This window comes from Candidatus Limnocylindrales bacterium, assembly GCA_035571835.1.
In the GTDB taxonomy this organism is placed as follows: domain Bacteria; phylum Desulfobacterota; class Binatia; order UBA1149; family CAITLU01; genus DATNBU01.
In genome coordinates, this window is record DATNBU010000002.1 from 1 (window position 1) to 57671 (window position 57671).

General features: G+C 66.1%; 33 protein-coding genes (1 of these 33 running past the window's edge). 16 read left to right on the top strand and 17 right to left on the bottom strand.

Annotated features, from left to right (window positions below):
- The first annotated feature begins 88 nt into the window (after window positions 1-88).
- The 7 genes from VN634_00700 (at window position 89) to VN634_00730 (ending at window position 9975) form a co-directional block, all read left to right on the top strand.
- Window positions 89-2065 (top strand): amylo-alpha-1,6-glucosidase, encoded by a 1977-nt coding sequence (locus VN634_00700; GenBank protein ID HXC49374.1) that lies wholly within the window; start codon window positions 89-91, stop codon window positions 2063-2065.
- Between the two features lie 7 nt (window positions 2066-2072).
- Complete coding sequence (locus VN634_00705) at window positions 2073-4847, top strand: hypothetical protein (protein ID HXC49375.1); 2775 nt, start codon at window positions 2073-2075, stop codon at window positions 4845-4847.
- A 222-nt stretch (window positions 4848-5069) separates the two neighbouring features.
- A complete protein-coding gene (locus tag VN634_00710; protein HXC49376.1) occupies window positions 5070-5417 on the top strand; it encodes a hypothetical protein in 348 nt (115 codons plus the stop codon).
- A 91-nt stretch (window positions 5418-5508) separates the two neighbouring features.
- Window positions 5509-6357 carry an aquaporin gene (locus VN634_00715; protein HXC49377.1) on the top strand — a complete coding sequence of 283 codons (849 nt, stop codon included), beginning with the start codon at window positions 5509-5511 and terminating at the stop codon, window positions 6355-6357.
- 15 nt (window positions 6358-6372) lie between these two features.
- Window positions 6373-7971 (top strand): GMC family oxidoreductase, encoded by a 1599-nt coding sequence (locus VN634_00720; GenBank protein HXC49378.1) that lies wholly within the window; start codon window positions 6373-6375, stop codon window positions 7969-7971.
- A gap of 4 nt (window positions 7972-7975) precedes the next feature.
- The gene (locus tag VN634_00725) at window positions 7976-9025 is read left to right on the top strand and encodes a VOC family protein (GenBank protein ID HXC49379.1); all 1050 of its coding nucleotides are present in this window, start codon (window positions 7976-7978) and stop codon (window positions 9023-9025) included.
- A gap of 194 nt (window positions 9026-9219) precedes the next feature.
- Window positions 9220-9975, top strand: coding sequence for an alpha/beta hydrolase (locus tag VN634_00730; GenBank protein HXC49380.1), 756 nt, complete (start codon window positions 9220-9222; stop codon window positions 9973-9975).
- A 57-nt stretch (window positions 9976-10032) separates the two neighbouring features.
- On the opposite strand, the gene VN634_00735 is transcribed toward VN634_00730, so the two are convergent.
- Both VN634_00735 and VN634_00740 read right to left on the bottom strand, forming a co-directional pair.
- Window positions 10033-11541, bottom strand: a complete 1509-nt coding sequence (locus VN634_00735; protein ID HXC49381.1) for an alkaline phosphatase family protein — start codon at window positions 11539-11541, stop codon at window positions 10033-10035.
- A gap of 34 nt (window positions 11542-11575) precedes the next feature.
- Window positions 11576-13624: an alkaline phosphatase family protein gene (locus VN634_00740; GenBank protein ID HXC49382.1), complete on the bottom strand. Its 2049-nt coding sequence runs from the start codon at window positions 13622-13624 to the stop codon at window positions 11576-11578.
- Window positions 13625-14009: 385 nt separating this feature from the next.
- On the opposite strand from VN634_00740, the gene VN634_00745 reads away from it, so the two are divergent.
- Window positions 14010-14420, top strand: coding sequence for a hypothetical protein (locus VN634_00745; GenBank protein HXC49383.1), 411 nt, complete (start codon window positions 14010-14012; stop codon window positions 14418-14420).
- A 342-nt stretch (window positions 14421-14762) separates the two neighbouring features.
- Window positions 14763-15035, top strand: a complete 273-nt coding sequence (locus tag VN634_00750) for a hypothetical protein (GenBank protein ID HXC49384.1) — start codon at window positions 14763-14765, stop codon at window positions 15033-15035.
- A 125-nt stretch (window positions 15036-15160) separates the two neighbouring features.
- Here the strand turns inward: VN634_00750 and VN634_00755 are convergent, their stop codons facing one another.
- The 3 genes from VN634_00755 to VN634_00765 form a co-directional block, all read right to left on the bottom strand.
- Window positions 15161-15901, bottom strand: coding sequence for a DUF899 family protein (locus VN634_00755; GenBank protein ID HXC49385.1), 741 nt, complete (start codon window positions 15899-15901; stop codon window positions 15161-15163).
- An 84-nt stretch (window positions 15902-15985) separates the two neighbouring features.
- Window positions 15986-16735 carry a trehalose-phosphatase gene (gene otsB / locus VN634_00760; protein ID HXC49386.1) on the bottom strand — a complete coding sequence of 250 codons (750 nt, stop codon included), beginning with the start codon at window positions 16733-16735 and terminating at the stop codon, window positions 15986-15988.
- Window positions 16732-19002 carry a trehalose-6-phosphate synthase gene (locus tag VN634_00765; GenBank protein ID HXC49387.1) on the bottom strand — a complete coding sequence of 757 codons (2271 nt, stop codon included), beginning with the start codon at window positions 19000-19002 and terminating at the stop codon, window positions 16732-16734. The genes otsB and VN634_00765 overlap by 4 nt, the downstream gene beginning before the upstream one ends.
- Before the next feature lie 60 nt (window positions 19003-19062).
- On the opposite strand from VN634_00765, the gene VN634_00770 reads away from it, so the two are divergent.
- The gene (locus VN634_00770; GenBank protein ID HXC49388.1) at window positions 19063-20829 is read left to right on the top strand and encodes a glycoside hydrolase family 15 protein; all 1767 of its coding nucleotides are present in this window, start codon (window positions 19063-19065) and stop codon (window positions 20827-20829) included.
- Window positions 20830-21111: 282 nt separating this feature from the next.
- Here VN634_00770 and VN634_00775 read toward each other — a convergent pair whose 3' ends face one another.
- The 6 genes from VN634_00775 to VN634_00800 form a co-directional block, all read right to left on the bottom strand.
- Entirely contained in the window at window positions 21112-24954 is a 3843-nt protein-coding gene (locus VN634_00775; protein HXC49389.1) for a hypothetical protein, read from the bottom strand.
- Between the two features lie 12 nt (window positions 24955-24966).
- Window positions 24967-26829 (bottom strand): hypothetical protein, encoded by a 1863-nt coding sequence (locus VN634_00780; GenBank protein HXC49390.1) that lies wholly within the window; start codon window positions 26827-26829, stop codon window positions 24967-24969.
- A gap of 31 nt (window positions 26830-26860) precedes the next feature.
- Entirely contained in the window at window positions 26861-27946 is a 1086-nt protein-coding gene (locus VN634_00785; protein ID HXC49391.1) for an FHA domain-containing protein, read from the bottom strand.
- 41 nt (window positions 27947-27987) lie between these two features.
- Entirely contained in the window at window positions 27988-29934 is a 1947-nt protein-coding gene (locus VN634_00790; protein HXC49392.1) for a heme-binding protein, read from the bottom strand.
- Between the two features lie 13 nt (window positions 29935-29947).
- Window positions 29948-32296: an FHA domain-containing protein gene (locus VN634_00795; GenBank protein HXC49393.1), complete on the bottom strand. Its 2349-nt coding sequence runs from the start codon at window positions 32294-32296 to the stop codon at window positions 29948-29950.
- 173 nt (window positions 32297-32469) lie between these two features.
- The gene (locus VN634_00800) at window positions 32470-33951 is read right to left on the bottom strand and encodes a multiheme c-type cytochrome (protein ID HXC49394.1); all 1482 of its coding nucleotides are present in this window, start codon (window positions 33949-33951) and stop codon (window positions 32470-32472) included.
- A 22-nt stretch (window positions 33952-33973) separates the two neighbouring features.
- On the opposite strand from VN634_00800, the gene VN634_00805 reads away from it, so the two are divergent.
- From VN634_00805 to VN634_00820, 4 genes are all read left to right on the top strand, one after another.
- Window positions 33974-35875 carry an FHA domain-containing protein gene (locus VN634_00805; GenBank protein HXC49395.1) on the top strand — a complete coding sequence of 634 codons (1902 nt, stop codon included), beginning with the start codon at window positions 33974-33976 and terminating at the stop codon, window positions 35873-35875.
- A gap of 7 nt (window positions 35876-35882) precedes the next feature.
- Entirely contained in the window at window positions 35883-36773 is an 891-nt protein-coding gene (locus VN634_00810) for a hypothetical protein (protein ID HXC49396.1), read from the top strand.
- 2 nt (window positions 36774-36775) lie between these two features.
- Window positions 36776-38215, top strand: coding sequence for a hypothetical protein (locus VN634_00815; protein HXC49397.1), 1440 nt, complete (start codon window positions 36776-36778; stop codon window positions 38213-38215).
- 856 nt (window positions 38216-39071) lie between these two features.
- The gene (locus VN634_00820; protein ID HXC49398.1) at window positions 39072-40406 is read left to right on the top strand and encodes a hypothetical protein; all 1335 of its coding nucleotides are present in this window, start codon (window positions 39072-39074) and stop codon (window positions 40404-40406) included.
- A gap of 284 nt (window positions 40407-40690) precedes the next feature.
- Here VN634_00820 and VN634_00825 read toward each other — a convergent pair whose 3' ends face one another.
- On the bottom strand, window positions 40691-42592 hold the full coding sequence (locus VN634_00825; protein HXC49399.1) for an adenylate/guanylate cyclase domain-containing protein: 1902 nt from the start codon (window positions 42590-42592) through the stop codon (window positions 40691-40693).
- A gap of 100 nt (window positions 42593-42692) precedes the next feature.
- On the opposite strand from VN634_00825, the gene VN634_00830 reads away from it, so the two are divergent.
- The gene (locus VN634_00830) at window positions 42693-44531 is read left to right on the top strand and encodes a patatin-like phospholipase family protein (GenBank protein HXC49400.1); all 1839 of its coding nucleotides are present in this window, start codon (window positions 42693-42695) and stop codon (window positions 44529-44531) included.
- Here VN634_00830 and VN634_00835 read toward each other — a convergent pair.
- Together VN634_00835 and VN634_00840 are read right to left on the bottom strand one after the other, a co-directional pair.
- Complete coding sequence (locus VN634_00835; protein ID HXC49401.1) at window positions 44512-48186, bottom strand: protein kinase; 3675 nt, start codon at window positions 48184-48186, stop codon at window positions 44512-44514. The two genes, VN634_00830 and VN634_00835, sit on opposite strands and share 20 nt — an antisense overlap.
- Window positions 48187-48217: 31 nt before the next feature.
- Window positions 48218-48973 (bottom strand): PP2C family serine/threonine-protein phosphatase, encoded by a 756-nt coding sequence (locus VN634_00840; GenBank protein ID HXC49402.1) that lies wholly within the window; start codon window positions 48971-48973, stop codon window positions 48218-48220.
- 293 nt (window positions 48974-49266) lie between these two features.
- On the opposite strand from VN634_00840, the gene VN634_00845 reads away from it, so the two are divergent.
- Window positions 49267-50553, top strand: coding sequence for a cyclic nucleotide-binding domain-containing protein (locus VN634_00845; GenBank protein HXC49403.1), 1287 nt, complete (start codon window positions 49267-49269; stop codon window positions 50551-50553).
- Between the two features lie 45 nt (window positions 50554-50598).
- Here the strand turns inward: VN634_00845 and VN634_00850 are convergent, their stop codons facing one another.
- The 3 genes from VN634_00850 to VN634_00860 all read right to left on the bottom strand — a co-directional run.
- Complete coding sequence (locus VN634_00850; GenBank protein HXC49404.1) at window positions 50599-52758, bottom strand: serine/threonine-protein kinase; 2160 nt, start codon at window positions 52756-52758, stop codon at window positions 50599-50601.
- A gap of 6 nt (window positions 52759-52764) precedes the next feature.
- Window positions 52765-53493, bottom strand: a complete 729-nt coding sequence (locus tag VN634_00855; protein ID HXC49405.1) for a protein phosphatase 2C domain-containing protein — start codon at window positions 53491-53493, stop codon at window positions 52765-52767.
- Window positions 53494-53640: 147 nt separating this feature from the next.
- On the bottom strand, window positions 53641-57671 hold the 3' portion of the coding sequence (locus VN634_00860; protein HXC49406.1) for a hypothetical protein. Its footprint extends 1045 nt past the window's final position; the window shows 4031 of its 5076 coding nt (coding positions 1046-5076); the start codon falls outside the window, past its right edge; it ends in the stop codon at window positions 53641-53643.

Here is a 57671-nt window from a genome sequence, read left to right on the forward strand (position 1 = left end):
CCCGACGCCGTGCACTCGCTGATCTCGTCGCGCCGCGCGGTCGAAGACTATCGTGCGCCGCTTCTCGACAGGCCGGAAGGAATCAAGAATGTCCTCGCCTTCGGCTGAGTGGCTCGAAGCCGACGGCGAAGGAGGATTCGCATCGGGCACCGTCTCCGGCGAGCGCACGCGGCGCTACCACGCGCTGCTGCTCACGGCGGCCACGCCGCCGACGGGAAGGATGGTCCTGGTCGACGGCCTCGAAGTGTGGGCGGAAACCGACGCGGGCGACTTCGCGCTGTCCTCGCAGCGCTACGACTCCGCCAGCGGCGATGTCGTGCATCCCGACGGAGCATCCCGCATCGCCGCATTCGACAGCGAGCCGTGGCCGGCGTGGCGTTTTCGCGTTCCGACCTTGACGCACGGCGATTGCATCGTCGTGCAGGAAATCTTCGCGGCGGGAACCACGACCGTCGTGCGATGGTTTCTCGACGGGGCGAGCGCAAGCGTGCGGCTGCGCGTGCGGCCGCTTCTTTCGGGCCGCGACTACCACAGTCTTCATCACGAGAACCCGGCGTTCGGTTTTACGCCGGAGCGCAGAGCGACCGGCCACTGGATCTGGCGTCCGTACCGGGGCGTGCCGCCTGTCTCGATCCGCTGCAACGGATCGTACGAACACGCGCCCGAATGGTACCGCAACTTCGCGATGACGGCGGAGAGAGAGCGCGGCCTCGACTGGAAGCATGACCTGGCCTCGCCCGGAGTGTTCCGCTTCGAGCTTGCGAACGCGGCGGCTGCGGAGATGTCGCTGCATGCCGGCACCGACGCCCCCGCACCGGCGGCGGTGCTGCGCGATCTCGAGATTGCCCGCCGCGCGGCATTCCGGGATCCGATCGACCGCGCGGCCGACGCGTACTTCGTGCGTCGCGGAAGCGGTCTTACGATCGTCGCCGGCTATCCGTGGTTTACCGACTGGGGTCGCGACTCGTTCATCGCGCTGCGCGGTCTCGCGCTCGCGACCGGCCGGTTCGACGACGCACTGGCAATCCTCGTCGAGTGGGCCGGCGCGGTCAGCGAGGGCATGCTGCCGAACCGCTTCGCCGATCGCGGCGAAACTGCCGAGTTCAACTCGGTCGATGCGTCGCTGTGGTTCGTCGTCGTCGCCGGCGAGCTGCTCGAGCTTGCGCGCATACGCAGCGGCCTCGCGATCACGGCAGTCGACGAGCAGAAGATTCGCGGCGCGATCGCAGCCATCGTCACGTCGTACGCGCGCGGCACGCGTTACGGAATCCGCGCCGACAGCGACGGCCTGCTCGCATGCGGCGTTCGCGGTGTGCAGCTGACGTGGATGGACGCGAAAGTCGGCGACTGGGTCGTCACGCCCCGCATCGGAAAGCCTGTCGAGGTCCAGGCGCTGTGGCTGAACGCGCTCGCCGCGGCCGCGGACATCGTTCCCGAGGCTGCCGCCCTGCTGAAGAAAGGCACCGCGTCGTTCCGCACGAAGTTCTGGAATGCGGAGCGCAGCTGCCTGTATGACGTCGTCGATTGCGACCACGTCGCCGGCCGCGTCGATGCGTCGATGCGCCCCAACCAGATCTTGGCCGTTGGCGGGCTTCCGCTCGTGCTGCTCGGCCGTGACCGGGCGCGCGCCGTCGTGGACGCCGTCGAACGCGAGCTCGTCACTCCGGTCGGCCTTCGCAGCCTCTCGCCGAACGACCCCGGCTATCGCGCGCATTATCGAGGAGGCGTCGTCGAGCGCGACGGCGCATATCATCAGGGCACCGTGTGGCCATGGCTGATCGGGCCGTTCGTGGAAGCGTGGGTGCGAGCGCGCGGATCGAACGACACGGCGAGGCGCGAAGCGCGCGAGCGTTTCCTTCCGCCGCTTCGCGAGCTCATGCATGCGGCCGGCCTCGGCCATCTCAGCGAAGTCGCCGACGGCGAGGCACCCCACGCACCGGGCGGCTGTCCGTTCCAGGCATGGTCGCTTGCGGAGTTCATCCGGCTGGAGCGAGATGTGCTCGCCCGGCCGGACGACATCCAGGCCGACCGTAACTTCGAAGGCGCTGCGGCATCGGTGCTCTGAGGTTTTCATGTCAACCACCACCAGCCCGCGACTGAAAAGCAGCTCACCGGAATCCCGCCGCAAACGCCGGCACGAAACGATCGATGCCAGGTCTGTCGATACGACGACGCCGGTCGAGAGCGGCGATGCCGAATCGATCCGCCTCGACGAAGACGCCGCGAGGACGCGCAACTGGAAGCGCTGGGGTCCGTACCTTTCGGAACGTCAGTGGGGCACGGTCCGCGAAGACTATTCGGAATGGGGCACGTGCTGGGATTATTTTTCGCATGATCAGGCGCGCTCGCGCGCGTACCGCTGGGGCGAGGACGGGCTGCTCGGCATCACCGATCGCGAAGGCCGCCTGTGCTTCGGGCTCGCGCTGTGGAACGGCAACGATCCGATTCTGAAAGAACGCCTGTTCGGGCTGACCGGGCCGGAAGGCAATCACGGCGAAGACGTCAAGGAGTGCTACTACTACCTCGATTCGACTCCGACGCATTCGTACCTGAAAGCGCTCTACAAGTATCCGCAGGCGGCATTTCCGTACGGCCGGCTCGTCGAGGAAAATCGTCGGCGCGGCAGAGGCGACGGCGAGTTCGAGCTTGCCGACACCGGCGTGTTCGACGAGAGCCGCTACTTCGACGTGTTCGCCGAGTACGCGAAGGCCTCGCCGGACGACATCGCGATCCGCATCACCGTCGCCAACCGCGGCCCGGACACGGCGACGGTCGACGTGCTGCCGTCGCTGTGGTTTCGCAACACGTGGTCGTGGGGCCGCAGCGGCGAAGGCTACTGGAAGAAGCCGTCGATCCACGCCAGCGACGGACGCTTCGTGGCCGAGCACGAGACCCTCGGCCGGTTCGTGCTGCAGGCAGCGGACGCCGACGGCATCGCGCCCGAGCTCATTCTGACCGAGAACGAAACCAACTCGCAGAAACTCTTCGGATCGCCCGGACCGGCACACGCCAAGGATGCGTTCCACGATTACGTGATCGACGGCCGATCGTCGGCGGTGTTGCGCGACGGACCGGCCACCAAGGCCGCGTTCCGTTATCGCCTCGTGATACCGGCCGGCGGCGCAGCGGTGCTGCGGCTGCGCCTTACTGCCGAGAGCGAAGCAACCCCGGCGCTTATTGCGCTGCGCGACGATTTCGAGCGTGTGATGTTCGCGCGCCGCATCGATGCCGATGCGTTCTTCGCGGCGCGTATTCCCGCCGCTCTCGATGCAGACGGCGCGCGGGTGCTTCGCCAGGCGTACGCCGGCCTGCTGTGGTCCAAGCAGTTCTACCACTATGCGATCGGCGACTGGCTCGACGGCGACCCTGCGCAGCCGGCGCCGCCGCCGTCCCGGCGCAGCGGCCGCAATGCGGAATGGGGACACCTCTACAACCGCGACATCATCTCGATGCCCGACAAGTGGGAATACCCGTGGTACGCGGCGTGGGATCTCGCGTTCCACATGCTGCCGCTCGCGCGCATCGATCCGTATTTTCCAAAAGAGCAGCTGCAGCTGTTCCTTCGCGAGTGGTTCATGCATCCGAACGGCCAGATTCCGGCGTACGAGTTCGCGATGGGCGACGTCAATCCGCCGGTGCACGCGTGGAGCGTCTGGCGCGTCTACAAGATGACCGGCGTAAAAGGGAAGCGCGACCGCGTGTTCCTGGCGCGCTGTTTTCACAAGCTGCTGCTCAACTTCACGTGGTGGGTCAATCGCAAGGATGCCGAGGGCAACAACCTGTTCTCGGGCGGCTTCCTCGGGCTCGACAACATCGGTGTGTTCGACCGCTCCAAGCCGCTGCCGACCGGCGGACAGCTCGAACAGGCCGACGGCACGGCGTGGATGGCGTTCTACTGCGCGACGATGCTGTCGATGGCGCTCGAGCTTGCCGCCGAGGATCCGGCGTACGAAGACGTCGCGAGCAAGTTCTTCGAGCATTTCGTCGCGATCGCCAATGCGATGAACCATCTCGGCGGAAACGGCCTGTGGGATGAGGAGGACGGCTTCTACTACGATCAGCTTTACGTCAACGGCACGGCCCGCCCGCTCAAGGTACGCTCTCTCGTCGGGCTTCTTCCGATCATCACGGTCGAGGTGTTCGAAGCCAGCATCATCGAGCGGCTTCCCGGATTCTCGAAGCGCGTGCGCTGGTTCCTCGAGAACCGCAAGGATCTCGCACGCGACATCTCCTACATGAATTCCGACGAGGCCGCTCTTGCCGAGGGACACGATCACCGGCTGGTTGCGATCCCGTCGCGCGAACGGCTGGCACGCGTGCTTTTGCGCATGCTCGACGAAAACGAGTTTCTTTCCCCGTACGGGCTTCGATCGGTGTCCAAGGTGCACGAGCACGACCCGTACGTGCTCAAGGTCGGTGGCGACGAGCATCGCGTGAAATATGTTCCGGGCGAATCGGAGACCGGCCTATTCGGCGGCAACTCCAACTGGAGAGGGCCGATCTGGTTCCCGATCAACTACCTGCTGGTCGAAGCGCTCGAGCGTTATCATCACTTCTACGGCGACTCGTTCCAGGTCGAATGCCCGACCGGCTCCGGCAACCTCATGAACCTCGCCGAGGTCGCGCGCGAGCTCGCACGCCGCCTCGGCTCGATGTTCCTGGCCGACGGCAACGGCCGCCGCCCGTGCCACGGCGACGATCCGCGCTACGCGAGCGATGCCCACTGGCAGGACCTCGTGCTGTTCCACGAATACTTCCATGGCGAGACCGGCCGCGGCCTCGGCGCAAGCCACCAGACCGGCTGGACAGCGCTGGTTACGCGCTGCCTCGAGCGCACGGCGAAATAGCGCGAGCTGCGTAGCGAGCGTGGCTGGCGGGCGCGCTATTCCCTGGTGCATGAACATTCCCCGGGGAATGTCGGGCGATGTCCCTGCTGCACGAGCATTCCGCGGGGAATGTTGGGATGGCGATGTCGCTGCTGGCGAGCATTCCGCGGGGAATGTTGGCGATGGCGACGGGTCCGTCGTCGAACGCATACGCGCGGCGTCGGGCGCCGATCACGGCCGGCTATGGGTCTGAAGAGTTTCGTCGGAAATTATACGCGGCGTATCCCCGCAGCCGTGCGGCGCGAGGTATGGCGACGCGACTCGGGACGCTGCTGCTACGTAGACGCACGAGGACGTCGCTGCCGCGAGACCAGCAACATCGAGTTCCACCACAGAGCTCCCTTTGCCATGGGTGGACTTCCTACCCTGGAGAACATCGAGCTGCGCTGCGCGGCACACAACCAGTATCAGGCCGACCGCGACTTCGGCCGCGCCTTCATGGACGCGAGGCGCGGCAATCTCGACGGTGCGCGAACATTCCCCGGGGAATGTCGTGCCGTCGACCGCGGAACGATGGCGGCCGCACCGTGAAGACGTCGTAGGCTCGGAAAGCCCGCGAAGAGCCTTTGTTTTCAATCGGGGACGATTCGTAACCCCGCTCCCGCCCGGGCATCGGAGCGGCATGAAACCGAACCCCGGCCTGCCCGAATACCTGATGGAAGCTGCAGGCCTCGGCATCTTCATGCTGTCGGCATGCGTATTCGCAACGCTGCTCGAGGATCCGCACTCGGCGCTGCGCGCGTCGGCAAGCGGCGCGCTGCTTGCCGACGCGTTTAGTCGCCGCTGCCTGATGGGCGCGGCGATGGCCGTCACCGCCGTCGTAATTTTTTACTCGCCATGGGCGAAGCGCTCCGGCGCGCACATCAATCCCGCGGTCACGCTGACGTTCTGGCGCCTCGGACGAATCGGCGGCGCCGACGCGATGCTCTATTTCGTGTTCCAGTTCGTCGGCGGGACGCTCGGTGTCGCGCTTGCGAGCATCCCTGCCGGCAACGGCATCTCGAGCCCGTTCGTCAACTATGCGGTGACCGTGCCGGGACGAGGCGGCACCGCCGTTGCGCTACTCGCCGAGACCGGAATCTGTTTCGCGATGATGGCCGCCGTGCTGGTCTGCTCTTCGTTCGAGCGCCTGCAGCGGTTCGGCGGACTCGCGTGCGCAACGCTGCTTGCGATCTTCATCGTGTTCGAATCACCGCTGTCGGGCACGAGCCTGAATCCGGCAAGGACGTTCGCATCGGCCATCGCAGCCGGCATCTGGACCGATGCGTGGATCTACTTCGTCGCGCCGCCGCTCGGCATGCTGGCCGCGGCACAGGTCTATCTGCTGGTGCAGCAGCTCGCGGTAGCGCGGCGCGATCGCAGAGCCACCGCCGGCGACACTCGCAAAATTTCCATCCTCGCCGGTAACGATGCCACGACGGCGGCATCCGATCGACGGGGTTGCACGGCGAGCGCGCATCAAGCCGCCTGACCCAGGGAGCTTCCGATGAATTCGACCTCACGCGCCGGCGCCTCTCCGAACGAGCATTACGACGTCATCATCATCGGTACCGGCGCCGGCGGCGGGACGCTCGCGTGGAGACTCGCGCCGTCGGGCAAGAAAATCCTGCTGATCGAGCGGGGAACGTACATTCCGCGCGAGAAAGAGAACTGGGATACGCGTGCCGTCGTCGTCGACGGCCGCTACAACTGCGGCGAGACGTGGCACGACAAGAACGGCGGCGCGTTCGAGCCCGGCACGCACTACGCGGTCGGCGGCAATACGAAGTTCTACGGCGCGGCGCTGATCCGCATGCGCGAAAGCGACTTCGGCGAAGTCCGGCACATGGACGGCCTCTCGCCGGCGTGGCCGATCTCGTACAGCGATCTCGAGCCGTACTACACGAGAGCCGAGTATCTGTACCACGTGCACGGCAGGCGCGGCGCCGATCCGACCGAGCCGCCGTCGAGCGCGCCGTACCGGCATCCGGCGATCTCGAGCGAGCCGCGCATCCGCGAGATCTGGGAAGGCATGGAGCGCCAGGGGCACCATCCGTTCCCGATGCCGGTCGGCATCCTGCTCGACGAGACAACATCCAGCGGCAGCGATTCGCCGACAGCCGCGAGGACCAGTGCCTGCATCCGCTGCAACACCTGCGACGGCTTTCCGTGTCTGGTCGGCGCCAAGGCCGATGCGCAGGTGATCTGCGTCGATCCGGCGCTGCGCCACGACAACGTCACGCTTCTCGACAACGCGCGCGCCGTGCGCCTCGAGACTTCCGCTTCGGGCCGGGAGGTGACCGGGGTCGTCGTCGAGAAGGACGGGCGCCTGGAGACCTACCGCGCGAGCATCGTCGTGTCGTCGTGCGGTGCGATCAATTCGTCCGCGCTGCTGCTGCGCTCGGCCAGCGACCTGCATCCGGGCGGCCTTGCCAACCGCTCGGGCCTCGTCGGGCGCAACTACATGTCGCACGTCAACACGATGTTTCTGGCGATCTCGCGGCATCGCCACGAAACGCGCTTCAGCAAGACGCTCGGCCTCAACGACTTCTACCACGCCGGCGAAGGCCGCGAGTATCCGCTCGGGCACATCTCGCTGATGGGCTCGATCGATGCGAACGTGCTCCGCGCCGGAGCGCCGCGCATCGCGCCGACGATGACGCTCGAGCTGATGGCTGAGCACGCCGTGCCGTTCTGGATGACGACCGAGGATCTGCCCGATCCGAACAACCGCGTCACGCTCGGCGAAGACGGCAGCGTCGTGCTGTCGTACACCGCCAGCAACGAGAATGCGCACCGGCAGCTCGGCCGCGAGCTCAGGAAGATCCTTCGCAGCATCGAGTTCGAGGAGCACCTCGTACCGCTGCAGGCGTACATCCCGGGCCGGATTCCGCTTGCGGGCGTCGCGCACCAGAACGGTACGCTGCGTTTCGGCGCGGACCCCGCGACGTCGGTGCTCAACACCGACTGCCGCGCGCATCATGTCGACAACCTGTACGTCGTCGACGGCAGCTTCTTTCCGTCGAGCTCGGCGGTGAACCCGGCGCTGACGATCATGGCCAACGCGCTGCGGGTCGGCGACCATCTGCTCGAACGCCTCGGGTGACGTCATGGTGCGGGCGCTAGTCTACCGTTCCGGCATTGCCGCGGTCGTAGCGTGGAGCCTCACGGCCGCGCTGCATTCGGCATCGGCGCGGACCGCGGCGGAAATTCCGGACCGTATTCCGGCGACGGCGGTAGCCGCCGTATCCGACGTCGGACTGACCGTGGACGATCTCGACCGTTCGGTTTCGTTCTTCACGAACGTTCTCGGCTTCGAAAAAGTGTCCGAGGTCGAGGTCGCGGGCCCCGAATGGGAGAAGCTCACCGGCGTATTCGGCGCGCGAGCCAGAATCGCGACGCTGCGACTCGGCGAAGAGACCATCGAGCTGACCGACTACCTGACGCCGCGCGGCCAGCCCTTTCCGTACGACACACGCGCCAACGACGTGTGGTTCCAGCACATCGCGATCGTCGTCTCCGACATGGATGCCGCCTACGCGCGGCTGCGTGCGGCCGGCATCGAGCACGCATCCACCGGACCGCAGCGCCTTCCCGACTCCATTCCTTCGGCCGCGGGGATCCGCGCATTCTACTTCCGTGATCCCGACGGACACTTCCTCGAGCTGCTCGAGTTTCCGGCGGGCAAAGGCGATGCGCGCTGGCACGCCGGCGAAACCGGTACGAACGCGCCGCTGTTCCTCGGCATCGACCATACGGCAATCGTGGTCCGCGATACCGACCGTGCGCTCGCCTTCTACCGGGACCGGCTCGGCTTCCGGGTTACCGGAACGAGCGAGAACTACGGCACGGAGCAGGAACACCTGAACAACGTCGAGCATGCGCGGCTGCGCATCACGACGCTCCGCGCGGCGCACGGCCCGGGCATCGAGCTGCTCGAATACCTCGCTCCTTCCGGAGGCCGGACGTCCTCGCAGCCGATCCGCGCGAACGATCTCGCGTACTGGCAGACAAGACTTGTCGTCGACACGTCGGCCGACGCTCGATGCGGCGGCATTGCGCATTGCAACCCGGATTCTTCTGCGCGTTTCCGCGGCGGCACGGCAGTGGTCGTTCGCGACACCGATGGGCATGCGCTCGAGCTTTTGAGCAACCGATGACTGCGCACGCCGAGCAGACGCCGAAAGGGATGACATCCCTCCCGGAAGACTTCGTGAGGACACTCACTAGTGAGCAGATCCGCGTGCTGCATTACCCGGAAGAAGCACGCCCGGACGAAAGATACCCGTCCGCACGCACCCGCCGAGCGATTCCCCGTAGACAACTCCATGGGCCGCGTTAATCCGGTACCTGTATGTTTCGCCTTCCGGACATGCTCCTGCTGCTCGCAGAAACCGCATCGGCGGTCGAGCTGCCGCGACTCCTGTGGCGCTCACCCGACCTGCTGAAGCAGCCACCTGGGCATGGCGAGCCGGTGATCGTGCTGCCGGGCTTTGCAACCGATGACCATTCCACGCTGATCCTGCGCTCCTATCTGAGCCTGCTCGGATATCGCGTGAGCGGCTGGGGTCTCGGAATCAACCGCGGCGACATCAGCGGCGTCACGCCGCGCGTAAGCGAGCTCGTGCGCCGCACCGCCGACCAGACCGGCCAGCGCGTCCGCCTCGTCGGATGGAGCCTCGGCGGTGTCGTTTCGCGAGAGGTTGCGCGCGAGGAGCCCGATCTGGTCGAGCGCGTCATCACGCTCGGGTCGCCGGTATGCGGCGGCTACAAGTACACCGCGGCTCGCTACTGGTACGCGCTGACGCGCGGCAATCTCGACGAGGAAGCCGCGCAGATCGACGAGCGCAACCGCATCCTCCTTCGGGTGCCGGTTACCGCGATCCTTGCCTCATACGACGGAATCGTCGCGCGCAAGGCGTGCGTCGACCCATACAGCAGGATCGAGCATCTGGAAGTCGGCACGACGCACATCGGTCTCGGCATGAATGCGGAGGTCTTCCGCATCATCGCCCAGCGGCTTGCGATCCCGACGGCCCGCCGTCGACGCTACGTGCGGCGCCCGGAGGCCGAGACCAGCGAAGTGGCCGTGCTGCAGCAGACCGGCTGAGCTGCGCCGCGTAAATGCAGCTGTCCTCTTTTCCGTAACCGGTTCGCCGGTGCGGCCTCAAATCCCGAGGACGTCGTCGAGCGACGGCAGGTTGCCGTCCCATCCGACGCTCTCGAAGTAGCCGGACTCGAGCGCATGCGCGAAGGCGTCCTTGATCTCTTCCGGCGGTTCGACCGGCAGCCCGTCGAGCTCTTCACCCGGACACGGTTGGGAGGTGACGACCGAGCGCGGCAGTGCATCGACGATCTCGGCCGCATCGAGCCGCGGCGTCTGCGTGAAGTCGAGCAGCTCGAGGCCGATGTTGGCCGCGGCCGCATCGCGCGCCGTCAGCGGCGCAAGACCGAAGCGCCACTCGATGTACTTGAGGATCGACGTGTGGTCGTAGAACCGTGACGGCGTCGGCGCGAACAGCTTGCCCGGCGGCGGGCTCTTCGGAGAGCGGATGCCGAGCAGCGACGACGACAGCACGCCTTTGGCCGCATACGGCGACAGGATCATGGTCGGCACGCGGAAGCCGAGCTGGCCGAAGTCCTCGAGGCCGGCGGGATCCGAGTCGGTTCCGCGCGCATCCGGCATGCGCGGCGGACGCACGTGATCGAAGAACCCGCCCCACTCGTCGTAGTTGACGAACAGCACCGAGCGCGGCCACAGCGGCGACTCGACGATGGCCTTGACGACGTTGTGCGAGAACGCCTGGCCGGCGCGCATGTCGCCGTGCGGATGCTCGTCGGTGCGAAGCCCGGTCGTGAAGCCGGGATCGATGAACGCGACTTTCGGCAGCGTGCCGGCCGCGGCATCGGCGAAAAGCTCGGCAATCGGATGGACGCCTTTCGCAAGGCGCGGACCCCACAGCAGCGCGGCGGGAAGATCGACGTGGTAGTAGCCCCATGGCACGCCGGCCGCTTCGAGGCGGTCCCAGATCGTCGCCCACGTGAATCCGCTCGAGTATCCGATCTCCGGCGGCAGCGCGTTGGTCTTGATGCCGCCCGACTGCGCCGAGTGCATGTACTCGCGGTTCGGAAACGTCGGGCCGAGCAGCGACGCGAAATAGTTGTCGCAGAGCACGCCCTCGCCCGCGAGCTTCGCATAGAACTCGACATCGGCCTCGTTGTAGTAGCCGATCGCGAACTCGTCGTTGTCGCCGCTCAGGAAACCACTCCGAAGCTGCGAGCGGCCGCCTTCCCATCCGTGCGACGGATCGCCGAAATTGCAGCCGCGGTAGTCCGGCGCGAGCGCATGCGTCGCGACCGTCTGGCCGTCGAGCGGATTCTCGGGATCGTCGTACGTTCCCGTGTAGTGCTGCTGGTTGGTCCCGGTGCGCCAGCCCATGTAGTGGTCGAACGAACGGTTCTCCATCATCAGCACGAAGATGTGATCGACCGGCGTGTTCTGCGGAAGCGGCGCGATGCCGAGGTCGAACGGCAACGACTGTGCGCCCGACCAGCGCGGCCATCCGAGCGCCGCTGCGCCGCCCGCGAGGGCGAGCTCGGTGAGGAAGCGCCGCCGCGTCAGCGTACGGCTCGCAGTCAGGATCAACGGGGCTTTCGATTTGTCTCGCGAAGACATGAGAGTTCTCCCTTCGGAATTTTGCGGATGACCGTCAGTCGCCGGAGACGGCGTCGAAACGTCCGGGAACGTTGCGCTTGATGCCCTGGCCGTCGAACGAGGCTTCCCAGCATCCGCCGCCGCGTGACTGCAGCTGCGCGCGGACCGGCAGATCCAGCGGCGTAGCCGCGAGGACGCCGCTGTGCGCCTTGACCGCAATGCGCGCCTGTCCGTCGCCGCCCGCCGTCAGCAGGGCCTTCTCGACGCCGTCGGGATGGCCGTCGGCGCTCTGGAACCTGAGCTTCGTCGAACGCAGCTCGCGCCAGCAGCTCTCGCCCTCGCACAGAAGATCGAGCGGCATGCGCAGCTCGCCGATCGAGCGCGCGAGGCCGTCCGCGCCGGAGTACAGGCAGAGGCTCAGCGCTTCATCGTCGGCATCGCGGAAATCGTCGAGCGAAGTCGCTGCCCCATCCTTCCAGTTGAAGCGAAGCGACTGCACGTCGTCGCCCGAGATGGAAAGCTTCGATGCGCCCGGGTGCGTCGTCTGCCGGCAATCCGCATCGGGGACAGGCGGGCAGATGCAGCCGCTGCCGTACGCGATGTACGGACACGGATCGCGGAAGTCGGGGTCACCGTCGGCATCGCTGTCGGCAAGATCGCCGCAGATCGACGGCGGAGCGGCGCTGGTGAACGCCTCGGCAAGAGGCCGCCCGTCCATGCCTGTCGCATCGATTCCGAGCAGCCATGCAACCGTGGCGGCAACGTCGGTGTTCTCGGACTGCTCCGGCAGGCGCGACATCGGGTCGACCACTGCGGCCGGATCGCCGATCGTCTGCTTGCGCAGCGTCGCGAGGCCGCCGGTCACGACGAACGTGTTGTGGAACGTAACCAAGTGGCCGTGATTGCCGGGCAGAGGATTGGACGACGAGCTTGGGTCGCTGATGCGCCATCCCTGTTTCGCGACGATCACGAGATCGCCGATGTTTTCATGGCGGGCGCCGAGCGACGCGGGAATCAGCGTGTCTTCGCCCGGATCGAGCGGGTTCGGCTCGCGATACCATGCCGCGTCGACGCCTTCGTGCATCAGCGCCGTGCTGCGCGCTGCCGCGAGCTTCTGGTTCCTGTCGGGATCGGCCGGATCGACGACGAAAATGCTTCCGGTGCCGCCGTTCTGCACGGCGAAAAGGCCTGCGTCGAGGTCCGGGGTCAGGTTCACGTAGTTCATCGGCGTCGACCAGTCCATGCCGTGATCGCTGACGAGGATCATCACCGTCGTGTCCCATCGCCCCGCCGCGTCGAGATCGTCGACGAGCTGGCCGACGAGCGTGTCGGTGTCCATCAGTGCGGCGTAGCGTGCGAACGGCGTACCGGACGGGCCGCTCGCGTCGATGTGCCCGCTGCGATCGGTGTCGCCGAGATTGATGAAAAGAAAGTCCGCGTCGGGCAGGAAGCCGCGCGCTTCGCGCATCGTTGTCTGATCGGGCGTGTGGTTCGACTCCGGGATGAACGTCGGGTCGGCGCTCGGATCGAAGCTCTGGCCGGGTGCGCGGTTGATCCCGCAATCGCTTCCCGAATAGCCGCACTCCGAAAAGATCTCGTACAGATAGCTCTTCGACAGTGCAGCAGCCGTGCGGACGCCGGGACACGCGTCGTGGATGCGCGTGAACAGCGTGGTCGCTTCGAGCTCGCTCGGCAGCGACAGATCGGTCGCGACCGGATCGCCGGTGCGGTTCCAGTAGCTGTTGCCGGCGATGCCACTGTGCTCGGGCATCATGCCGGTCATCATCGCGACGTGGTTCGGAATCGTCTCCGCGGAAAAGACCGCTCGCGAATGCGCGTAGCTGGTGCCTTCGTCGCGCAGAAGCGTCAGGTTCGGCGTTGCCGGATACGACTGGCCGAACTCGTCGGGCATCAGGCTGTCGACCACAAGCACCACCACGGTCAGTTTTTGCGGGTCGGCCGCAGCCGCGGCCGCCGGCAGGGCCGCAGCGACCGCGAATGTCGCAAGGGCCATGGTCACGGCGGAGCAACGCAAGGAGCCGGCAAGGCTTGGGATTCTCGGGAACAGAGCCGCGCTGAGCAGGCGGCCGGTTCGAAGCTGCATGAAGGTGGCCCTCCGGCCGGAAAGCATTCGAAGCCGGGAAACCCTCCCCGGGGACGCCCATCCGGACACTGCTGACATTAGTGTAAGGTAGGCTGGGCCAGCAAGACGGTTTGCCGGACGTCTTAAAAGAAAGCGGCGCCGGCCGGCTGCCGGACCTGGTCAGCCGTCGAGTTGTCGGACCTCGCCGCAGGGAATGCAGTGGCCAATCGTCGGGGCGGTTGGGGCCGCTTGCTCGCCCGGGTCGTGGTCACCCGTCGGCGGCGCGCGTCAGGGTTGAAGTGCGAATTCTCTCCCGCACGCGCCGGGAAAGGCATTGGCACACCTTCCAATTCTGCAAACGTTTGTTGTGTTCAGGCAACGGCAACGAACCGCAAGGAGTTTCCCCATGAAGATCCAGAGTCTCGCATCAATACTTTCTTTCGGGCTACTGCTCGGCTCACTGGTCGCCACGACGAGCAGCGCCGACGAGACCGTCACGACAACCACGAAGACCACGACGTACTCCGGCATCGTTTCGCAGATCGACCCGACCGCATCGACGATCATCCTCAAGTCGGAGTCCTCGCCGGAGCCGACGACCTACAGCTTCACGAAGGAGACCACCTTCGTCGATCCGACCGGCCGCGTCGTGTCGTACGAATCGATGCGCAATGCGCCGGTGACCGTCGAGTACACGAACGACGGCGGCCGCATGGTCGTTCGCAAGGTCATCCAGACGGGCCCCGCCGTGGTCGTGCCGGCGCAGCCGCAGGTTCAAAAGCGCGTGACCGAGACGCGCACGGTGCACGAGGACTGATTGAGTCTGTCGATCGCGTGCCGCCGGCGGTTATCGTGCACCGGCGGCACGTGGTCGCTCGGTCGAGCGATACCGGGGCGCGCTGTGGCAGCCCGTTGCCGGCGTCGCATCCAGCATCACCACCGCATCGTCCGCTCGTTCGGCGCAGCGAACGACCATCGGCCCCTGCATCGCCCCGGATCATCTTCCCGTCACGCACGCATGAACTTCGCAGATCTCGACGGCGGGCGGCTGTCCGCCGAAAAAATTTAGGGCGCATGGGTTGCATGCCGCGCACCGATGTTTATCCGGTCATTGCTCACTTTGATTCGTGTCAACGACCACGACTTGGGAGTAACGACGATGCTTTCGGGCCGCGAGATCTGGCAGTTCGAGGTGAAAGAGATTCCAGGGGGCGACTACTGCCTCTGTCCTGAGCCGAGAGAGGAACCCCACCGGCTGGCACGCGCGAAACAGGCGGCAAAGACCGTTCTCGACAGCTGGCACATCAACTTCGTTCTTCCGTCCGGAACCGATTTCGAAGACGCACAGCGAATTGCCGAGCTGCTCAACGAGTGGGTGCGGGAGGTCACGTGTACGGCGCGTGTCCCGGCCGCCGAGGCGTGCGACGGCTGACGAATCGGTCCCTTCGCGTGCGCTGCGTTTGTCGCGTCGCTCCCGTGCCGCTTGCCGCGAGTCGCTCCCGTGGCGCCCGCCGCGAGTCGCTTCCGTCCGGCTCTGCGAATGGACGGCCGGTGGTCCTACCGTGAAGCGCCCGCGGCGCGCAGCTTCGGCGCATAGTCGAGCGACGCGTACCAGCTTCCGCGTCCCTGCGGAGTGATATCCAGAAAATTGTAGACCGCGCAGAGAAGGTCGATGCCGCGCTCCTTGATGTCGGGAGCCATCTTCGGATGCGCCGTATAGAAGTGGCGCACCTTGCCGTTCGCATCCTTCGTGAACACCGTGACGCTCGAGTCCTGGTTTCCCTCGCGGTCCTCGCCGGCCAGGTCGTACTTGAACGTGCTGTCGCCGGCGCTGAGCAGCCGAAGATTGTTCCAGCCCCGCTCGCGCGCATAGGCCCGCAGCGTCCTCGTGTCGGCGGCCGCGACGATCGCGACGTCGACGTTCTGTGCCAGGTGATGCGCCACGCCGTTGCAACCGTCGATCCACATCGTGCACATCGGGCAGGCCGTGGTCTTCTTCTTGCCGTACATGAAGTGGTAGACGATCAGTGCGCGGTCCGGGCCGGTGAAGAGCTCGCTCAGGCGCGTTTTTCGCACCGGCGAATCGCCGGCTTCGAGATCGGCCGGTCCTTCCTCGAACACGTAGTCCTCGACGATCGCACCGGGTGGGAGCCGGCGCCGAAGCTCGGCGACGCGCTCGCGCTGTTGCATGAGCTCGATTTCCGCGAGTCGCAGCTCCTCGCGCCTGGCGAGGTACTCGGCCGGCTCGTCGGGAAGATTGGTCAGCCGGAACGTACCGTCGATTGTCTCGTAGACCATGTTCGCACCTCCTGATCGCGGCGGGAGCGAGGCCTCCCGCAGGTTGTGGGAAGACGGCGATATCCGTCGAGCGGTCCCCGGGAGCTACGCCGCACTGCGGAAGCGGGCGAGCTGCTCGAGAACGCTGTCCACCTCGTGCTGGTCGCTCAGGAAATATTCCGCGGCCGTCGATCGCGACGGTCCGACGCGCACCGAAGTCACGTGCTCGGACGGTCCCAGGCGGAACGCGTCTTCGTCGGTCACGTCGTCGCCGATGTAGAGCGCATGCTCGACCTCTTCGGCATTCATGACCTGCAGCAGCGCATTTCCCTTGTTCGGCGCTTCCGCCGGAACGACATTGAACACGAGCTTGCCCGGAACCACGCGCACTCGCTGCGTGAGCTCCTTGATCGCCGCACGGATCACGCGGCGCGCATCGGCACGGTGCGGCGAACGCCGGTAATGCACCGCCAGCGAGTAACGCTTGTTCTCGATGTCGATGTCCTGACGGTTGCCGAGCAGCTCCATCAGGCGCTGGTACGCCTCGCCGGAATCGCGCTCGAACTGCGCCATGCGCGAGCACGGCTCGATCCCGTGGTTGCCGACCACGTGCTGGATCCCGGTTCCGCCGACGCGATGCTCGACGTCGCTGCGGCTTCGGCCCGAAATCACCGCGCACGGATACAGCGAGCAGACCTGCTCGACGAGCCGCCTGGTATCGGGCCGCATCTCGGCGCGTTCACGGTCGGGAACGATCGGTGCGAGCGTTCCGTCGAAATCGAATGCCACCAGCAGGCGCGTATGCGCCAGCTCCGAAAGGGTTTTCGTTCCTGAGTCTTCGAGAAGGTGTGTCATATTCCCACTGCCCGTTGCGGAGGTCCGAAAGACGAACCTGTAGAAGGAGTCGCAGTCGATAGGCGTCCTGTGATTCGTTCGCGCCGCCGCAGCTCGGCCGCGTCGATCAGCATGCGCCCTGCCCATCTATAAACATTGAATTCGGAAACCATACGTCGCATCGAGCGCATGCGCTCGCGCTGCTCTTCGACCGGCATGCGAAGCGCCGTCGCGAGGGCGTCGGCGGCCTGGCGAAGATCATAGGGGTTGACAATGAGCGCTTCGGCGAGATCGCGCGCAGCGCCTGTGAACTGACTGAGCACGAGCACGCCGAGGCCGTCCTCGCGCGCGGCCACGAACTCCTTGGCCGTCAGGTTCATTCCATCGTGAAGGCTGCTCACGTAGCAGAGATCGGCGGCCCGGAAATAACGGAACACCGCCTGCGGCTCGTGATGGAAACGCCGCAGCACGATCGGACGGTAGCTCCCGCTCGCCCAGCGCTCGTTGATCTCGCGGGCGAGCTGCTCGATCCGGTCGTTGAGCTCCTGGTAGCGCGCGATCTTGGTGCGGCTCGGCGCGGCGATCTGCACGAACACGAAGCGGCCTCGGAACTCCGGATAATGCTCCAGCAGCGTGTCGACCGCGTGCAGCCGCTCCTCGATTCCCTTGGTGTAGTCGAGCCGGTCGGCACCGACGCCGATCAGGGCATCCTCGGCGAGGCCGAGCTCTTCGCGCACCTCGCGACGGCAGTCGGCAACCGCCGGCACGTGCTTGAGCCAGCGCACCGGCCATTCGATGGAAATCGGATACGCGCGCACGAGCGTGCGGCGCGCGCCCTGCACGACGGCGTTCATCTCGCGATCGATGCGGCTTTCCATGAACGCATCGACCGAATCGAAGAAATTGTTGCAGTGCTGGCGCGTATGAAAGCCGATGATGCTCGAGCCGAGCAGTCCGGAGATCAGCTCCTCGGACCACGGGCAGATCGCGATGCGCTCCGCGCTCGGCCAAGGAATGTGCCAGAACGTGAGGATCGTCGCGCGCGGCAGCCGTTCCCGGATCATCCGCGGCGCAAGCGCGAAGTGGTAGTCCTGCACCAGCACGATCGGATCGTCGCTGTCGACCTCCTCGCAGACCGCATCGGCGAATTTGCGGTTGACGCTGACGTAGTGCTCCCAGTTCTCCGATCGGAAGATCGGGCGCGCGTCGGCTACGTGACAGAGCGGCCACAGGCCTTCGTTCGAAAAACCGTAGTAGTACCCGTTCTCTTCTTCCTCGCTCAGCCACACGCGGCGGACCGTGTAGGACTCTTCGCCGGGCGGAACGCGGATGTGCGCATCGGCATCGACGGTTTCGCGGTCGGCCGAACCTCCGCCATGGGCAACCCACACGCCCGAGCATGCGCGCATGACCGGTTCGAGCGCCGTCACGAGCCCGCTTGCCGGATGAAGTACCTGGACGTCGCCGTTGCTTCGCTGGTGGATGTAAGGCTCGCGGTTGGCGAGCACGACCACGCGCTCTCCCTGCAGGTGCTCGCGCAGCGCTGCGCGCAGCCGTTCGGCGTCCCACGGCCCGAGCTTCGACTCGCGGCGTCGTTCGCGATCGAGGCGGCTCACGAGCGAGCGCACATCGCGCGCAAGCGGCTGGAATGCGCTCTCCGGCTCGGGTTCCGGCTCCGGCCCGGCCGGCGCCGGGACCGGCTGGTCGACGGCAATGGTTCGCACCGCCAGCAGCGTGACGAACGACGCGCCGACGGCCAGCGCGAAGAACGTCAGCAGGAAGACCGCGACCGTCGTGGTTTCGCGCCGATGCATGCGCTCGAGATCGTGCATGAGCACGACGACGCCGAACGGCGTGCTGCCGGACTCGAGCGGCACCGCGCTCAGCAGGACTCGACCCGATTCGAGCTTGTCCTTCATCATGAAGTCGACGAGCTGACCTCCGCCCCCGGCGGCGGCCTTCATGCGCTCGACTACCGTCCGGCACTCGAGCTCCGGCGGCCAGGCCTCCGTGGTGGCCAGCACCGTGCCGTCGGCCGCGCACGCCGCTGCCCCCATCACGCGCTCCTCGCGCGCGATGTCGCGCAGATTCTCGGCGAGCTTCTCGCGACTCCCTTTCCAGTTGGCAACGAGAGTTCGCCTGGCGATCGTCACGGCAAGGCGCGATCGGGACTGGAGATCGTTCTCGGACCAGCGCTCGGTGATGGTGCTGCTCGTCAGATAACCGACGAGTGTGAGCACAGCGAGGCCGGCGAGAAGCACCACACCAAAGCGAACTGCGCGGCGCATACGAAATGATTACCACGAGGATGGTTGGGTGCCCAGATACTGCGTGCTAGAAGCGACTCGATGTCCCTGAGTGATCTTGCCCTCATCGGGAACTGTCAGCTGTCTGCACTGGTGTCCCGTTCGGGGAGTATTGTCTGGTCGTGCATGCCGCGCTTCGACTCTCCTCCGGTGTTCGCATCCCTGCTCGACGAACTCGATGGAGGGGCGTTCACGATCTGTCCGGCCGACCAGAGCGCCGGCATCCAGCGATACCTGCCGAACACCAACGTCGTCGAGACGACGTTCCATTCGAGCGACGGAAGCTTTCGAATCCTCGATTTCGCGCCGCGTTTCCTGCAATTCGATCGCAGCTTCCGCCCGACCAAGCTGGTGCGCATGGTCGAGCCGCTTTCGGGCACGCCGCGCATCTGCGTGCGCTGTGAACCGGTCCTCGGATGGTCGCGGCTTCGTCCGCGCCGCGAATTTGGATCGCACCACATCGACTTCCACGGATATTCCGAGGAGCTGCGCCTGACCACCAACGCGCCGCTGTCGTACCTCGACGGTGACGCATTCGCGCTCAGCTCGCGTACCGATTTCGTCCTGTCCTGGGGATCACCAGTCGAGGAAGGGCTCGAGGCGCTGTGCGACCGCTTCCTGCTCGAGACCGTGCGTTACTGGCAACAGTGGGTAAAGCACTGCGAGATCCCGCCGTTCTACCAGGAGCAGGTGATCCGCTCGGCACTTGCGCTCAAGCTGCATTGCTTCGAGGACACCGGTGCGATCATCGCATCGACGACGACGTCGATTCCGGAAGCTCCGGGCAGCGGACGCACGTGGGACTACCGCTACTGCTGGCTGCGTGACGCGTTCTATACGCTCGGTGCATTCCGCCTGCTCGGCCACTTCGAGGAGCGCGAGCAGTTCCTTCACTTCCTTCTCAACATCGCTTCGGCATCGGGCGACCTCGACCTCGCGCCGCTCTATCGCATCGACGGCAAGACCGATCTCGACGAACGCCTGCTCGACGACTGGCCCGGCTATCTCGGCGAGAAACCGGTACGCGTCGGCAACCAGGCCGCCACGCATCGCCAGTACGACGTCTTCGGTGAGATGGTGCTCGCACTGACGCCGATCTTCCTCGACGCGCGTTTCCGCGAACAGGCCACACCGGCCGCTCTCGACCTCATGCAGAGGCTGGCGCGCAAAGCCGTGCGCGTGGCGGGTCAACCCGACGCCGGCATCTGGGAGTATCGCGCGGAGTGGCGACCGCAGACGTTCAGCACGCTGATGTGCTGGGCGGCCGCCGACCGCATGAGCCGCATTGCCGAAGTTCACCGTCCGGCCGACACCGCCGAGTTCCGCGAGGCCGCCGCGAAGATCCGCGACGAGATCCTGCGCGAGGCGCTCGATCCGTCGCGCGGATGCCTGGTGGCCGATTATCGCGGTACGGAAGTCGACGCGGCGCTGCTGCAGGCCGTCTCCCTGCGTTTCCTCGATCCCTCGGACGAGCGTCTTGTCGCGACCGTCAACGCCGTGCAGCGCGACCTTCTGTTCGACGGCTGGCTCAGGCGCTATCGCACCAACGACGGCTTCGGCGTTCCCACCGTCGCGTTCACGCTGTGCACGTTCTGGCTGATCGAGGCGCTCGGAGCGACCGGCCGCGTGCGCGAAGCGCGCTCGATGATGGAACGCATCTCCGACGTGCATTCGCCGCTCGGCCTGCTGTCGGAGGACGTCGATCCGAAGACGGGGATGATGTGGGGCAACTTCCCGCAGGCGTATTCGCACGTCGGGATGATTCACGCGGCCTTCGCCGCGTCGCCGCGCTGGGGCGAGGTAGCATGACGTTGCGGCAGACTGCACGAACATTCCGCGCGGAATGTCGGCGATCGTGACGGGTGCGATCGGACGCGCCTTTATCGATGTGAGACGGAGCAATCTCGCCGATGCGCGAACATTCCCCGGGGAATGTGACCCAGGTTTCGTTCGATGCATCAGCGCTTGGGATGCATCATCGCTTCGAGTGATCGGTGTCGTGCCGTCAACCGCGGGGCGATGGCCGCGGCGCCCGGCTCGTGTTGCGGACGCTCTCGTCGCTCGGCGTTTCCCGAACGACCGCTTCGGAGCTCAGTCGCGGCCCGGCAACCTTCGCTCTTCCACCGCTGCGGCCGGCTGAACCACCGGCACGCCTTCGGGCACCGTCGGCGAGAAGCTCGGCGTGACGAGCTCGTACGGCAGCACGAACGCGCGCGGCTTTCCGGCCGGCTTGTCGGAGACCGTGAACGGCTTGCCGCGCTCGAGGAACAGATCCTCCATTTCGGCGCGCGAGAACGGACGCGAGCCGAGGCGGCCGAATACGCTGACCTGGTTGCCGCTTTCGTCGACCGCGCGATCGCGGTCGATTCCCTTCGACAACGTGATCGCCGGCTCTTTCGTCTTGTACGATGCGATCAGGCGCGGCGTCGGCGTCGGGCTGAAACCGGAGTTGCCGGGCGTTTCGGTCGGCGCGATCAGCTGCACGACGCGCAGCCCGTTCTTTCCGTCGGCGACGTAGGCAAACACGCTCGCACCGGTGGCGCCGATGCGCACTGAGCGGACGTCGTTCATCTGTCCGTCGGCGTTGTACATCTGATGAAGGAACGGATGCTCGGGGCGCTCGATGTCGACGATTGCAAGGCCCTGGCTGCCGGCAGGAACGTACGCGTACGTGCGCGCCACGTAGATCTCGCCGGCTTCGGCGAGATCGAGCCCGGCGACGACGCGCGGCCGGTCGAGCGACGTGACGTCGAGAACCTTCATGCCGTTGCCGTCGGTCACGAACGCATAGCGGAACTGGACGGCAATCGACCTCGGATCGTCGAGCGCAATCGATGAAACCACGGCCGGATGAACGGGGTCGTCGATGCTGACCACCACGAGTCCGTGCGGCGTCAGCACGTACGCAAACGATCCGGCAATCGTGATGTACCTGGCGCCGGTCAGCAGCCCGTCCGGATTGAACGATGCGACGCGCTTCAGGAAATTGTTCTGCGGATCGCCGTCGGTGAGCATGTCGGCGTCGACGACGACGAGGCCTTCCTCCGAATCCGTGACGTAGACGTAGCGATACAACGGATGCATCGGCTGCTCTTCGTTTTCGGCAGCGTGCGGCCGGTCGTAGTGGATCGGCATGTTGGTCGGGAGCGCCACGCACGTGGCGTTCGGCGTCTTGATGTACGTGCGCTGTCCGAGCGGCGAGACCGGCGCGGTGACGATGCGCTCGGAGAAGCCCTTGTTGTCGATGTTGGCCACGTCGAACACGCGCAGGCCGTCCGTGCCGTTGGCCGTGTAGAGATATTCGCCGCGAAGCTGCAGGCAGTGGACGGTCTGCGCCGAATGCTCGTGGCTCTCCTTCAACTGCGCGTCGTTGGCGACGTGCTTCTCGTATTCTTTCGGATAGGCGAGCTTGTGCAGGTTGCTGCCGATCACGGCCTGCGGCTCGTCCCATTCGGTCACGGCCACCGCTTCGATCCCCTCGTCCTCGCCGACCCATGCGAATCGGCCGACGAAGTTGACGAAGTTGGTGCCGAGGGTCAGCACCTGGGCCATCCACGCGTTGTTGTCGCCGGCGGCCGACGGATGGCAGCTCGAGCACGGCTGGGTCTGTCGCGTGCGGACGGTGTGCGCGAAGTGCGTGTTGAACGCCTGGCTGCTGTAGCCTTCGCCGGAGATCGGAAGCTGCTGGATGTACAGCCGCTCGCGGTTGGCGTTGGTGGTGCTTATCATCACCGCGCTCGACGAGCGCACCGGTGCGATGATGTGCCCCTTGCTCGTCGTGTGCTTGCCGAGCATGAAGATGTCGTGGCGCAGGACCTGCGGGTTGTACGACGTCCAGTTGCGCGAGTCGCCGCCTTCGAAATGCTGCGAGTCCTTCTTCCAGTTGGCCTGCTGCGGCAGGTGGCATCCGAAGCAGCTGGTGACCCACGACGTGTGGCACGACGAGCACGCCATCTCGGTCTCCCCGTGCGCGAGCGCGTTCGGGTCGTTCGGGAACCCGCCCCACTGCCCATCCTTGCGGATGGTCTTCGCGTAGCGTGCTTTCTCGTTGTAGAGGCGCGGGTTGGTCGGATCGATCGTGTCGAGGACCTGCTTCACTTCCCACTCGACGTTGTCGTTGACCATCGAGCGCTGCATGAGGCGGCTCGTCGGTCCGTCGAACATCCATTCGAAGCGGCGCTTGCCGGACGGCGTGATGCCGTTCTCGAGACTGTGTCCGCCTTTCGGTGCGGCCGGACCGCTGGTCGCAAGACTTGCCTTTCTGGTCGCCGATCCGTGGCAGTCCTGGCACTGCACTTCGACGGCGTCCGGATACGCACCGTAGATGTTGCCGTCGCCGTGCGCGTCCTGGCGGAAGTGGCAGTCGACGCAGTGCATGCCCTTCTCCGCGTGGATGTCCATCAGCTGGACCGCGTCGTCGAGCTTGTCCGGCGCGTTCCAGTCGATCTTCGCGCCCTTCTTGTCGAGGAGATTTCCCTTGCGGTCCTGCCAGTACACCGCGCGGAAGATCCAGCCGTGGCCGTTGTAATCGGCAAAGCGCGTCTCTTTCGTGGGCAGCGTGCTGACCTGGCGCAGGAAATCCTCGTTGGTCCACAGGCCGCGCACTGCCGCTTCTTCCGGATCGCGCTCGAGGCTCGTGTGCATCGATGCCGAATCCTTCGCGTTGAGCGGCGTCGGCGCAGAGACCGTCGGATAGCGCTGCTCCTTCGGCCACATCAGGTCGCCGTCGGTTTCGTAATCCCACATCTGGTAGCCGAAGTACGTGTTCACGAACGAGTTCGGCTGATGCATGTGGCAGACCATGCACTGGCTCGATGGAATCGCCTTGGTGAGACGATGCTCGATCGGATGGCCGGACTCGTCCTTCGGAATGGTCGGGTCGCCGCCGCGGTACGTGCCGGTATGGCCGGCCTTCGCATACGGCCCGGAGTGCACCGGATCGCGATCGTTCGCGTAGACCACGTGACACGCCGTGCATCCGCTCGAACGGAAGTCGCCGGGATGATCGTTGGTGCCGAGAAACGCGAGCATCGGATCGTTGAGCCGCGTCTTCTGAAGATTGAGCACGCCGGCACTGATGCGCAGGTCGGTCCCCGGGCCGCGCGTGCCGAGCTTTGCATCGGGAAGTCCGGGCTCGTCGAGAAACGGACCGAGGTTCGGGTTGCCGACTTCGGCGACGTTCGAGCGGTCGACGCGCCCGCCGCGCTCGAACGCGCGCACCGGATCCGGCGGATCGACGACGTTCCAGCGCGGCAGCGGAACCAGTGACGGCAGGACGCCGCGGGCCGCTTCTTCGGGAGTTGGCGGCTTCGCGCTCGAAATCCGCTGCGGCACGCCGTCGGCGCTGTACGATTCACCGAAGATATAGCGCTTGAGCTTCGTGATGCCGTTGTTGTACGCGGCGCCGCCCCACAGCATCGCCGACGTCGCCATCAGGCTCTTGTGAACGTGATCGACGTCTTCACGGTGGCAGTTGCCGCACGTCTCGCCCGCGACGCGAAGATCGCCCGGATTCTTGAAGCGGATGTACTCGGGCGATTCGCGGTTGAGCAGCGTGTACGTGCGCTCGGGATTGGCGCTAAGGATGCGCGACGGATTCTTAGGATCCTTCCAGTCTTCGGGATGCCGCGGCAGTACGTGCGCGCGGTTCATTGCATTCGCGTAGTCGGCGCTGCCGGCCGCGAGCCCCGACGCGCGGATCGAGCTCGTTCCGCCGTGGCAATCGGTGCACCCGAGGTTGACCTGTCCCGACTTGTGCATCGGCTCGATGCCGTTGTGACACGTCAGGCATCCTTCGCTCTTGGCCGCCGCCTCGGCGTCGGTCTGGCGAAGCAGCAGCGTTTCGGTTCCGGCGAGCGCAGGCGCGGCCGGCCCGGCGATCACGGCGGCAGCAGCGACCAGCAGGCACGCGGCGATATGCAGTCGAGTACGCATGACGCCTCCTCCTCAGAACACCAGCACCAGCTCGGCGCCGGCTTGGTAGAGCGTGCCCGATTGATAGATGTCGGCGAATCCGCCGAGCGGCTGGAACACCGCGACGAACGGCTTGACGATGACGTTGTTGTTCAGCCACGGGCGCCATTCGGCGCCGAGGCTGATGTCGATGCCGATGTCGTTGCTGACCGACGCCTGCTTGAGCAGGATCTCGAGCGGCCGCGTCTCGACGAAGCGAAGGTAGCTCGCGTTACCGACCAGCTTCAGCGTCGGCGTCAGCTCCGCGCTCGCGCCGAGGTTGGCGATCACGATGCCGGGATTGACGAAGTTCGCCTGGCCCTGGATCTTGCTGCTGCGCAGGTCCGGAATGATGCTGTTCCTCTGCGTGACCGCGACGCCGCCGCGATCGGCAATGCGGATGCTCTGGCGGTTCCAGTAGCTGAACTCGCCGCCCATGATCTTCGGATTGTCGAGGATCGAGTCGAACCCGCGCGCGTGCGCGTCGCGCGGGTCGTCGTCGCCGGACGAGAAGAACGCGGAGGCCTGGTAGCGCATCCAGTCGCGGTCAAGTGACAGCTCGAGAAACGCGAGCTGCCCGTTGATGTCGGTACCGCGACCGGCGATCGGACTGTTCGAATCCTTGCCGACGACTTCGTAGAGCGCGTGGCTCACGTTGATCGGGCCGAAATGGCCCTCGCCCGTCCAGCCGATGTAATACGCCTTGACCTGGTGCGGCTGCGCGATGCCGACCGGATCGGGACGTACGAGGAATCCCTGCTTGTCGAACTCGAGGCCGTCCTCGACGCCGTCGTCATGGTCGAGATGGAAACTGAACTGCGTCTGATAGCCGAGCTGCAGGAAATCCTGGATGTAGAGATTGCCGACGAAGACCTGCTGGTGGCGGATGTCGAACGTGTTCAGCTCGCTGTTGGTGTCCTTCTCGGCCTGGTAAAAATACAGCAGGTTGGCCTGGTAACGGTTGCCGTCGGCCGACCCGAACAGGCGCACGCCCTGGTTCACGTCCGAGAAGATCAGGCTGCGAAAATCACTGTTGAACGGCTGGCGTCCGACGCGCACCGAAACCGAATCGTACCGCGTCGAGAGATCGGCGAGGTGCACTTCGACGGCGGCTTCCTGCAGCGCGACGTCGCTGGTCGTGCGCGTGGTGCCGTCGCGCACGTCGGGGCTGACGTTGCCGCGTTCCTCGACGCCGAGATGGTTGACGTCGCCGACGGCCTCGACCGTCAGCTGCCAGTCGAACGGGCGGAACGCCGTCAGTCCTTTCTGCAGGTCGACGCGCAGCGCGAACTTCTGGTCGATGATGTCGGCGTTCTTGTCGCCGAAGAACTTGTCGCTGCCGGGCCCCTCGGCGCTCGCTCCGCTCGGCGTCGGCGCCGAGCGGCCTTCGATCGACGTTTTCGAGATGCCGGTCAGCTTGAGGAAGATCTCGTCGCCCCAGATCGGATAGTCGCCCTTGAGAATGTTGCGATTGTACGGATCGAACCACCGGTACGGCGACTTGAGGATGTTCCAGCGGTCACTCACGGGCTCGAGCACGGTGGCCGATCCGGTCGTGGCCTCCGCGGCCTGCTCTTCGGTCATCGGCGGCGCTTCGTTGGGACCGAGCACTCGCGGCGCAGCGGTTTCGTCCGGCGCAATCACCGGGACATCGGCGGCCGGCCCCGCGGCGTTCGGCGCGGCGGGCGGCAACGCAGCCGGCTGCGGCGCATTCGGTGACGGCGGTGCCGGTCGCGGTGCGTTCGGCGACGCGGCGGGAATCGTGTCGGCCGGCGCCGCGTTCGGTTCTTCGGCGCGTGCGATCGACGCGCCGATCACCAGGGCCGCAATGAGAAAGAGGTTTGCTGCGGGCATCATGAAACCTGCTTCGCGGTGCCGGAACGACCGGTCAGAGCATTCCGAGCAGCCACAGGAGAACGAGCAGACTCGCCGCGCCTGCGAGCACGACCGGTACCACGACCTGCCAGCGCGTCTTTCGCGAATCTTCGCGCGGCTGCGGGTCTTCCTGATCGACGACCAGAAGCTCATCGTCGCCGAAGCTGAGACGCATGCCGGTCTGAAGCTCGATCTCGTCTTCCACGATTTGGCCATCGACCATTACCCTCCGGCCTTCGATCGGAGCGAGATACCAGCCGTCCTCGCGCTGCTCGATGCGGGCGTGCTGGCGCGAAGCGCTGGCCGAATACAGACGCACGTCGCATTCGAGCGAGCGACCGACGATCGCGACTTCCTTGTCGAGCCGCTCCACGCCCGCGAAGTCCGGCGGCAGGACGTGCTCGAGGCTGATCCACGGTCGTTCGGACCTGTCCTCCCACCGAACCGTCGACGCATCGGTCGAACGAAGCGAAACCACGCGCGTACGATCGGTGTCGTCGGCAGTCGCGATGCGTCCGGTTGCGGCTGGCTTTGGCGGAGCGGCCTTTGTGCCGCCAGCCGGCGGCTGTGCAGCAGCAGAAGCAGCGGGCTTTGGCGGTGCTGCGGCCGGAGGCGAAGGCTTCGCAGGTTCGGTAACCCGCGCTGGTTCGGAGCCGGGCGTTGCCGCTCTGGCCGGCTCGCGGGCTTCGGGAGCTTTGGCAGGCGGTGATGGTGCAGCCGCCGGTGTGGATGACGTTGTGGGCGATGCGGGCGGTTTCGCAGCGGGCGGCGATGCTGCAGGTCTCGATGTCGAAAGCGCCGCTGGAGGACCTTCGGGAACGGCAGTCGTTGCGTCGGAGCGCGACGGCAGAGTCGGCGGCGGAGCTTCGATCTGCACCGTGGATTCGTGAGGCGGCTTGCCGCGCGGAAGCACCTGCGTGACGTCGCCGTCCTCGTCTTCATCCGCGTGAGTCGCCACCGGAGCCGTCGGTGATTCCTGCGCAGGAACCGGCGCGGCGGGCGCAGGACGCTGCGCTTCTCCCGGACGCAGCTTCGGCGGCGCATCCGTGAGGATGACGGTGCCGTCGTCGGGAGAATCCTTTTCCGGTTCGTCGGTCATCGCGCTCGGCGTGCTCGTTTCGTCATCGCAGCAAGTGTCGATCAGTCGCCGGGATTTCGGTTGAACTTGAGATACGGCAGACGGATGTCGCCGCGCACCTGGATCTGGTCGGCGCGGATGTCTTCGGGTGCTTCGAACCCGGGTGCAGCCTGCGTACCGGCGGCGGTCACGAGATCGTCCTGCTCGACGCCGTCACCGCTGACACCGAAACCACCTGCCAGCACGCCGTCCACGTAGAGCGGCGCACTGCCGGGAAAGAACACGATTCCGTTCTGGCGGCCGTTGGCCGGCTCGCCCGCGTTCGTGCAGGGGTTTGCCGAATCGTTGACGAAGATCCGGCGGAACGGGCCCGGATCGCTTCCGTCGATTCCCGGCGGAAAGAACGGCTGCGACGCGAAGCTGATGGTGCGGTTCGTGATCGCCGTGCCGGCCGGAAAGAAGAACTCGTCGTCGCAGCCGGCTACCGACGGGTCGGGACAGTCGCGGCGATCGAGCGGAAGGATCGCTTCGCTGCTGAAGTACGTCACGTTGCGCGCCTTGGCGACGGCGACGTCGATCGAAAACACCGTCGCATCCGGCATGCGGAACACACCGAGCAACTCGCCATTGAGGTCGCTGATCGCAAGCACCATCGCGGTTCGCTGCTGGAGCGGGAGCCGGATCGCGGCGCGCACGCGCTGCGCTTCGGCAAGGCCTGCATTGATGATCGATTCGACATCGTCCGACGAGAGCGGTCCGCCGCCGGCGCTCGCGCCGCGCGGGGTGACGAGCCAGCCGGAAGCAGCCACATCGGCAACCGGCGGATCGGCCGGATCCAGCGGATCGACAATGAACGGTTCGGTAAGCGGCGCGCCGGTCCCGATGCCGCTGACGTGAGGGTCGTGCTCGACTTCGGGAATCTCGATGCCGTCGACGAAGATCACCGGCTCGATCGACCGCGGCAGCGGCGGAAGAATTCCAAAGCGGCACGATGTCGCGCAGCATGCGGGCATATCGACGCCCGGCGTCGGAGTGCACAGATCGGTCAGGCCTTTGGGCTTGACCGTCGGGATCCCGGCGTTGTCGCCCGCAAATGCGCGAGCCGCGAACTCGCCGGCAGCGAACGCGTCGTCGCGGTCGTCACGGCGGAGAATCTGCTGCGGCGCATCGAATGCGGCGACCGGATCCGGGTCGACTGCAATCCCGCGAACAGCCACTCCGACGCCGCCGACCATCACGCCTTCGCGATAAATCGGCACTGCGCCGGGCAGCGTCGCGATGCCGGTCGTGCAGCCGCACTTGTCGTCTTCGACGACGCTGCTCGTGCAGGAGAGGTCCGCGTCGAACAGTGTCGCGAGACCCGTCGCGCGCGGAACCAGCGCTGCGTCCGATCGGCGCCGGTCGACATCTGTGCCGTCGCCGTTCGGCAGATCCGGACGAACCGGTCCGAGACCCGGAAGCGCATCGAAGCTGCAGCCGCGGTTGGTGTTCTCGATGCCGAACAACGCGGCCGCGCCCGTGTTGCGGATATCGGGCGGAAAATGCTCGCCGCTCAGGAAGCGCACCGAACGCGACGTGAGAGGCGTTTCGTTCGCACTGAAGAATGCTGCGGTGCGCGCAAGCTGGACCGCGCGGTTGATCACTGCGCAGTCGGAAGAGGAGTCGAGAGGAATGTCGGCAAGCGGGCAGGCGGTGACGCATTGGTCCGCATAGTACGCCTCGTCCCTGCCGAAGTTGGTCGCGACGCCCTGGATGACGCCGCGACGATCGACGACCGCAACCGCGACCGGGCGCGACTGCGCGCGAGCGGCGCTCTGCATGATCGCGCGCACCTGGTCGCCCTGCAGGACCAATGCACTGCTGGCTTCGTCGCGCGCGGGAAAATCGGGCGCATCCTCGCTGCTCTCGCCTCCTCCGCCGCCGCCGCAGGCGACGAGGTTCGCGCCGAAGACAGCGACGCCCGCAAACAGGAGCGCGCGCAGGAAGGTGCCGGGCGTTGAGAATGTCATCGCAGGTTTTCCGTCAGGACTTCGGCACGACTTTGAGCGTCGCGGCACCCTTGACGCGCGTCAGGCAGGCCAACCTGTATTTGCCGAGGTCGGGCGACACGTGGCGCACGTTCTGCAACGTCGATTTCTCCAGCTCGGGATTGCTCGACTCGGCGACCTGGTCGGCGCCGTCGACGATCTGCACCGCGCAGTAGCCGCACGTTCCGACCTCACAGCTCCAGTCGAGCGGTTCCTTGTAGTGGTCGTCCGGACATTTCTTCGACTTGTCGAGGCCGCAGCGCTTGAGGTCGGTGTCCGGGTACTTCGCCTTCAGGTAATCGAAGAACGAATGCAGCACGTCGCGGTTGTCGGCGACCGGAAACGAAATCGGATGTTTCGCATCCTCGAAGCTGACGCTCGGGCCTTGCGCCGCGGCCGGTGCTGCGGCAGCGGCCGGCGCCGCTGGTGCTGCTCCCGATGCCGCGGCAGCGGGTGCAGCTGCGGCAGCAGGCGGCGGCGGAACGCTCGGCCTTGCGGCCGGAATTTCGAGAACGAGCGCGCCGGGCGCGATCGGCTCTTCGGTCGCGACCGATTCGAAGCGCAGGCGATGCTTGCCGACGCGGAATTCGTCGCCGTTGGCGAGAACCGTCGGGCGGCTCAGCTTGACGAACGTTCCGTTGGTGCTTCCGATGTCGCTGACGACGACCGCACCGGACGCAAGGCTGAAGCGTGCGTGCCCGCGCGACAGTGCGCGGTCATTCGCATCGAGCGTCACGTCGGCCGCTCGCCCGACGACCATTCCCCTGTCGGTCAGCTCGTGCGTGCGCTGGTACTCGCCGCGTCCGTTGTAATGCTCGAGTCCCCAGCCGGCGCCCTGGCGCATCACGCGAATGATCTGCGTGCCGAGCCAGACCTGGTCTTCGGCAGCGAGCGTGTGCCCTTCGTTGCGCACGCGCAGCCAGACACCGGATCCGTTTCCGGTATCGCTGAGCTCGAGCTTGCCGTCCTTGCGCGTGACCGTGGCGTGGTGGTCTGCAATCTGCGGATCGTCGAACGCGACGCCGTCGGTCTTGCGGCCGATGCGGGTCGTCTCGCCCTTGAGTGAGAACGTTCCTTCCGGCGAACCGTCGGGCAGCAGGCTGACGAGGCGATCCTCGATCGCGACCGGCGCTTCGTCACGCGCTTCGGGTTTGAAGACGACGGTGGCGTCCGAGCCTTTCTTCGTCTTCGCCGGAGCCGCGGGCTGCTCGAGCTTTCCGCGCCGCGTTGCGATGACTTCGACCGCGCGCACGGCGTCGCGCATCGCCATCTTGATGTTGCGCTTGTCGCGCCGCTTCTTGTATCCGGCCGTGTCGGCGAAGTCGGTGCACTGGTAATACTCGGGCGTTCCTTTGAGATCGCCGACGAGGAACACGCCCGGTACCGAGCATTCGCCGTCGGGCGTCACCACGATGTACGGCTCGCCGTCGATGGTCGGAACCTTGACGCCGAACTTCTGCAGCGTCTGGTGCGGAACGTCGCCGCCGATGCACGCCACGACGCGGTTCTTCGGGAATTCCATGTGCAGCGATTCGGTCGGGCGGCCTTCGATGACCTTGCGGTCGATGCGCACCGACAGGTATTCGTTGCGGTCCGGCGCGGTCAGCACCAGGATCGGCTCGGAGAACGGCAGGTAGCGAACGTTCGCGTTGACAACGTACGCATCGAAGAACGCGCCGCTCAGGCTCTTCTCGACGCGCGGCATCTGGCTCTTGCGATACGACCAGTACACGTTCGACGTATCGCCCGCCGCGATCTTTGCATTGGAGATTGCGATGACTGCCTCGGCCGCCGACGTTCCCCCGCCGATGACGAGCGTCGGCCCGCTCGCGTAGTCCTTGGCATCGTCGAGACGGAACGCCATGCCATCGAGATTGCCCGGGATCTGGAACCGTCGCGGCCGGCCCGCGCCGAGCGCCAGGATCGCACTGCGCGCGCGGTAAACGACTTCTTCCTGAATCCGGTGATTCCAGGTTTTGATCTCGAACACACCGTCGCTTCCCGCAGCAAGGCTGAGGAACTCGCTGCCGACCTTGAGCGGAAGGTTGACGGTCTTGAACTTCGCCTTCCAGTCCGCCACGAGGTCGTCCTTGTCGACCTCCGCGAACTGAAGCGAAGCCATGAGCTCGCCGCCGGCGGGAAACGGGCTCTCGTCGTCGCCGTACTCCGGATAAATGTGCTTTTCCTTCGGATAGTCGCGGATGCGCGACATCGCGTCGTCGTATTCGACGATCAGGCACGACAGCCCGAGCTCGGTCGCGCGAAACGCGGCCGCGGTACCTGCCGGGCCGCCGCCGGCGATGAACACGTCGAGGATATCGGGAAGCTCGCGCGGCTCGGACACACGCAGTGTGCCACGAACCGTATAGTCGCTTGTGTCCGTGGGGGGCATGGTCACCTTGCGGGAAGTTTTCCTGCCGGCGAACGTCGCCGGCGAGGCGCGGCAACCTACCTTTCAGGCCTTCATAGTGTCAAGGAAACCGGCGGCGGATCAGAGGCTTCCGCCGGCCGCGACGGTCATTCTCCGGCAAAGAGCTTGCGGTGGATCTCGGACAGGAGCCGGGAGAATTCGGCCGGGTCGTAGCGGAAGCGATCGGTCGCATCGATGAGCTTTCCGAGGTCGGGATCGATACCCTTGCCGCCGCTGCAGCGCGTTCCCCCCATCAGATCGAAAGCCGGAGTACACAGCGCCTGAATCGACAGCACGGTCTGCTCCGGTGTGCCGGCGGTGTACCACCATGGAAGGTTCACTTCGTCGACGCTCTCGACGTTCGAGCTCGGCGAGGAAGAGTGGCTGAAGCGCCGCACCTGCTTGAGAGTGGATGCGCCTGACGTGATCCGGCTGAGGAGCATCTGCGCCTCCGATCGCGTGACCGACCTCGAAGCCAGGCGGCGCGAGTATTCCGCGGCCGCCGCGCTGAGCTCGCCGGCACGCCGCTCGGCCGACGCCGCGTCGCTGCCGGCAGCAGCGACGAGCTGTTCCCACGCGGACGAGAGACTGGCCTTCTCGCCGGGCAGAAGCACCGAAAGCACGATCTCCGACATCGCAAAGTGGCCGCGCGCCTGCCGCAGTCCGTCTTCGACCAGCTTGTGATGACAGTTGTAGCAGTTGCGGTCACGGAAGTGCGGGCTCTTGCCGAGCGACTGGTAGTCCGAGTCGCCCGCACGCTCGGCAATCATGGATGCTGCATGGCGAAGCCCGACCAGCTGGCCGATGCTCCACAGCGTCGGATCTGCGCAGTCGGGACTCGACGGACGATCTTCCGAATCGTTCCAGTGCTTCATCAGCTGCGCGTAGGCGACCATCTCGAACTGCAGCGGCGGATGGCCGCCGGCGAGGATCTCATGATCGATCTCGACGTGGCATTGCGCGCATTTCTCGGCGCGCAGGCGGAAATTGGCGTTGTCGTAGAAGCCCTTCGCGAGGAACTCGGGCTTCTTCTGCTTCCAGTCGCTCTGGCTGTGTGCCTCTTTCCAGAATTCCGAGCCGCCGTGGCAGTGCTCGCACGTGACGCCGTCCTTGCGCTGGTAGTTTCCGCCGGGCATCGCCGTGGCCGCCGGAGCATGACAGACGAGGCACTTCTCGCTCTGCGTCGGGTTGATCTGCATGTAGCGGCCGATCGCCTGCGACTCGGGCCGCAGCAGCGTCTCGTACGATCGGCTGTGGTGGTCGACGCGCTTGTTGCGCCACTGGGTCCAGGCCCACTTCCACGAGCTCGGCACGTCGCGACAACCGGTGTGCGGAGGATTGGAAGGAACCGCCCCGCCGTGGCACGCCGATTTTCCGCACGACGTGTCTCCGAAGAATCTGGCCTCGGTGTCCGCGCGAGCGCGCGGCACCGCGACGACCGCGATCGAGAGAATGGCCGCCGTCAGCAGGCCGCTGCGGGGAGAGAATGGAACGAGTGCCCGGATCGTTCGTTTGCCTGAGCTCTGTACCGGCGGATATGATTCTCGCCGCTCGTCACGACGGAACCGGCGAAGATCGAAGGCAAGCATCCGGACTATCTTCACTATCTTGATGAGCAGCAATTCGACTATAGACTTCGGCCTTTCATCCGGTCAAGCCATCGCGCCCGAACAGCTCGCCGAGATTCCGTTCTTTGCCGGACGCAAGTCGAACTTCGCCGACAAGCTGCGCGAGAACCTCGTCCATCGCGTGACCGGCGAGCCGATCCGCGCTGCAGTGATCCGCGAATTCAAGGCCGGCGACACGATCTGTGAAGCAGGAGCGTACGGATCGACGGCCTTCCTGATCCTCGAAGGCGCGGCCACCGCATTCGTTCCGGATGCGGCCGAGCCCGCACTGCCTCCGGGCCGCACGGCTCGCTCGCTGCGCCGCCTTGCGCGCCTGTTCTCACGCCGTACCCGCTCCGAGAAGCCGGTCGCTGCGCGCGTCGGCATCGGCGAGGTGACTTCCAGCGCGACGCTGCACCGCAGCGTTGCCGCGGCCCCGCGCAAGCTCGGGCCCGGCGACTTCTTCGGGATCGACACCTGCATCAACTTTCATCCGCGCGAAGCGAGCGTGCGCGCCGAGACCGACTGCCGCGTGGTCGAGATGCTGCGCTCGGTGCTCGACACCGTGCGATCGAGCGGAAAGTCGGGAGCCGCCGTCGAGGACTTTCATCGCGGTGCGACGATCCGCGGCGCGCTGTCTGCGCAGGAGCTGTTCGGTGCGCTCACGCCCGAGCAGCGCGAGCGGCTTGCGGAAGCCGCCGAGCTCGTCACGCAGGACGACCTCGACAACGGCGTGCTCTACGAGGAGGGCACCGACGCCGACAGCCTGCTCGTGGTCGCGAGCGGCACCGTGAAGCTGTCGCGACGCATGCCCGGAGGCGAGCGCATTCTTACCTACGCCGCGCGCGGTACGGCGCTCGGGCTCGAAGCGCTGCTGGTCAAAGATCCGGTGCGCCAGCTCGTCCTGCGACGGATCGGTCCGAGCGGTGCGGCCACCGAGAGCGTACCGCTTACCGGAACGGTGACGATCGGCCGCCGCAAATCGGCCACGATTCCGTTCGGCCCCGAGCACGCGAGTCTCAGCCGGCGCCATTGCCGCTTCGAAGTGCGCGAAGGCGACGTGCAGGAAATCCGCGTATTCGACGAGAACACCGACAACGGCACGTTCGTAAACGGCGCGCGCATCCAGGAGGCGATCGTCGGCGTCGGCGACCGCGTCACGCTCGCCGAGGACTACACGTTCGAAATCGCCGAAGTCGCGGCGGGCGGGCCGACGCGGGCGCGCGCGGCAACGGCCACCGCGCTCGACAACTGCGAGATCGTCCGCATTCCGGTTGCGGCCGTGCGCGAAGTAGCCGGGAACGACAAGCGCATTGCCGACGTCGCCGACGAGCTCAGCCGGATCCTTTCGACGACGGCGCCTTCGGCTCCGGCCGAGCAGGCGTTCCTCAAGAAGATCGTCGACCTCAATCTGTACAATTCGCAGAACACGCTGCTGATTGATCTCGAGCGCTGCACGCGCTGCGACGAATGCGTGCGTGCGTGCGCCGATGCCCACGACGGCGTCCCGCGTTTTACGCGCGACGGGCCGCGCTTCGGCAAGTACCTGGTGACGCTCGCGTGCCGTTCGTGCACCGATCCCAAGTGCATGATCGGCTGTCCGGTCAGCTCGATTCGACGCACGGAGTCGCTCGAAGTCCACATCGAGGACTGGTGCATCGGTTGCGGCCTGTGCGCGAACAACTGCCCGTTCGGCAATATCAACATGGTCGATCTGGCCGCGCCGCAAGGTCCGGCCGAACCGCTAGGGCCGGTGGATCTGACGTCCGGGAAACTGCGCGCCACGGTTTGCGACCTGTGCTCCGGGCTCGACGGCCCAAGCTGCGTGTACGCGTGCCCGCACGATGCGGCGATCCGCGTCAAGCCGGCAGACTTCCTCGCACCCGCCGATCTGCAAGTACTGTGATGTTCGCGTGCTGATCAATCGCGATCATCGCGCACCGGCGGCCGCATTCGCGCTGGCGACCATCGGAGCCGGCCTTTATTACCGGCATTACGCAACGACCGCTCTGTATGGTCCGTCCGGCGGAAGCTTTGCCGGGCTTTGCTACGGAATCGCCGGAACCACGCTGATGGTACTGGCTGCGCTGCTGTCGGTTCGAAAGCGCTTCCGCACGCGCCGCATCGGAAGCGCGCGCGCATGGATGACGCTGCACCTGTGGGGCGGGCTGCTCAGCGTGCCGCTCATCCTGTTTCACAGCGGCTTCGCTCTAGGCGGGCCGCTCACCACGGCGCTGATGGTGCTGTTCGCAATCGTCATCGTGAGCGGCCTCGCCGGTCTCATGCTGCAGCAGGTTCTTCCGCGGCTGATGACCGACCTGCTGCCGGCCGAGACGCTCCGCACACAGATCGAGCATGTCCGTGCGCGCCTCGCGGCCGACGCGTACGACCTGGTCGCGAACGTGACCGGACCGATCGCCGAAGCGGCCGAAGAGCAGACGTGGCTGCAGGCCGAGAAGAAAGCCGGGTGGAAAGCCGAGCCGCGGCGTGAGCCGGCATCCGCTCCGCAGGCCGGGGCCGAGCCGCTGCGCGCGCTCTACGTTGCGTACGTAAGGCCGTATCTTCGGCGCAACGCCGGCTCGCGCATGCCGATGCCCGATCTTCGGGCGGCGGCACCCGACATGCCGCCCGAGCTGCTGCCGCGCATCGAACAGCTGCGCGCGATCTGCGACGAGTCGAGGCAGCTCGATCTGCAGCTTCGCCTCCATGCGTGGCTGCACAACTGGCTGTTCGTCCACGCACCGCTTTCGATCGGGCTGTTCCTGCTCGTCGCGATCCACATCTGGTTCGCGCTGCGGTACTGACGATGCTGTCGAGCAAGGACATCGCAAGGCGCCTGCGGCTGGCGGGCTATCCGGGGCGCGACACGTTCCGGCGCTACTACGTCGCCACCGCGCTCGTGTGCATGGTTTCGGCTCTCGGCTGCTGGCTGGTGATGCACTGGTTCCTCGGACCGCGCCAGTACCTGCCGCGACCGATCTCGAGCAATCACGCCCTTTTCGGTGACCGCTGCGAGAGCTGTCATGACGCCTTTCAGAACGTCACCGACGCCGCGTGCCTCGGCTGCCATTCGGCGCGCGTGCATGCGCCGAACGAGGTCGGCACTCCGCAGTGCGCGCACTGCCACGTCGAGCATCGTTCGACCGATGTGTTCCTGTCGGTCAGCAGCAACGCGTGCGTCGCGTGTCACGCGGACCTCGAGACCAGCGGCAAGGACGCCGTCGTCGAGCGCCGCATCGCGACTTTCGCCGCGCATCCCGAGTTCAATGCGCTTCGCGAAGGAAAACGCGACCACGATCCGGCGCGGCTTCGCTTCAATCATCGCATTCACCTGACGTCCGACCAGATTCCGGAGAACGAGCGCCCGCTCGGCTGCCCGAGTTGTCACCGCATCGACCCGCAGGGCAGGCTCATGCAGCCGGTTCGTTTCGCGACCGACTGCAAGCGCTGTCACCAGCAGATCGTCGAGGGGCCGACCGGAAGCATCGAGGCGCTGCACGACACGCCGGAAGTGATCCACGAGGATCTGCGACGGCAGCTGCTCGATGTCGCGGCATCGATCGGGACCGTCACGTCGGCGGAGCTGCGCAGCCAGCTCGACAAGATCGCAACGCCGTCACCGGAGCTGCTGTCTCCGCCGCACATCGTCGGACGCGTGCCGCGGCCCGGCTTCAGCAAGGAACGCCTGTCGGTCGCCGCGCTCGAAAAGGATCTCTACAAGCCGTTCGTGGCTCCCGGCACCGACGGCACGTCGCCGACGGCGCCGCTCTACGAGCTGAACAAGGGCTGCTTCCTGTGCCACTACGAAGATGGTCCGCGCGAAGATCCTGCCGCGATGCCCACTGACCCCGCTAGCCCAAGGATCGCGCCGACGGCCGTCGCCGCACGCTGGCTGTTGCGCAGCGAATTCTCCCACCGGCGTCACGAGCTGATGCCGTGCGAGTCGTGCCATCCGCATGTCGCGGAGAGTCGCGAGACGGCCGACACGAACCTTCCGGACAAGGCCGTCTGCCAGCGCTGCCACGTCGACGGCGCACGCGCGTCGGCGGGAGCCGTCTGCATGTCGTGTCACCTGTACCACGACACGTCGAAGCGTCGCGATGCCGGCACGCTCGCGTCGCACGGGAACGAGGCGGAGTGCGGGGAAAAAGGGAATTGTGGGCAAGGCGCGGCCAAGCGCGCGCGCTCGGCGCCGCTGCGGACGCAGGGGTGGTGGGAGATTCCGGGGGGCGCGGCGCCCAAGTAAGCAAAGTCTCGGCCGCGCAATAGGAGACCGACCTTGTCACCGCGCTGCTGTCTCAAGGTTTTAAAATCACCGGCTCTTGCGACGCCGATATAAAAACGGGTCTTCGTGGATTTGTGCGGGGCCCCGTTTCGGGTTTTTGATCAAATGGGCTCCGCCGGATTGGCGGCAGCATCATCCTCAGGAACTTCAGCCTGATTATTCTTCGTCGCGTGGACCGCAGGTCACGGCGCCGGACGATCGTATGGCCTGGTTGGCGTCGAGCGTTGATTCATTCGGCTGGAAACCAGCTCGTGTCGATGCCGCTGCCGGTGATGGACTTGTTGTTGGGATGCGCAGCACGGCCGGCGCGGGTTTCTGCCGCACGAACATTCCCCGGGGAATGTGACCCAGGTTTCGTCTGATGCATCAGCGCTCAGAGTGATCGGTGTCTCGAGCACCTGCCCAGGATGAGCGATGGCGACGGGTCCGAGGGTTTGTCGGATCATGCGCGCGCGGCGGGCTTAGATACGCGCGGCGTCGGGCGGCGAATACGCGCGACGTCGGATTCGGATACGTGCGGCGTCGGGCTCGAATACGTGCGGCGTCGGATTCGGATGCGTGCGGCGTCGGGCTCGAATCACGGCTGGTTATGCCATTTTTGTTATTGAAGCGTCGTCGCGATGTCGATTTCGTTTGACGCGGTTTTTCGCCGCTTGACGTCGCTCGTAGCGAAGCGAAACAGAGCGCGCCGCTTTTTTCGCGACTCGCGGCCGTAACACGGCTCAGACTTCGCGCACTGTCGCGACAGGCGCATCTCTGTAGGCGTCGCGTCCTTACGGAGAACGATCACTGAAAAACCCGTGTTACAAGGGTCGTCATGACGACATCCTTCGACAGCATTGCAAAGCTCTCCGAAAAGGAACTGCTCGATCACTTCGAGTGTCTCGTCGCACGCGACCGTCGTACGACTGCGGCGCTACTCGTCGCGATCGCCGAGATCGACGAGCGCAAGCTCTGGGCCAGGCATGCCTGCTCCTCCATGTTCAGCTTCTGCATGGAGCGCTTCCACATATCGGAGCAGGTAACGGCCAAGCGGCTCTGGGCTGCGCGTACGGCGCGCCGCTTTCCGGTCGTCCTCGACCTCGTCGCACGCGGCGAGCTGCATCTCAGCGCGATCCATCTGCTTGCAAGGCATCTGACGGCCGAGAACCACCTGCGAGTGCTCGAACGCGCCCGGCACAAGAGCTCGCGTGAGGTCGAGCGGCTGGTTGCCGAGCTCGCGCCGCGAGCGGATGTGGCGTCGCGTGTTCGGGCGATGCCGCGGCGTCGCGGTACGGGCGCGGCGAACAATGCACTGGCGGTGTCGGCCGGCGCGACTTCGATGGATTGCGAGCAGGCCGGCGGTGTGAGCGATCGGTGCGCTTCGACAGACCGCGAGTCCGCCGGCTGCTCGAGCAATCGGCCGGCCTCCTCGGACTCGGCGTTCGTCGGCATCGCAATCGCTCCACGGTCAGCGCAGCCGGCAACGAAGCCGATCGTTCCGCTCAGCCCGTGTCGTTTCAAGATCGAGATCACTGTAGACGAAGACACGCACGACAAGCTCCGGTCGCTTCAGGATCTGCTCGGCCGCTCGGCGACCGGTCGCGATGCGGCCGCGATCATCAGTCGTGCGATCGATGTACTGCTCGTCCGGACACTCGCGCGCAAAGCAGGCTCGACCGATCGACCGAAATCGACGATGCCGGCGAAAGAAAAATGCGATCGACCGAGGTCGACCACGTCGACGAACGCGGAATGCATCGATCGACCCGCCACAATGCCCGCGCCAGATACTGCCGCTTCGCAGCAAGCACAGCGATCCCGGACCATCCCGGCAGCCGTGCGACGCGAAGTATGGCGGCGCGACTCGGGACGCTGCTGCTACGTAGACGCACGAGGACGTCGCTGCCGCGAGACCAGCAACATCGAGTTCCACCACAAAGCTCCCTTCGCGATGGGCGGACCTGCTACGCCCGAGAACATCGAGCTGCGCTGCGCGGCACACAACCAGTATCAGGCGGATCTCGACTTCGGCCGCGCCTTCATGGATGCAAGGCGCGGCAATCTCGCCGATGCGCGAACATTCCCCGGGGAATGTCGGGGGAGGCGCGGCAATCTCGTCGATGCGCGAACATTCCCCGGAGAATGTCGGGCGATGGCGGCCGCGCCGTGAAGACGTCGTCGGTGGTTCGGATGATGGACGGCCTTGGTAGCGAAGGCGTACGCGAATTCCTCGCGCATTCGCGTCGCCGACATACCGACGACCATCTGCTCGGGACCGAAACCATCGAAGCGAAAGGAATCAGACACGCGACGGCGACGTGCGACGCGGCATCCACAGGCCGTCCCAGGTTTTCTTCGCTGGCAGCAGCGATCTGGGTCTGGAAATCAGGCTGGTTGCGCTCCGCTCAGAACTCGGAAGCACCCATCCGATGCCACCGCAAATTAATCAGGCCCTCAATGCCTGGTCATCGAATTCCACTCGCGCGAGCAGACCAGGTCCGGCGATCGCAGCCATTCGACCAGAGCCGTTCCGGTAAAGGCGATCTGGCTGCGCACCAGGCGTCCGTCGCTCTGCTGGTGCGGCATCACGTCGCGCACCTCGCAGCGGCCGAAGTCGAGGTCGGGACATTCCTGCATTTCCGCAATCACCGGCTCGGACGCGAGCGGCGCCGTTTCGGGATGCAGCAGGATCGCCGACTCATCCGCGAGCAGACGGATCAGCCACGCCCGGTCGCCACCGATGCGAACGGGAATGTGAAGCACGATCTCCGAATGGGCAGTGCGCAGGCCGCGCAGGCTGCGCACCGTCAGCATTCCGGTCTTGTTCTTGACCCGCAGCGGCGGCATCGCGATTCCGATGCCGCTGCCGGCGAGCTCGGCCCACGTGGCCTGGCTGATCAGGATCTGTCCGCGGCACGCCGCGACCTCCATGCGCTGGGCCGTGTTTACGGCATCTCCGATCACCGTGTACGAAACGCGGTTGTCCGCTCCGATGTTACCCGCGACGACGGTTCCGCTGTTGATTCCGATGCCCATCTCCAGGCATGGCCCGTCTTCGCAGTAGCGCCGCGTGTCGAGCCCGACGCATGCGTTCTGCATCGCCAGCGCCGCTCCGGCCGCGCGCAGCGCGGCGTCGGGTTTGACGAGCGGGACTCCCCAGACGGCAAGGATCGCGTCGCCCATGAATTTGTCGACGGCGCCGCCCAGGTTCTCGATGCACGGAACCATCCGGCTGAAGTAATCGTTCATCAGCTTGACGACGGTCTCGGGCGGCAGCGTTTCGGCGAACCCGGTGAACCCGACGATGTCCGAGAACAGGATCGTGCCGTGGCACGTGTTGCCGCCGAGCGCCAGATCGAGCTTTCCGAGCAGCACCTGTTCGACCATCGCACCTGGCAGGAAACGCATGAGACTGGTGCGGCTCGTGCTCTCCTCCTCGACTTTGCGCAGCAGGAACGCGTTGTGAAGCGCGATCGCGGCCTGCTGGCTGACGGCTGCGGCAAGCTCGAGATCCGACGCGGTGAACGCCGCACGCTGAACGGGCGTGTCGATCTGCAGCACGCCGAGGATTTCGTCCTCGACGATGAGCGGCACGACCATCGCGCCGCGGATGTTCAGCGCATAAACCGATTCTCCCACCGTGAAATCGCCGGCGGTCAGGTCATTGAACAATATCGCGCGGCGATGCTCGATTGCCGAGCGGCAGATCGAGCGGGAAATGACGAGGTCGGCCGCGAACACCTTGCCGCGGCTCTTGACCGCCTGCGGCACGAGCTGGCTGACGTCGTTGCCGAGCATCAGGAAGCCGCGATCCGCCTGCGGAAAGACTTCGAACAGCGCATCGAGGATTCCGTGCGAGATACGGTCGAAGTCGCGGATGTTGACCAGCGCCTTGGAGACTTTGATGATTGCTTCGAGGCGCAGTGCGAGCCCTCGTTCGTCGATCGCCCTGGCCGGAAGGTCCGCCATCAGAAGCGACGTGCGCTCGTCGAATTTGTCCGGCCGGCCGCTGTCGGACATGTCGCGCAGCGAGAAGACCTGCGTGGCGTCGTCGGGCTCGTCCTTGCGTTTGCGGACGCCGAAGCGGAGCAGCGTCTGGCCGATGCGCACCTCGTCGCCATCCTGCATCGTCGCCGGAGCGGTCAGCAGCACGTCGTTCAGATAGGTGCCGTTGATCGAATGACGGTCTTCGAGCACGACGTTGGCACCGTCGAGGACGAATCCGCAATGATGCCGGCTGGTGTTCGGATCGGGCACGACGAGCGAGCAATCGGCGCTGCGGCCCGCGACGAGCGTGCGGGTGATCGGGACCACCTGGCCCGCGCGTCCACCGGTCAGAAAGAGCAACTCGTACACGCGACGCGTACGCTAGCAGCCGGAGCGCCTGACGCCAGCCCGCGGGCCACGAGGTCCCTGGGCTATTGCGCCCGGGCCGGGTGACGCGGATATTTCCGGTGTGATCGACGAGCTTTCCCAGACCGGGCTGTTCTCGCTGCTGCCGCCCGACGTGTTCGCTTCGATCCGCAGCGAGATCGCGCTCCTCGGCATCCCCGGCGGACACTGGCTGTTTCGCAAAGGTGACGAAGCCGACGGCCTCTACATCGTGCTGCGCGGTCGCCTGCGTTCGCTGTCGGACGACGGGCGCGTGCTCGGCGAAGTGCACTCGGGCGGCTACGTCGGCGAGATGGCGATGCTGACGGGAGCGCCGCGCTCGGCCAGCGTGGTGGCCGTGCGCGACAGCACGGTCGCGCGGCTGTCACGCAAAGGCTTCGACAAGATGGTCGCTGCGTGTCCGGCCAGCACGATGATGCTCGCCCGTACCGTCGCCGCGCGCGCGCAGTCCAACATCAACGTCGGCCTTCGCACCGATCCGTTCTCCACCGTCTGCCTGTTCACCGACCACACCGACGACGACGCGCTCGGGTTCGAGCGCCGGTTCCTCGCCGAGCTCCGCGGCATCGGTCCGACGGTCGACGTGGGACCGGAATCGCTGCCGAGCTCGCGCTGGAAGACTTCCGGTGGCGACCCGACGACCGAAACGCGCGCATGGCGCCTCATCGACACGACCTCGCGATCCACGATGCATGCGGAAGACGCCGCGTGGTTCGACGCCGTCGAGACCAGCTCACGGTTCGTCGTGTACCGGTGTCATCTCGACAATCCGGAGTGGACCGGACTTTGCCTGCGGCGCGCGGACCTCGTGCTGGTGGCGATTCGCCCGGACCAGGTTGCGTCGGTTGCGTCCGCGGTCGCGGCCACGCCCAAGGGCAACCTTGCCGCGACCGACGTCGTGCTGCTGCAGAAAAGCGAAGCGCTGGTCACTCCGGACCTGCGCGCGACGACGACGTTCCGGCATGTTCATCATGTGCGCTGCGGAAGCGCGCGCGACGTTGCGCGCACCGTCCGGCTGCTGGCCGGACGCGCAACAGGGCTTGCGTTCAGCGGCGGCGGACGGCGCGGAGCGGCGCATCTCGGCGCGCTCCGTGCGGTGCAGGAAAGCGGCATCGCGATCGACCTCGTGGCCGGCACCAGCGCCGGAGCGATCGTCGGCGCGATGGCGGCGCTCGAGATGGACTGGCGCGACGGGCTCCGGCACGTCCACCTGCTCGGGCGAATGCCTGCGTGGCGCGACGTCGGGCCGCCGATCATCGCGCTGCTGAGCGGACGCAGCCTGAGCAGCACGCTCCGCACCATCTTCGGCGACGTCCTGGTCGACGGTACGCCGATTCCGTTCCTTCCCGTCTGCGCGGCGGTCGAATGCGGCGAGGTGTTCGTGCCCGATCGCGGTCCGCTGTGGCTCGCGCTGCGCGCAAGCGCATCGCTGCCCGGGATCTTTCCGCCGGTTCCGTGGCGCCGCCGCCTGCTCATGGACGGAGCGCTCGTCAACAACCTGCCGGCCGACCTGCTGCGGCTTCGCTGTCCGGTCGGACGCGTCATCGCAAGCGACGTCGGCCTGCCGACACTGCGCACCGACTATCCGGAAGATCTTCACTCGACGTCGGGATGGAAGCTGCTGATGACACGCCTGCGCGGCCTCGAACGGCGCGACGAGCGCGCGAGTCTCGTCGATCTGCTGACCGGTGCGGCGTGCGCCGCGAGCACGCGCCATCTCGCGCTCATCCGTGACGGAATCGATTGCTACATCGCGCCGGCGATCGCCGACCACGCAATGCTGTCGCGCCGGCGAGGCCACGATATCGACGTCATGGTCGAACGGGGTTACAACGCCGCACGGCGCGCGCTCGACGAAGGCGGGTTCCGCGGCGAGGAGCTCTCTACTTCGTCGTCCAGATGACTTTGCAGCTCGCGACGGCGCTTCCGTAGTTGCGCTTGATCTGGCTCATGCATCCGGCAACCGCGCCGCCCTCGGCCTGACGCGGATCGCTGCCGCATACGCCCCACGTCACGCCGAAACCCGGAGCCCGCGCGACGGCGCAGTAGCCGCCCGGGCTGGTCGATGCGATTTCCTGGCACGACGTGTTCGACTGCCGGGTCTTCTCGCACGCGCTTTTCGCGCAGTCCCTCGCGGCCGACGGATCGGCGCGCCAGCAGGCACCCCATGCGCCGCCGCCGCGCTTGCCGTCGGTGGCCTCGGTAAAGACTGCCGCGTACGAACCGACGAGCGCCTTGGCCGGCGGCGGCGCGGGCGGCGGCTTGATCGCCGGCGGCGGTTTCCCGGCGCTCGCGATTTCGTCGTCTGCCGCAAGCCGGTCGGCAGCGTCGGCATCGGCCTTCGCGCGCGCGAGCGCTTTCGCGTCCGCGTCGGCTTTCGCCTTGGCAGCCTTCGCGTCGGCGTCTGCTTTGGCCTTCGCTGCCGCTTTGGCATCGGCTTCGGCTTTGGCTTCGCTCGCAGCTTTCGCGTCCGCGGCAGACTTGGCGTCGGCCGCGGCCTTCGCATCCGCGGCAGCTCTGGTTTCAGCCGCAGCCTTCGCTTCGGCGTCGCGCCGTGCTTCCGCGACGGCTTTGGCCTGCGCGTCGGACTTCGCCTGCTCGGCGGCGCGCGTCTCGGCCTCTGCCTTCATCTTCGCATCGATCTCGGCATGGGCCTGCGCGGCGGCCTTCGCATCAGCCTCGGCTTTGCTCTGCGCAGTGAGCTTCGCATCCGGCGCTGGCGGTGCGGGGACTGGTGCGACGCTCGGCGCCGCCGCGGCGGCATCGGCGCGGGCCTTTTCGTCTGCCGCCTTCAGTGCAGCGGCCATCTCCGCTTCGCTGGCGATCCTTTCGGCGTCGGGCTGCGCGACGGCGTCTTCGCGGACGGTCGCGGCGACCTCGCGCGGCCTCGAGGACGGCCGCGCAAACCAGCCTGCCAGCGCGGACAGCAGAACGATCGCGACGCCCGCGTAGACGAACGTCGTCCTGCGCTCGGAATCGGCCGAGCGTTTGCGCGCAGTCGAAGCCGTGACGGCTTCGGAGACGCGCGGGTCCCTCGGCAATGCGGAGGCCGGAACGTGGGCCGGAGGCGGCGGCACGAACACGGTCGCATCGTCGGCTCCGACTTCGCTGCGTGCGGCGGCCGGACGTGACGGTTGATCGACCGCGTGGCGCGCCGGCGGCGCCGCGGGCGGTGACGGAGTCTTGACGACGGTCGAAGCGCGCGCGGCGTCCTCGAACCGCTGGCAGAGCAGGATCGCCGCTTCGTAGTCGGCGAACGACTGCTCGTACGCGCCGCGACCGAACGCGCGCTCGGCCGATTCCATTTTCACTTCGAGATCCGACCACAGGAGTGGCGCGACGTCGGGGTTGCCCTGCAGCCGGGCGCTGCGCAGCGCTTCGTCGAGAAGCTCTTTGGCGTGCTCGGCCTGGCGGCGCTTCGGATCCGCGGCAGCCTCCGCCGCCGATCCCGCGCCGGAAGCGACCGGCTTTGCCGCCGCACCGTCGCTGCCTTTCTGTCCGGCGGCGACTTGTGCGCGACATTCTTCGAGCGATCGGCGGAACAGCTCACCGGCCTGCGTGAACAACTCGTGGGCTTCGCCGAAGAGCTCGCGAACGAATGCGGCAGCTCCGGCCGCGGCCTTTGCCTCCGCCGTCTCCCACGTTGCGGCTGCGCGCGCCGGTGCTCCCTCGGCCTGCGCATCGACGCGGATCGCGGTCATCTGCATGCGCGCCTGCTGCGCCGGCTTTCGCGAACGCCGCTCGTTCTGCAGGGCGGTTTCGGTCTCGCGCGAGAGCTTCTCGAACTCTTCCCTCACCTTTTCCGGCGTCGGGATTTCCTCGACCTGGCGAAGCAGCTCCTGACAGCGCACGTACGCTCGATCGGCGAACTGCCGGCGGATCTCTTCGAACAGCTTGTTCGCCTGCTGGACACGTTCGGCGACCTTGGCTTCCTCGGCAGCGCGGCGCTCCTGTTCGCGACGCTCGCGGGCTGCTTCCTCTGCGGCTGCGTACGCGTCGCTTGCAGCGTCGAACACCAGGAGCGATTCGGAGTAGCGCTCGGCGGCGAACACGCGGTCGGCTTCTGCGAGCCGCGACTCGGCGACGGCCCATTCTTCCGGCGCGAGCTTGAGCGCTTCCTTTCCTTCCGCGAGCTTCCTGGCTTCGAGGACCTGTTCGCGCGCGAGCTCCGCCTGCTGTTTTGCCCGCCGCGAGGCCTCCTGCTCGGACTGGAGAATCTTCGCATTGCGGCGAAGTGTCGTGATCCGTTCCTCGGCGTCGGTCGGTGCCGGAAGATCGGCCGCGCTCTGCACCAGCGCGAGGCATCGCGACGCGTCTTTGGCCTCGAGCGCTCGCGCCGCTTCGTCGAGCAGCTCGATGGATTTCGTGCGGCGGCGCTCGATCTCCTGTGATGCCTGCGCCTGCTCGAGCAGCAGGCGCACGGCTGCGTACTGCGGAATCTGTTCGACCACCGATTCGAGGTCGCGCACGGCATCGTCGAACCGGCGCGCCTCCATCGCCGCTTTTCCGCGCGCGACGACTTCGGCGGCCGCATCGAGCTTGCGGGAGCATTCCTTGAGAGCGTCGAGCCGCTCGCGCGCGGCCTTGATGCGCTGGTTGAGCGCACCGATCTGGGCCGGCGAGTCGGCGATCGCCGCCGGTCCTTCGAACGCGGGCCCGCCGAGCCTCGAGGTTACGGCGGTGTCGGCTTCGCGCACTTCGGCAACGAGCGCGGCAAGCTCGCCGCGCAGCCGCTGCGACTCTTCATGCAGACGCCGCTGCACCTGCTCGAGGTCGCTGCGCATCGCACGGAGGTCGGCGTAGCGCTCCTCCGGCGCCTTGCTCATGCCGCGCTCGACGACCGTCGCGAGCTCGGGAGGAATCAATGGATCGAGCTCGGTAAGTTTCGGCGGGCTTTCGGTGCGCAGCTGCTCGAGAAGATGGATCGGGTCTTCTCCGAGATATGGCGGACGGAAGCTGAGCATCTCGTAGAAGACTGCCGACAGGGAGAACTGGTCGGACCGTTCGTCGGCCCGACCGCGGACCTGTTCCGGCGACATGTAGCGCAGCGTGCCCATGATCAGGCCGGTACGCGTCATCGACGACGACGTCGCCATCTTGGCGATGCCGAAGTCGATGATCTTCACCGGCCCGGTACGCTGGAAGAAAATGTTTCCGGGCTTGATGTCGCGGTGGATCACGCCTTTTTCGTGCGCGTATCCGAGCGCATCGCAGAGCTGGATCATCAGCGAGACTTTCTCTTCGATCGGAAGCTCGGAGTGATCGGCGATCAGCCGCTTGAGCTCCTGGCCCTCGAGAAGCTCCATGACGATGTACAGCCGGTCGTCCTCTTCGCCCGAGTCGTAGATCGTGACGATGTTCGGATGGCTGAGGCCCGCGCACGACTGGGCTTCGGCAAAAAACCGCGTGCGCAGATCGTCGGTGAGCTCGACTTCCGGAGAGATGACCTTGAGCGCGACCATGCGGTTGAGCCGCGTGTCGCGTGCCTTGTAGACGGTTCCCATCCCGCCGCGGCCGATGCGCTCGACAATCTCGTATTTTCCGATCCGGTCTGGCATCGCGTGTCGGTTCTCTTCGGTGCGGATCGCCTCAGGCGCTGTAGCGGACGAGGATCGCGCTGATGTTGTCGCGGCCGCCGGCTTCGTTGGCTGCTGCGATCAGCTGCTGGCAAGCGGCGTTCAGGTCGCTCGCGTTCGAGGTGACGATGGCAAGGATCTGCTCATCGCTCAGCATGTTGGTCAGGCCGTCCGAGCACAGCAGCAGGATGTCGCCGTCGGCGAGCTCCTGCGTATTCACGTCGAAGTCGACGTCGTCCTGCGCGCCGAGCGCCTTGGTCAGCACGTGCTTCATGTTGACGGCGACGGTCACGTCGACCTTGTCGGCTCCCCACGGAAGGTTTGCCCAGGAGTCGTCGCGGCTGAGCTGTGTGATGGTTCCCTGGTGAAGCAGATAGAGCCGGCTGTCGCCGACATTGGCGTACGTGACGTACGGCCGGTTCGGTGCGATCAGTGCGACCGTGGCCGTCGTTCCCATGCCCGTGTAGTCGTCGGAAGAGGCCGCCTTGCGTGAAACGGCCCTGTTGGCGAGCTTGATCGCCGTGCGAAGCCGGTTGGCTTCCAGCGAGGAGCGGGTCTGGAACCCGTACGGCCACGTGATCTCGTCGTCCTCGTTCGACCTGCCGATGAAGCGGGCAATGCTCTCGAGAGCAAGCTGCGAGGCGACTTCCCCGGCTTTGTGTCCGCCCATTCCGTCGCAGACGACGAACAGGTTCTCGTCGACCAGGATGGAGTCCTCGTTGAGACTGCGTCGTTTGCCGACGTCGGTCAGGCCATAGGCAGCGATCATCAGGCGGTTCCTCCACACCGCGTAGCTGGCGGCGTCATCTGGCGTCCCCGAGGGCTTGCCGCCACTCGAACCCGGCCGATCCCATCCTCCGCGCCGGTCCGGACCGACGTCCTTCGGTCTCGACATCGCCGCGCCCTGCGCGGTTTCGCGGAACCGCAGAAGGTTACCACGCGGCCTGCACCGACAGAAGGGCGCCAGCCTTGCCGCGCGGCTCTCCGTGAGGAACGGGAACGGGGTCCTCTTGCCACGGCTCGCGTTCGCTGAACAGATCAGGGCGAACCTGGGTATCACGGATGCGAATCGTCGCCGCGGGCAGCACCGAGGCCGGAAACGGCAACAAGCCGAACGAGGATTACCTCGTTCTGGATCCCGCGCTGTCGCTCTACGTCGTCTGCGACGGAATCGGCGGCAAGGCTGCCGGCGAAGTGGCTGCGAAGGCCGCTGCGGAAGCGGCGCGGCAGTACGTGATCGAGCACCGCAATCTGCTCGAATGTGTCGACGGGAGTGCTTCGTCACGCGACGGGCTGCTGCGACTGGTCGACGAAGCCATCCAGTTCGCATGTCGTGAAGTCTTCCGCATCGCGACGTCCGACGCCGGACGCGCAGGCATGGGCACGACGCTGACCATGGTGCTCGTCGCCAGCGACTTCGGCGTGATGGGCCACGTCGGAGACTCGAGACTGTACCTGCACCGCGCCGGCCGCACCGATCAGCTGTCCGAAGATCACACCTACGCTGCCGAAGCGGTCAACCGCGGGCTGATGACGCTCGAGGAAGCCATGAGCGGTCCCTATGCGAAGGTGATCACCCGCGCCGTCGGCAACCAGTCGAGCGTACGCGCGGACACGCTGATCTTCGACATCCTGCCGGGCGATACGCTGCTGCTGTGTTCGCGCGGCATCCATCGGAACATCGGCGAAACGACCGGCCTCGCGGGGCTTCTCGGTGCAGACGACATCGAAAAGATTCCTTCGAAGCTTCGCGAGCAGGCGCGCACCGACGGATCGAAAAGCGACGCGACCTCCATCGTGCTGCGCGCGATCTCCGGTGAAGACGAGATCGTTCGCGACAGCGGTCGCGCAACCCAGGTGAACCTGAGGATCGACACGCTCCGGCGCGTCGTGATCTTCCGCCACCTCGACATGCGGGAAGTCTGCAAGGTGCTCAACGTGGTCCGGACCGAGGAAATCGAAGCCGGCAGGACCGTCATCCGCGAAGGCGAGCGAAGCGACGCGCTCTACGCGATCCTGCACGGCACGCTGCGCGTCGAGCGCGACGGGCACCTCGTGCGCACGATGACCGCCGGGGATCACTTCGGGGAGATGGCGCTGTTCAACAACAGGCCGCGCTCGGCCACCGTCCACGCGCAGACCGGGTGCGGGCTGCTCATGATGGAGCTGGCGCGCTTCCATGAGCTGCTTCGAACCGAGCCGGCGCTGTCGGTGAAGTTGTTGTGGTGTTTTGCGCAGGTTCTTTCGCTGCGTCTCGACGACGTGACCGGGATGCTCTACGACGATGCCGACGGACCTTCGGATGTTGCCGAGGAGCTGAGGCACGCGCCGTTTCCGGTCTGCGGGTAGAGCGGGCTCGCCGATCTCACGATCCCGTTTGTTCGCGGCCGTTCGTCAGTTCGCCGGTACGGTGAGCTCCGCCCTTATCTGTGCCTGCTCGTAGTAGTCGCTGGCCGCGCGTTCGGCCTCGATCGCCTTGGAAAAATTCTTCTCGCGCGCCAGCCGCAGCGCTTCGGTCTGCCGGGCGGATCCCTTGCCGAACAACTCCGCCGCGAACCGTTCCGCTCCTGAAGCGATCGCTTCCCGACGCCGCGCGCTGGTTTCGTCCATCGCTTCTTCGAGCTCCTGCTCGAGGGCAGCGACTTTCGTTGCGGCGGTCTTTGCGGCGGATCGGTAGTCGCTGGTCGCGCTGTCGAAGAATCTGGTCGCGCCCGGGAAATCCGACCGTTCGAGCGCAGCTGCCGCGAGAGCCTCGCTGCGGGCAGCTCTCGCGAACAGATCCCCGGCATGGATGTCGGCCTCGAGGCGGGATGCCTGCGAACGCGCGCTCAGCATGGCAGCCCGCGAGCTGCCGGCCTGGGCTTCGGCGCGAGCCTTCGCATTCTCGAGCTTCTTCGCCGCAGCTGCTTCGGCTTCGGCCTTCTTTGCGGCTTGCTCACGGGCAGCGGCGGCTTTTTCCGAAGCGAGCTTTGCGTCTGCGCTCGCCCTCGCGTCCGCAGCGGCTTTGGCTTCTGCAGCGGCTTTGGCTTCTGCAGCGGCTTTGGCTTCCGCAGCGGCTTTGGCGTCTGCAATTTCCTTGGCTTCTGCAGCTGCCTTGGCTTCTGCAATTGCCTTGGCCTCCGCAGCCGCGTTGGCATCAGCAATTGCCTTGGCCTCTGCGGCTGCCTTCGCTTGTGCGGCTGCATCGGCTTCGGCCGCTGCTTTCGCTTCTGCAGCTGCTCTCGCTTCCGCAGCTGCTTTCGCTTCTGCGGCCGCTCGCGCTGCGTCCGCTTCGCGTTCGGCGGCGCCGGCATCTGCCGGCTTCGGAGGCTCGGGCGTCTCGATCGGGCGAGCGGCGGGAACTCCGTCCGGAACGGTGCGCCGACCCGAAATCGCGAGAACGACGACGATCGCGGCCGAAGTCGCCGCGAGTGCGAATCCCCATCGTCTCCACGATGTCGATGCAAGGAACCCTCTCGCCCGCAGCAGAGCACGCGCCATCGCAAGCGGCGGCGAGCGGGGCGGAACGGCCGCTGCCCGCGCCTGTTTCGTCGCCCGGGCCACCGCGCGCAACTCTTCGAGCTCTGCAGCAAGCCCGTCAGGCGGAGGCAGCTCCGCGGCCTGTTCGATGATGCTCAGGCACAGCGACGCATCACCTTCGGCAAGGCATGCGCGCGCGTCGTCGATCAGCTTCCGCGCCAGGTTGTCGCGACGATCGTTCTCGGCCCCACTCGCCAGTTGCCGCTGGACGTCCTCGAGCTCCTTGCGCATGTGGGCGAGGTCCGGATAGCGGTCGGACGCTTCGCGCCTCATCGCACGTTCGACGATCGCAGCGAGCTGTTGCGGGACCGCCGGATTGAGCTCGCGAATCGGCTGAACGCTCTCCGAGCGAAGCTGCTCGAGCAGCTCGATCGGATCGTCGCCGGGATACGGAGGTCGCAGCGTCAGCATTTCGTAGCAGACCGCGCCGACCGAATACTGGTCGGAACGCGCATCGGCCTGTCCGCGAATCTGCTCGGGCGACATGTACTTGATCGTGCCCATGATCAGGCCGGTTCGCGTCGCCGAAGCGGACACGGCCATCTTCGCGATGCCGAAATCGATGATCTTGACCGACCGGTCGCCGAGGACGATGACGTTTCCCGGCTTGATGTCGCGATGAACGATGCCCTGCGCGTGCGCGTAGTGAAACGCATCGCAGAGCTGGATCATGATCGAGACTTTCTCGTCGAGATCGAGCTTGGCGCCGTCGGCCAGCAGGCGGGCGAGCTCCTGTCCGTCGAGGAGCTCCATGACGATGAAGACGCGCTCGCCCTCTTCGCCGACGTCGTAAATCGTGACGATGTTCTGGTGCCGCAGGCCGGCGCACGCCTGCGCCTCCGACATGAAGCGGACGCGAAGATCCTCGGTGATCTCGATGTCGGGCGAGATGACCTTGATTGCGACGTGCCGGTTCAGTCGCGTATCGCGCGCCCGGTAGACGGTGCCCATTCCGCCTCGGCCAATGCGCTCGAGGATCTCGTATTTGCCGATTTTTTCTGCAGCGACGGGGTCGGTACCGGTCGACTCAGCCATGGTCCGTCATCCGGTGTAGTGAACGAGGATCGCGCTGATGTTGTCGCGCCCGCCCGCAGCGTTCGCGGCAGCGATCAGATCGCGGCCTGCCACCTGCAGATCGGGGGTTTTCTTCGCGACGATCGTGAGGATCTCACGATCGGTCAACATGCTGGTCAGCCCGTCCGAACACAGCAGAAGGACATCTCCGCTGACCAGGTCGTGATCCTTGACGTCGAAGTCGAGCTCTTCGTGGGTTCCGAGCGCCTTGGTCAGAACGTGCTGCAGCGAGCCGGCTGTCGCGGTGTCCGCCCCATCCGGGCCGAACGCGGCGTTTGCCCAGGAATCGTCGCGGCTGAGCTGGGAGATCGAACCCGAACGAATCAGGTAGATGCGGCTGTCGCCGACGTTGGCATACGTGATCCGGGAGCATCTCTCGTCGACGTAGACTGCGGCAACGGTCGTTCCCATCCCCGCATGGACTACGGAGGCGCCGGCGAGCTTGCGAATCGCGCCGTTGGCGAGCCGGATCGCCGTCTTCAGGCATTCGTGCCGCGCGGCACCGTCGGTGTGACCGTCGATTCCTCTGGCCGTCTCGCTTTCGATGGTGTCGACGGCGAGGCGGGATGCGACTTCGCCGGCTTTGCGGCCGCCCATCCCGTCACAGACGAGAAACAGGCTCGCCGACGTCAGGATCGTATCTTCGTTCTGTTTCCGCTGGCGACCGACGTCGCTCAGCCCGTAGTACGAGATCATCCCGGACAATCTCCGCTCACGCGCCGAGGTTATGCGGCAAGGTTGCGCTCCAGGCAACCCCGTTGAATTCGCCGCACGCCGCGGATGACGACACCGGTCGTGACGACCGGGACCGCGAATTTCCGCTGACGCAGCGCGATCGGGGCGCTACGGAGAGCACGTCAACGTAACAACCTGTCCGACGGCCGCGCGCAGGATCTTCAGCGCATCGGTGGTCGTGATCTTCCCGTTGGCGTCGGTGTCGCACACCTTCACGCTGCACGTCACCTGCGCGACGGCAGCTTTCAGCGTGAACAACGCATCGCTGGTCTTCGGCAGCGCACCGGTCGAGTTGGTCGGTCTGCCGCACGGGATCTTCACGCACGCAACGCCGCAGTCTTCGCCCGGCGTGAACAGCGAGTTTCCGTCGTCACACTGCTCGCCGGCAGCAACGACTCCGTCTCCGCAGGTTCCCGTACCGGCATCGATCCGGTCCGGGTACGCGGCTCCTGCGCGTGTCAACGCGTCGAGCCCCTCGTCGGGAGCTCCGATCGCCGCTTCGTCTGCATCGACCGCGACGGCAAACGCGAACTTGCTGAGCACCGGAGGCAGGCCCTCGGGCGGCACGATCTCGCGCGTCGAGAGCCATTTACCGGATTCGAATCGCGGGAACGCCTGCCGATTGGCGACCGCTCCGCTTTCCGAGCTTTCGAACAGATACGCCGCCACACCCGGCGCTCCGACGAGAATGCGGTCGCCGCTGATATCGAGTGAAGCGCCGAAGCCATCGCCCTCGGCCGCGTTCTCGAATCGGAGAAGCTGCGCGGTGATCTCCCACTGCGAGTTGCTGCGTTCGATCACGTAGGCAGCACCCGCATCGTTCGCTGCGGTGTTGTCGTATGGCGCTCCGATCACGCCGGTATCACCGTCTACTCCGACGGCCGCGCCAAAACAGGCTCCACCGCCCGACTCCGCCGGTTCGGTTATCGTATCTTCGAGCGGCCACGCGCCGGCATTGCGGCGATAGGCGTAGACGGCGCCTTGCGCATCGCAACCGGAATCCGCCGTTTTGCCGGGTGCTCCGACGAGAATTTCACTGCCGGAAACATCCACACTGCGACCGAACCGGACGCCGCTCACCGGAGCATCCAGCCTCGCCGCCAGGTTCCACTGCGCTGCTTCGCGTTCGAACACCAGAGCGCAGTTGCCCGCCGGAGCACCGAGAACGATCGTGTCGCCGCTGATCGCCACGTCGCTGCCGAGCGCGGTGCACGTGCCGGTCGGATCCAGCAGCTTCTGCTGAAAGGTCCACGACTCCCCGATCCGCACGAACACCGATGCGCTTCCGAAGGAGCTCGTGCCGCCCACCGGTACGACATCGAACGGCGCGCCGACGACGATCGTGCTGGCGTCGACGTCGACCGATGCTCCGAAATCGAGGTCGCCGGTGGCATGCACGGAGTCCTGGAACGGCAACGCGACCGGAGTGGACTGGGTCTGCTCGACGAATCCATCACCCGACGGCACGAAAACGTGGACTCGACCCGAGCTGGAGCTTTCCGGGGCCGGTGCTCCGATCACCAGATACTCGTGGCTGAGCGCCATCGAAGCGCCGAACTCATCGCCGGCAAGCTGCTCCGCTGGTGCGATCGGACACGCAACCAGCGTGCCGCCGCTGAGATCGCCGCACGAGCCGATGTCTCCGCCGATCACGCTGCCGTGGACGACGGTCTGCTCGTCCGAGACCGTGGACACGCCTTCGCCGGTCACCGTCGATTCATTGACGATCAGCGAGCCTTTGATCGCGGTCAGCACCTTGACCGTAAGCTCCACGATCTGGCTTCCGCCTCCCGGGATGGAAACGAACGTCCAGCTGACGCGGTGGCCCGCATCGCACGTCGATTCGCAGACGCCGCCGACGAACGTTTTCCCGTCGGTGAACGAAGGAATCACGGTCTCGAGCTTCACGTTCTGGATCGGAAGGACGTTGCGATTGCGGATCGTGTACCGGTAGACGATCGTGTCTCCGGTAATCACAGCGTCGGGAGTCGCGTCGGTCTCCAGCTGCAGCGCAGCTTCCGTGGACTCGCTCGTCGTTTCCCCGGCAGTCGCGGACCGCAGCACTCCTCCGATCGTGCCGGTCGCGATTGCCGAAGCGGAGTGCAACGTGCCGGGAGCACTGCCGTCCGGCGGAAGGGCGAGGAACGTTCGCCTCGTCGCGGTGCCCGGGGCCAGGGTCGCGATCGGCCACGTGACCATTGGCACGGCGCCGCCGGTGATCTCGCCGCCGTGACTTGCCGAAAGGATCTGCGCGCCCTCCGGCGCGAATCCGCGCACCGAAAGGTTGTCGGCAAAACCGACGAGATCCGACTGATGGCTCACGGTCACCGTGTAACGGATTGCGCCGTCGGCTTCGGTCGACGGATCGAAATCGTCGTTGAGGGCGATCTCGAGATCCGGTGCGGCCTCGACCACCGTCACCTGCTCGTCGGTGATCGTGGAAACGTCGGTTCCGGTAATCGTGGCCCGGTTGCGCAGAATGGTGCCGTTGGCCGTGGAAAGAACCGTGACGACCATCCACACGGTACGGCTCTGCCCTGCCGGAATTGCCCCCAATGACCACGTGACACGGTTGCCCGCGTTGCACGTGCTGGCGCAGCTGCCGCCGCTGCTGATCCGCAGTCCGTCGGTGCTCCTCGGAATGATGGTTTCGAGCACCACGTTCTGGATCTCGAGGTCGCGGACATTGCTGACCGTGTAGCGGTACTCGAGCCGCGCGCCAACCCGGACCGGATCCGGATTGGCTTCGGTCTGCAGCCGCAGCGCCGGGCTCGCGGCCACGCTGGTCGTCTCTTCCGCAACCGCAGTCCGCTCGATCGTATTGATCGTGCCGGTCGCCGTTGCCGATGCGGCAAGCAGGGAGCCGGCCGGCGCGCCGCCCTCGGGTTTGACCCGAAACGACCTACGCATCGACGTGCCGGGTTTCAGCGTACCGATCGGCCACGAAACAACCGGAGCAATGCCATCGGTGACGACGCCGTTGTCGCTGACCGACACGATCTCCGAGCCGTCCGGAGCGAACGCACGAAGTGAAGTCGCGTCCGACGATTCCACGGAAGCGGACTGATGACTGACCGTCACGGTGTAGCTCAGCTCGCCCGCCGCGCCGGCCGACGGATCGAAGTTCTCGCTCATGGCCACGCCGAGATTCGGCTCGGACTCGACGACGACGGTCTGCTCGTCGGTGACGGTGGTGACCTCGCTGCCCGAGACCGTGATCTGGTTGCGAAGCAGCGTTCCTTTCGCGGTAGCCAGGACTCTGACGACCATCCAGAACGTGCGGGTCTGGTGAGCCGGCAGCGACGCGAGCAACCACGTGACCCGATGGCCTGCGTCGCAGGTCGATTCGCAGACGGATCCCGCGCTCAGCGTGACTCCGTCCGTCCTCGTCGGGATCACGGTTTCCAGCCTCACGTTGAGGATGTCGAGATCCGTGGTGTTGCCGACGGTGTATCGAAATTCGACTGTGCCGTTGACCGAAACCGGGTCCGGGCTCGCCTCGGTCTGGATCCGCAGCGACGGCTGCGACGACACGGTCGTCGTTTCCTCCGCGGCAGCCTCTCTTGGCGCGCCGGAGATGATGCCACTGGCACCGGCCACGGCAGTGAGGAGATCTCCGTCGACGAGGCCTGCTTCGGGAGCGATGCGGAACGTTCGCCGAACGGCGTTTCCAGGTTTGAGCGAGCCGATCGGCCACGAAACGGACGGCGTCGATCCGTCTGTAATCTCATTGTCGTCGCTGGCGGCAACGATCACCGCACCGTCGGGTGCAAATGCATGAAGCTCGGTTGCATCCGACGACACCACGGCGTCGGACTGGTGGCTCAGCGTGACCGAATACGTCAGTTGACCGTCGTCTCTGGCGGACGCATCGAAATCCTCCTTCAACGCCACGTTGAGCTGCGGCACGGTTTCGACGGCGACCGTCTGCTCGTCCGTCACGGTGGAGACGCCCTGCCCGCTGAGGATCACCTGATTGTTGATCAGCGTACCTCTCGGCGTGGTGGACAGGATCGTCACGATCATCCAGAGCGTGCGACTTTGATGGGGAGGGATCTTGTCGAGAGCCCACGACACGCGATTGCCGGCGTTGCAGGTGGAAGCGCAGGTTCCCCCGGCGCTGATGCGCAGGCCGTCGG

Coding starts and splice junctions, on each gene's coding strand:
- otsB (HXC49386.1), bottom strand. CDS start 16,735: ATGACACACCTTCTCGAAGACTCAGGAACGAAAACCCTTTCGGAGCTG.
- VN634_00705 (HXC49375.1), top strand. CDS start 2,073: ATGTCAACCACCACCAGCCCGCGACTGAAAAGCAGCTCACCGGAATCC.
- VN634_00855 (HXC49405.1), bottom strand. CDS start 53,493: ATGATCTCGTACTACGGGCTGAGCGACGTCGGTCGCCAGCGGAAACAG.
- VN634_00730 (HXC49380.1), top strand. CDS start 9,220: ATGTTTCGCCTTCCGGACATGCTCCTGCTGCTCGCAGAAACCGCATCG.
- VN634_00840 (HXC49402.1), bottom strand. CDS start 48,973: ATGATCGCTGCCTATGGCCTGACCGACGTCGGCAAACGACGCAGTCTC.
- VN634_00805 (HXC49395.1), top strand. CDS start 33,974: ATGAGCAGCAATTCGACTATAGACTTCGGCCTTTCATCCGGTCAAGCC.
- VN634_00720 (HXC49378.1), top strand. CDS start 6,373: ATGAATTCGACCTCACGCGCCGGCGCCTCTCCGAACGAGCATTACGAC.
- VN634_00800 (HXC49394.1), bottom strand. CDS start 33,951: ATGCTTGCCTTCGATCTTCGCCGGTTCCGTCGTGACGAGCGGCGAGAA.
- VN634_00745 (HXC49383.1), top strand. CDS start 14,010: ATGAAGATCCAGAGTCTCGCATCAATACTTTCTTTCGGGCTACTGCTC.
- VN634_00780 (HXC49390.1), bottom strand. CDS start 26,829: ATGATGCCCGCAGCAAACCTCTTTCTCATTGCGGCCCTGGTGATCGGC.
- VN634_00725 (HXC49379.1), top strand. CDS start 7,976: ATGGTGCGGGCGCTAGTCTACCGTTCCGGCATTGCCGCGGTCGTAGCG.
- VN634_00765 (HXC49387.1), bottom strand. CDS start 19,002: ATGCGCCGCGCAGTTCGCTTTGGTGTGGTGCTTCTCGCCGGCCTCGCT.
- VN634_00845 (HXC49403.1), top strand. CDS start 49,267: ATGCGAATCGTCGCCGCGGGCAGCACCGAGGCCGGAAACGGCAACAAG.
- VN634_00735 (HXC49381.1), bottom strand. CDS start 11,541: ATGTCTTCGCGAGACAAATCGAAAGCCCCGTTGATCCTGACTGCGAGC.
- VN634_00700 (HXC49374.1), top strand. CDS start 89: ATGTCCTCGCCTTCGGCTGAGTGGCTCGAAGCCGACGGCGAAGGAGGA.
- VN634_00770 (HXC49388.1), top strand. CDS start 19,063: ATGTCCCTGAGTGATCTTGCCCTCATCGGGAACTGTCAGCTGTCTGCA.
- VN634_00710 (HXC49376.1), top strand. CDS start 5,070: ATGGGTCTGAAGAGTTTCGTCGGAAATTATACGCGGCGTATCCCCGCA.
- VN634_00715 (HXC49377.1), top strand. CDS start 5,509: ATGAAACCGAACCCCGGCCTGCCCGAATACCTGATGGAAGCTGCAGGC.
- VN634_00835 (HXC49401.1), bottom strand. CDS start 48,186: ATGCCAGACCGGATCGGAAAATACGAGATTGTCGAGCGCATCGGCCGC.
- VN634_00850 (HXC49404.1), bottom strand. CDS start 52,758: ATGGCTGAGTCGACCGGTACCGACCCCGTCGCTGCAGAAAAAATCGGC.
- VN634_00785 (HXC49391.1), bottom strand. CDS start 27,946: ATGACCGACGAACCGGAAAAGGATTCTCCCGACGACGGCACCGTCATC.
- VN634_00755 (HXC49385.1), bottom strand. CDS start 15,901: ATGGTCTACGAGACAATCGACGGTACGTTCCGGCTGACCAATCTTCCC.
- VN634_00775 (HXC49389.1), bottom strand. CDS start 24,954: ATGCGTACTCGACTGCATATCGCCGCGTGCCTGCTGGTCGCTGCTGCC.
- VN634_00815 (HXC49397.1), top strand. CDS start 36,776: ATGCTGTCGAGCAAGGACATCGCAAGGCGCCTGCGGCTGGCGGGCTAT.
- VN634_00740 (HXC49382.1), bottom strand. CDS start 13,624: ATGCAGCTTCGAACCGGCCGCCTGCTCAGCGCGGCTCTGTTCCCGAGA.
- VN634_00790 (HXC49392.1), bottom strand. CDS start 29,934: ATGACATTCTCAACGCCCGGCACCTTCCTGCGCGCGCTCCTGTTTGCG.
- VN634_00820 (HXC49398.1), top strand. CDS start 39,072: ATGACGACATCCTTCGACAGCATTGCAAAGCTCTCCGAAAAGGAACTG.
- VN634_00750 (HXC49384.1), top strand. CDS start 14,763: ATGCTTTCGGGCCGCGAGATCTGGCAGTTCGAGGTGAAAGAGATTCCA.